The sequence below is a fragment of the Phyllobacterium sp. T2-21 genome (genome assembly GCF_055378485.1).
This window is the reverse complement of record NZ_AP027912.1, coordinates 1-56,813: the sequence shown is the minus strand read 5'-3', so window position 1 is coordinate 56,813 and position 56,813 is coordinate 1. Positions and strand designations below refer to the sequence as shown.

The window sequence follows — 56,813 nt, the reverse complement described above, 5'->3', positions numbered from 1 at the left end:
TGCCCGCCCGGCCCATGGCCTGCATCTGCTTCATCATGTCCTGTCCGCCCTTGCGCAGGGAATCCAGCGCATTGCTCTGCTGGTCGAGCGCCTGTCCGCCATCAGCCTCCCCGAGGGATTTCTGGGCATCTCCCATGGATTTTCCGGCGTCGCCGAAATCCTTGTTGGGCGTAACGCCCTGGCCGTTCAGATCGTCCATCAGCTGCTGCAGGTCGGATTGCAGCTTGCCCTGGCCGTCCTGCAGGCCCTTCAGCGCCTTGGCGATATCTTCCTCTGACATCTGGCCCTGCTGGCCGTCCTGTCCCATCTGGCCGCCGAACTGGCCATTGTCCTGCATCATGCCATTCTGGCGCTGCTGTTCCAGCCTGTGGGTCTCGTTCATCATTTTCTGCTGGCGCCGCATCAGGTCGCCGAGCTTGTCCATCTGCTGTTTCATCTGGTCGCCCTGGCCGTTCTTGCCCTGGGCCTGGCGCATCTGCAGATTGTTCAGCATGTCGTTGAGCTGCGAGAGCAACTGCTGGGCCTGCTCCTTCGAGCCCTGCTTGGCCAGTTCCTCGATCTGCTTGAGGATGCGGTCGATATCCTCCTGCCGCAATTCGCGGGCATTGGGATCGGGCGCCTGCGCCATGTTGGGATTGCGCTGGGCCTGCTGGGCAAGCTCACGCATATATTTGTTCATGGCCTTGCGCAGATCGGCCATGCGCTTGTCGATTTCTTCGGGGCTGGCATTCTGCTCGATCGCCTGCCGCAGCGCCTCCTGGGCTTCGCGCAGGCTGCGCTCGGCGTCGGACAGGGCGCCGTCTTCGATGCCGCGCGCCACCTGCCACATATAGGCGACGACGTCGCGCAGCTGGTCATCGCTCCTGGCAAGGTTGAGCCGGGAACGGATGCTGCGCAGACCCAGATAACGGGCGGGATTCCGGATGGTCTCCTCCGGCCACAGGGTAATGGCATCCAGCATGTTCAGCACATCCGGCTTGGCATTGGCGTTCAGCGCCAGCATGCGCCGCTGTTCCACCACCGCGCGCGCCAGCGGATTGGCAAAGGGGCGTTCCGGCATGACAAGGGTCTTGGTCTCGCTCCTGCCTTCCTGCCCGGCATCGTCAACCGCGACAAGCGTCATGCGGATTTCCGATCCGGCCCAGACATGTTCGGTCAGGTCCCGCGTCGTTTTGGTCTCGCCGCCGTCCGCGCCGCGCTTCGGCAGGCTGAGGGGGATTTCCGGGGCCTCGAACAGCGGCCTTGCATCCTTTGCCGGCGGCTGGACCTGCTCGACCTTCGCCTGCGCGCTGGCCGCACCGTAATCGTCCCTGATTTCATAGGTCAGTTCCATCGTGCCATTGACGGCGCTCGATGGTTCCCTGGTGAAGCGGATGGTGGGCGGCTGGTCCGGCAACACGGCGAACGCCCACTCGGAATGCACGGTGCCGTTGTTGATCAGTCCGACAGTGGCATTGGTATCAAGGGTCAGCTCGAAATTGCGCGGCTGGTCTTTCGCGGAGGCAGCGTCGGCCGTCTTCGCGTCCTGCTTGACCGGAATGTCGGCGGGCTTGCCGTCCGGCAGGGTCTGCGTCACCCGTTCGGTTCCGTTGCCGCCGATGATGCGGATGGTCAACGTACTGTTCTGCGGGACGGTGAACTGTTTTTCCTGGTCATTGGCCGCCGAGGTGAGGAAGACCGGCGGGCGGCCCGTATAGCGCGGCGGGGTGACCCAGGCGTCGATGCGGGGCGGCAGCGCATTGCTGCTGCTGTGACTCTGGAATGCATCGCCGAGACGTCCGCCGAGTGGACTGCCGGAAAAGGCGAAGGCGATGACAAGAAGCAGCCCGATCACGGCCCGCAGGCCCCAGGGGTCGATTTCCGGGATGTTTGTCCTTGGCAGGCCGGTTTTCAGGCCTCTGATGCGTTCGGCCATCCGCTTGCGGTGCTCGTCCCACAGGGCCTGGGCAAAAGGATCGTCCGTGCTGGTCGCCAAGATTTCCGACTGGACGGCAATCGGCTGGTGATCAAGCGTGTTGACGTCTTCGATGCGGCGGCTGACATCGGCATGGTCCGGCAGGCGGAACCTCAGCAGGGTGTAGAGGCACACCGGAAGCGACAGGACAAACAGTGTCAGCAGGCCGAGACGGACCAGATCCGGCATCATGCGGAACAGGCCGAACCAGGCGACGATCACGAACAGTGCAGCGACAAGCAGCAGCGGCAGGACCCGCGGCCATAACCGCTCGAAGGCCAGGGTCAGCCACGCGGACAAGCGGAGCCGATCGATACTCTTGAAAATATCGAACCTGACCCTTTCAGCGTCCCGCCCATCGGGGTGTTGACCGGTCATCCCTGCTCCATCTCGTCACCCTGCGATTCCATCGTGACCGCATTGACGCTGGTCAAGAATACCACTCATCGTGGCAAAGGCGAGGCCTTGGCGCAAAAAGCCGTTCACCGTTCTGTGTGCCGGCTGGTTTCAGAGCCAGTCCGGTATGGAATCGAGACCGATGAGTTCCTCATAGGTCGTCCGCGGGCGCACCACATGGAAGCGGTCGCCGCTGACAAGCACTTCCGGCACGAGCAGGCGGGTGTTGTAGGTCCCCGACTGAACCGCGCCATAGGCACCGGCCGTGCCGATGGCGATCAGGTCGCCGGGGGCTGGACGCGGCAGGTCGCGGTCAAGGCCGAGATAGTCGCCGGTTTCGCAGACCGGGCCGACGACGTCGCCGCGAATGCGCGGATGCGAGGCGGATGGCTCCTTGACCGGATGGATCGTGTGGAACGCGTCATAGAGCGTCGGGCGGATGAGGTCATTCATCGCCGCGTCGACGATGATGAAATTGCGCGCGTCGCCTTCCTTGACGAAGATCACTTCGCTGACCAGGATTCCGGCATTGCCGACGATCAGGCGGCCCGGCTCGAAAATGGTCTTGAGCCCGAGCGGCTTGATATGCCGGGCGACGATGGCCGCATAGGCGTCGGGCAGGGGCGGCGGATTGTTGTCGAAGTGATAGGGAATGCCGAGGCCGCCGCCGAGATCGACATGCTTGATATCGTGGCCGTCGGCCTTGAGGTCGCCGACGAGCTGGGCAAGCAGGGCAAAGGCATCGTCAAACGGCTCCAGATCGGTGATCTGGCTGCCGATATGCATGTCGATGCCGGACACCTTCAGGCCGGGCAGCCGCGCCGCATGGGCGTAGACGGACCGTGCCTTGGCCAGCGGAATGCCGAACTTGTTTTCGGACTTGCCCGTGGAAATCTTCTTGTGGGTCTTGGCATCGACATCGGGATTGATGCGCAGGGACACCGGCGCAATCTTGCCCGCCGCTACGGCGCGGCTGGACAGGAGTTCCAGCTCCGGTTCGGATTCAACATTGAAGCAATGAATGCCCGCTGCCAGGGCAAAGTCCATTTCGCCCGGCTTCTTGCCCACGCCGGAAAAGACGATCCTGCTTGCGGGAATTCCCGCGGCCAGGGCACGGCGCATCTCACCTTCCGATACCACGTCGGCACCGGAGCCGAGGCGCGCCAGGGTCTTCAGGACGGCCTGATTGGAATTGGCTTTCAAGGCGTAGCAGACCAGCGCATCCATTTCGGCAAAGGCCGCGGCAAAGACCTTGTAGTGCCGCTCGATGGTGGCCGTCGAATAGCAGTAGAAGGGGGTGCCGACCGCGCTGGCGATATCGGGAATGCTGACGTCCTCGGCATGGAGAACGCCGTCCTTGTAATCGAAATGATTCACGAAAAATCTGCCTAGATGATGGAGTCGAGGAAAAAGCGCTTGTCTTGAACGGGCGGTCTGGCCGGTTTCGGCTCGCCCGGTGCCGGTGCGGTCACCGATGCGGGCGGCAATTCGAGCGGGCCCTTGCGGCCGCAGGCCGACACCGCGCTGACGATTGCAACCGCCATCAGAATTGTCGTGAGGTAAGAACGGCTTGTCATCGATTTAGATCCTGTCGTCCGAAAGTATGTTGTCCTGTCTAACGCATGGAGGAACGCTTTGCATCCCCCATCGTCGGACTTACGATTTCGTGATGCGCTTTTGCCAGAACCTGATCTGCTTGCGCACCTGCTCCGGCGCCGTGCCGCCATAGGATTTGCGGCTGCGCACGGATTTGTCCACGGTGAGGTAGCCGAACACGGCCTCGGTGATGCCGGGGTGAATGCCCTTGAGGTCATCCAGCGTCAGCTTGCCGAGTTCGCTCTTCTTCTCTTCCGCCAGCGCGACGGCGCGGCCGGTGACATGGTGGGCCTCGCGGAAGGGCAGGCCAAGCTCGCGCACCAGCCAGTCCGCCAGGTCGGTGGCAGTGGAATAGCCGGAACCGGCGGCCTTCTTCATGGCCGAGGTGTTGATCGTCATGTCGCCGACCATGCCGGTCATGGCGGCCAGGGCGAGCTCAAGGGTTTCGGCCGCGTCAAACACGGCTTCCTTGTCTTCTTGCATGTCCTTCGAATAGGTCAGCGGCAGGCCCTTCATGACGGTCAGCAGGCCGACGAGCGAGCCGGTGATGCGGCCGGTCTTGGCGCGCACCAGTTCGGCGGCATCGGGGTTCTTCTTCTGCGGCATGATCGACGAGCCGGTGGAGAAGGAATCGGACAGGCGCACAAAGCCGAACTGCGGCGTCGACCAGATGACGATTTCCTCGGCCAGCCGGGAGAGATGCGTGGCGGCAATGGCGGCCATCGACAGGAATTCCAGGGCGTAGTCGCGGTCGGAGACGCTGTCGAGCGAGTTGCGGGTGGGTTCGCGGAAGCCGAGTTCCTTCGCCGTCATGTGCCGGTCGATCGGAAAGCCGGTTCCCGCCAGCGCGGCGGCGCCGAGCGGCGATTCATCCATGCGCTCGATGGCGTCCTTGACCCGGCTGAGATCGCGGCCGAACATTTCCACATAGGCCATGCAGTGATGGCCGAAGGTGACGGGCTGCGCGGTCTGCAGATGGGTAAAACCGGGCATGAGGGTTGCCGCATGTTCCTCGGCGCGCTTCAGGAAAGCCTCGATCAGCTTTTTCAATGCGGTTGCCGTGCGCTGGAATTCTTCCTTGACCCACAGGCGGAAATCGACGGCAACCTGATCGTTGCGCGACCGCGCCGTGTGCAGGCGGCCGGCCGGTGCGCCGATCAGTTCGGCAAGACGCGACTCGACATTCATGTGAATGTCTTCAAGTTTGCGTGAGAAAACGAACTTTCCGCTTTCGATCTCTGACAATATCGTGTTCAGGCCCTTTGCGATCTTGTCGTGGTCGTCCGCCGCGATTATGCCGGTTTTCGCAAGCATGGCTGCATGGGCAAGTGAACCGCGAATGTCCTGGGCATAGAGTTTCTGGTCAAACCCGATGGAAGCGTTGATTTCTTCCATGATGGCGGCCGGACCTGAGGCGAAACGGCCTCCCCACATTTCGTTGCTGTTTTTCTTGTCGGACATTGTAAGCCTTGGGTAAACCGGGGTGGATAGACGGAAAGTGTAAGATATGGACAACGGCAACGAAACACAGAAAACCACTTCAGGCGGCAGCAGGAAAATTATTGTTCTTGCCGCGCTCGCAGGCATAGTCGCCGGTGCGGTTGGGGTATACGTGATGGAGCGGCCTTCTGGCAATATTGTTGCCGGAACAAACACGACCGATCAATGCACTGCAAAGACCGATACGGCGAGGAAGATCGACGCGGCAGCCACGGGCGCTGTCGCGGCCATGCGCGGGGCCGAGAAGCCGCAATCCATGTCCGCACTGTCCTTCACCGGACCCGACGGCAAGCCGATGCGGCTGGCGGATTTCAAGGGCAAGACCGTCCTTGTCAATCTCTGGGCCACCTGGTGCGCGCCCTGCCGCGAAGAGATGCCAGCGCTCGATGCGCTGCAGACCAAGAAGGGCGGCGACAATTTTCAGGTCGTGACCATTAATATCGATACGGGCGACGACCAGAAGCCGAAAGGTTTCCTGGCTGATATCGGGGTGAAATCACTGGCGCTCTACCGCGATCCGACCATGGGCGTGTTCAATGAGCTCAAGCGCAAGAACCTGGCGTTCGGCCTGCCGGTGACGATGATCGTCGACAAGGAGGGTTGCCAGATTGCCGCCATGAACGGTCCGGCGCCGTGGGAAAGCGATGACGCCGTGCGTCTGATCGATGCGGCCATAGCGGCGCAGTGATTGCTTGCAATGCGGCGGGCCGTTGCCACGCCCGCTTTCGCGTCTGGCTGTTGAGAAGGTGGGAAAGACGGGCGGTCCATCGGGAGCGCTGAAGTCTTTGGTTGGTGTTGCGGTTGTTGCGATCCCATGGACCACCCGCCCCGGCAATCGGTCTTGCCCAACATCGCATCATTGGACTGAACCTCCCCAGCCTAGGGGTTCTCCCACAGGCCGAAGCGCCGATCCTTTCCCGACTTTCGAAAGTTTCCGGAAGCATTCCCGCCGGAAAGGACGAGGGGTAGGATAAGGGATGTTTTGGTGTGTTGGATAAGTCGGCAAGATTTTTTTGAATAGGTGGATGGCAGAGCCATTTTTGCGTGGTTCGACAAGCTCACCATGAGGGCGATGGAGGATTGCAGGGGGCCAATTTCTGCTAGATTGCCGCAAACTGCATGTTCCGATTAGCTTTGCAGCCAGCCCCTCTCCCTCATGGTGAGCTTGTCGAACCACGCACCATGCATGTGCAAAAACCCGCCGGGATTTTCATCCGCGGCGGGTTCATTGTTCATTCAACCCGAAGATCTGATTATTCCGGCTGACCGGCAGCGGCCTTGCGGGCCTTCTTGGCCTTATACTTGTCGAAGCCGGAGGGATCGCCGGGCTTGCGCTCCTTGGGCTTCTTCACCTTTTCGGGTTTTTCCGCGGTCCAGCCTTCCGGCTTGGCCTTGGCGGGCTTGGCTGCCCAGTCGGCTTTCGGCTTGTCGTCACGCGGGCGGTCATCGCGGGCGCGGGGCGGCTTACGGTCGTCCCATTCGCGCTTTTCGCCAAAGCTCTTCTTCGGCTTGAAATCGCTGCGCGGGGAGGAGAAGCCTGCGGCCTCGCTGCGGGTGATGTTCACGCCTTTTTCGCCGGTGCCGTACTGCTTGATGCGGGCCAGAAACGCGTCGGCCTTGCTCGCCGTGATTTCGAAGCGGGTTTCGGTCTCGAGAATCTTGATCGAACCGACGTCGGTCTTGGTGATGTCGCCGGCCTTGCAGATCAGCGGCAGCAGCCAGCGCGGCTCGGCGCGCTGCTTGCGGCCGACGCTGAGCGAGAACCAGGCGCCACTCTCGAACTGTTCGAAACGGTCCGAACGCGGCGCGCGCTCGGCGCGGTCACCCCGGTCACCCCGGTCGCCACGGCCGGGCCGGTCATCATAGCTGCCCTTGCGGATCGGCTCGAGAACGTGGGCTGGCGTGTTCGACAGTTCCTCGGGTGCGGGACGCGCGGCCATCTGCTGGCGCAGATAGGCGGCGGCAATCTGCTCGGCGGAATGCAGGCCGAGAAGCTCGCGGACATATTCGCCTTCCTCGTCGGTCATGACTTCGGTCAGCGACGGATCGTTGAGGATGCGGTCATGATTGCGCTTGTTGATGGCAGCGGCATCCGGCGGCGGCACCATCGTGGTGCTGAGCTTTGCCATCTGCAGCAGCCGCTCGGCCGAACGGCGGCGCGAAGCCGGCACGATGAGCACGCAGATGCCCTTGCGGCCTGCCCGGCCGGTACGGCCGCTGCGGTGCAGCAGCGTGTCCGGGTTGGTCGGCAGGTCGGCATGGATGACGAGATCGAGATTGGGCAGGTCGATGCCGCGTGCGGCCACGTCGGTGGCCACGCAAACGCGGGCACGGCCGTCACGCATGGCCTGCAGCGCATTGGTGCGCTCGGCCTGGCTGAGTTCGCCGGAGAGCGAAACAACGGAAAAGCCGCGATTGGACAGGCGGCTGGTCAGATGCTTGACCGCTTCGCGGGTCGCACCGAACACGATGGTGTTCTGGGCATCGTAAAACAGCAGCGCATTGATGATCGCATTTTCGCGCTCACGCGGCGCCACCGGCATGATGTGGTATTCGATATCGCTGTGCTGCGACTTTTCGCTGGTCGCGGTGATGCGCACAGCATCGTTCTGGAACTGTTTTGCCAGCTGGGCAATCGGTTTCGGCACCGTGGCCGAGAACATCAGCGTGCGGCGGTCCTTCGGCGCTTCGCCGAGGATGAATTCGAGGTCTTCGCGGAAACCGAGGTCGAGCATTTCATCGGCTTCGTCCAGCACCACGGCGCGCAGTTCGGTCATGTCGAGCGAGCCGCGGGTGATGTGGTCGCGCAGACGGCCGGGCGTGCCGACAACGATATGGGCGCCGCCCTGCAATGCGCGGCGTTCCTTGGTCATGTCCATGCCGCCGACGCAGGAAGCGATGCGGGCGCCGGTCTTCTCGTAGAGCCATTCCAGCTCGCGGCGCACCTGCAGGGCGAGCTCGCGGGTCGGGGCAATCACCAGCGCATAGGGTGCGCCGATGGAGGTGAAGCGGTCTTCGCCTTCGAGCAGCGTCGGTGCGATGGCAATGCCGAACGCGACGGTCTTGCCGGAACCGGTCTGGGCGGAGACGAGAAGGTCCGCACCGTCCGCTTCCGGAGCAAGCACAGCTGTCTGCACCGGCGTCAGGGTCTCGTAACCACGGGCTGCCAATGCACCGGACAGCGCCGGGGCGATAGAATCGAAAATAGTCATTAATGAACTTTCAAGTACGTGTTTGGGCTGGTGTTTTCGGCTCGGCATATGTTGGGGCACGAGCGGCACGCATATAGCTTTGTTGCGCTCTCGTAGAGGTTATCGCTCATTTCGTCAATGGCAGGGCATGGGGAGCCGATGCAGGGGAGCCGTGCAAATTCGTTGTGGGTGGTGGTTCGACAGGCTCACCATGAGGGAGGGTGAGGATTGCAGGGAGCCATATTCTGCAACATTTGCAATTGGCCTTGCAGTCAGACCACATCCCTCATGGTGAGCCTGTCGAACCACGCATATTACTGATGCCAGAAACCTCAGACAGCAAATCCGGCCCGTTTCAGGCGGACAATGGCCAGATCCAGCGCGGAGAGAAAGCTGGAGCGGTCCTTGGGCGAAAACGGGCGCGGGCCGCCGGTGATCTGGCCGGCCGAGCGCAGTTCGTCCATCAGATTGCGCGTGGCCAGCGTGTTGCCGATGGAGGCCTCGGTGAAAGCGCGGCCGGTCGGCGAGATGGCATCGGCCCCGGCCTTCACGCAGCGGCTGGCCAGCGGAATGTCGGCGGTCACCACCACATCGCCGCGCGATACCCGTTCGGCGATCCAGTCATCGGCCGCATCGAAACCGTCGCTGACGATGACGCGTTCGACCATCGGATCGCGCGGAATGGTCATGAAGGAATTGGAAACAACGTAGACCTTGACGCCGTAGCGCTCGGCAACGCGGTAAATCTCGGCTTTCACCGGACAGGCATCGGCGTCGACATAGATGGCGATGGTTTTCTGCTCGTTCATGCTCAACCGAAAATGTGGAGGGCGGCCAGGCCGACGGAGGCGGCCAGCCCGATGGCGAAGCCGATGGCGAGCGCCGCCACCAGAAAGCCGGTGCCGAGCCAAGCGCCATCCTGTTCGCCAAGGCCAATGCTGAGCAGGATGATGCTGAGCGCCGGCAACTGATTGATGAGCGGAACCGGCAGCACAACGATGAGCGCCATGACCAGCGCTGCAAGGCTGACGATCCGTTCCATGACGACCTGCGGCAGCAGCCAGTAGCGCGGGCGGGCCAGCCGTTCGAAACGGATGAGCAGCGGTTCAAGCTTGCCAACAAAACGGCGATAGGTTTCCGTGCGCAGGGATTTCTTCCGCAGGAAGGCGGGGAACCACGGATTTTCCAGGCCGATCAGCATCTGCAGCGAAAGAAGAATCAGGGGAATGCCGAAGATCGTTGAAGACCCCGGCGGCAGCGGCACCAGATTGAGTGCGGCAAAGAGGATCAGCAGCGCGCCGAAGCTGCGTTCGGAAAGCGCGGACAGGATATCGTCAAACGAAACCCTGTCCGCGTCTGTTTCACCGATCTTGACCAGAATGCTGGACAGACGCCGTTCCGCAGGGTCACCCAAGGGGTCCCAATGATACGGTTTTCCGTCAGCGTTCATTCATCTTCTCCATCGATGCAATTATGCTTTCGTCGTTGTCTCGGCGATAGAGGGTGTCGAGGCAGGTTTTGCATCTATCGTTAATTCGGGTTCCGGCGCGTCGTTGCGTGTCTTCCAGAGCGAACTGAAAATGCCGGCGGCAAGGATGCCGAGCGTGATCGAGAGTGACCACATCGGCGGTATCTTTGCCAGCCCCAAAGCGTCAGCCACGAAAATCTTTCCGCCAATGAACACCAGCACGAGAGACAGTGCATATTTCAGATAGACGAAGCGATGGATAAGGCTTGCGAGGGCGAAATACAGCGCACGCAGGCCAAGGATCGCAAAGATGTTCGAGGTGAAGACGATATAGGGATCGGTGGTGATGGCAAAAATGGCCGGGATGGAATCCACCGCGAAGATCACATCCGCCAGTTCCACCATGACGAGTGCCAGAAGCAGCGGGGTAATCCATGTCTTCGACTTGCCCGTATGCGGGTCGGTGCGCCGGATCATGAATTTCTGCCCGTGCAGCTCGTCTGTGACGCGGAAGCGTTTGCGCATGAACTTGAAGACCGGATTGGCCGAGACGTCGAACTCGTCGTCGCCAGCCATGAGCATGCGGATGCCGGTGATGATCAGGAACGCGGCAAAGAGATAGAGGACCCACTCATACTGTTCGACAATGGCCGCACCCGCCGCGATCATGATGCCGCGAAGGATGACAACACCGAGAATGCCGTAGACGAGCACGCGGTGCTGATATTGCTTGGGAATGGCAAAATAGCCGAAAATCATGGCGATGACGAAAATATTGTCCATCGCCAGGCTTTTCTCGACGACGAAGCCGGTGAGGTACTGCATGCCGGACTCGCTGCCCAGCTCCCACCAGATGAAGCCGCCGAAGGCGACCCCGAGACTGATGTAGAACGCCGAGAGCAAAAGGCTCTGGCGCATGCCTATATCGTGATTTTTTCGGTTGAGAACGCCCAGGTCAAGGACGAGAAGCACAAGAACAAGGGCAAAAAAGCCAAGCCACATCCATAGGGGCTTGCCCATGGCATCAACAAACAGAAGCTCCATGTGAAAAATGATCCGCCGGCATCGGTTCCAGATTACAGCTCCGACATCACGAGAGAGCCGGTAACTCTCGCCAGAGGGGCCCGGTGCTGCAATTCTGCCTGAATTGGGGAGCGGCAGGGGTCAATGCAAGGGTTTGAATGAAATAAATAATCCGCGGCCGCCGGATTGAACGGCGCTTGGCGCCCTCAGCGGGTGGGAACGGGGTTCTCGCCGCGATAGTCATAGAAGCCGCGCCCAGCCTTACGTCCCAGCCAGCCAGCTTCGACATATTTGACCAGCAGCGGGCAGGGGCGGTATTTCGAATCCGCCAGGCCGTCATGCAACACCTGCATGATCGACAGGCAGGTGTCGAGGCCGATGAAATCGGCAAGCTGCAACGGGCCCATCGGGTGATTGGCGCCCAGTTTCATCGCCGTATCGATGGCTTCGACCGAGCCCACGCCCTCATAGAGCACGTAGATGGCTTCGTTGATCATCGGCAGCAGGATACGGTTGACGATGAAGGCCGGGAAATCTTCGGAAACTGTCAGCGTCTTGTCGAGGCTGGTAACGAATTCGCGCGCGATCTCGAACGTGACGTTTTCCGTGGCGATGCCGCGAATCAGCTCGACCAGCTTCATCACCGGAACGGGATTCATGAAGTGGATGCCGATGAAGCGTTCCGGCCGGTCCGTGGTGGCGGCAAGCCGCGTGATCGAGATGGAGGAGGTATTGGTTGCAAGAATCGCTTCCGGATTGAGGTTGGGGCAGAGCTGGGCAAAAATCTTGCGTTTGACCGTCTCATCTTCCGTTGCCGCCTCGATGGCCAGATCGACACCGGCGAGGTCTTCGATGCGCAGGGCCGGGCGGATGCGCGACATGCCCTTGACGCGCTCGGCTTCCTCGAGCTTGCCGTGGGAAACCTGCCGGGCCATGTTGCCGTTGACGGTGGCGATGGCCTTTTCCAGCTGGTCGGCGGACTGGTCATGGATCAAAACATCATATCCGGCCAGTGCACAGACATGAGCGATTCCTCCGCCCATTTGTCCCGCGCCAACAATGCCTACAGTTTTGATCGAGCCAGCCATGTTTCCATCCGTTTCTTTTCTTTGTAGCACCAAACTAAATGGCCGGGGTAGCGTTCGTCTACCCCGGCCATGCAGATTCATTTCAATCTTGCGATGAAATTCAAAGCGCTTTTTCGAGTTCCGGCAGAATGACGAAAAGATCGCCGACCAGGCCGTAATCGGCGACCTGGAAAATCGGTGCTTCCTCGTCCTTGTTGATGGCAACGATGACCTTGGAGTCCTTCATGCCGGCCAGATGCTGGATCGCGCCCGAAATGCCGACGGCGATGTAGAGATCAGGCGCAACCACCTTGCCCGTCTGGCCGACCTGCCAGTCGTTCGGGGCGTAACCGGCATCGACAGCGGCGCGCGAGGCACCGACGGCCGCGCCGAGCTTGTCGGCCACGGGCAGGATGACTTCCTTGAACTTCTCGTTGGAGCCGAGGGCACGGCCGCCGGAGATGATGATCTTGGCCGAGGTCAGTTCCGGACGGTCGCCGCCGGACAGCTTGGCTTCGATGAAGGTGGACAGGCCCGGATTGGCAGCCGCCGCAACAGTCTCGACCGGAGCCGAACCGCCTTCGCCGGCGGCCGCAAAGGTGGCGGTGCGCACGGTGATGACGCGCTTGGCATCGGTTGCCTGGACGGTCTGCAGGGCGTTGCCCGCATAGATCGGACGCTTGAACGTATCGGGCGCAATGACCTCGATGATGTCGGAGATCTGCATGACGTCGAGCAGGGCGGCAACGCGCGGCAGGATGTTCTTGCCGTTGGTGGTTGCGGCGGCAATGATCGTGTCATAATTGCCGGCGATCGAAACAATCAGCGCCGCGGTGGCTTCCGCCAGGCGGTTGGCCAGATCGTCGCTGTCGGCGAGCAGGACCTTCTTGACACCGGCGAGCTTGGCGGCCTGGTCGGCAACGCCCTTGGCGCCCTTGCCGGCAACCAGGACATGCACGTCGGAACCGATGGCGAGCGCTGCGGTCAATGCCTTGGCGGTCTGGTCGGAAAGGGTCTCGTTGTCGTGTTCGGCAAAAAGAAGAATAGCCATGGTAAATTCCTTTCCTGATCCTTAGAGAACGCCGGCTTCGTTCTTCAGCTTGCTGAGGAGCTCGGCAACGTCCTTGACCTTGACGCCTGCCTTGCGGCCGCCCGGCTCTTCGGTCTTCAGCACCTTGAGGCGCGGCTTGGTGTCGACGCCGTAATCGGCTGCCGTCTTTTCATCCAGCGGCTTCTTCTTCGCCTTCATGATGTTCGGCAGCGAAGCATAGCGCGGCTGGTTGAGGCGCAGGTCCGTCGTGACGATGGCCGGCAGCTTGATTTCGATGGTCTGCAGGCCGCCGTCGACTTCGCGGGTAACCTTGGCGGTATCGCCGCCGAGTTCGACCTTGGAGGCGAAGGTGCCCTGGCTCCAGCCAAGCAAAGCGGACAGCATCTGGCCGGTCTGGTTGGCATCGTCATCGATGGCCTGCTTGCCGAGAATGACCAGCTGTGGCTGTTCGGCTTCGACAATGCCCTTGAGGATCTTGGCAACGGCAAGCGGCTCGACGATGTCGTCGACCTTGACCAGAATGCCGCGGTCGGCACCCATGGCGAGCGCGGTGCGGATGGTTTCCTGCGCCTGTGCAGGTCCGATGGAGACAACGACCACTTCCTCGACCTTGCCGGCCTCTTTCAGGCGCAGCGCTTCCTCGACCGCGATTTCGTCGAACGGGTTCATCGACATCTTCACGTTGGCAAGCTCAACGCCCGAACCGTCGCCCTTAACCCTGATCTTCACATTGTAATCGACTACCCGCTTTACCGGTACGAGGACTTTCATGGGGACTCCCTCTCATAAGAACTGCAGACAGATTTAACTGCCGGGCAATGGCACCCGCTTGCCGGATGCCGACATTGAGGTGAAAAAAACGACACTGGGGCGTGTCAGGATCGTGCGGGACCGTAAATATGACTAACGTAAAGGTCAATCATCCAGTTTGCTGTTATTGGGGCTTAAACGATTGAAACTTGCGGGATCAACGGCCCCATCGCGTTGACGGCGGTTCGGGTGGCGTTTGCGGCGGCTGCTTGTCGGCGATAACGGCGCGCGGCGAGACAATCGCCCGGTCAAACAGCGGCACGCTGCGGCGTTTGAACGGGATGAGGAGCAGGGCGCCGGCGATGATGCCGCCGACATGGCCGGACCAGGAAATGCGGTCTTCGCCATGGGTGACGAGCATCACGAACTGGAGCCCGATCCAGACGACGAGCGGATAGAGCGCGGGGATGCGCAGGGGTATCCGGCCGAAAGCCAGCACCCAGACCCGCACACGCGGATGCAGCATCAGATAGGCGGTGATCACGCCGGCAATGGCGGCCGATGCCCCGATCAGCGGCCCCTCTGAAGACGGGTCGAGCGTACCGTGCAGGAAAGCGCCGGCGGCAGCGCAGAGCAGGTAGAAAATCAGGAATCTGATATGGCCCATGGCGTCCTCGACATTGTCACCGAAGACCCAGAGGAACAGCATGTTGCCGCCCAAGTGGAAGATATCGGCATGGAGGAAGGCATAGGTGACATAGGTGAAAGCGGGCGGCACGAAATCATATCGCGGCGGCAGTACCGTCATATGGTGCGCCACCGACGGGATGTAGCCAAAGCCGATGGAGGCTGTCTTTGAATCTGCCCCGGCGAGGCTCGTCAGGCCGAAGATGATGACATTGAGGGCAATCAGCGCGAGGGTGACATATTGCAGCTTGATGTATTTGAGGCTGTTGGCGTCGTAGAGTGGAATGAACATCGGCGCCGTTCCCCCGTTCAGCGGTTCTTACCGGGCACCCATAACACGTCCTTCGCGCCATTGTCATTGACGGCCCGCGCGGCGACGAAGAGAAAATCGGAAACGCGGTTGATGTATTTGAGCGCGGCTGGTGTGACGGCCTCATCAGGCCTTTGCGCCAGCGCCACCATGTGCCGTTCGGCGCGCCTCGCCACCGTGCGGGCCAGATGCAGGGCAGCGGAGGCAGCCGATCCGCCCGGCAGGACGAAGGAGCGCAGCGGCGCCAGCTTTTCATTCAACAGATCGATATCCGCCTCGATGCGCGCGACCTGGGTGTCGATAATGCGCAATGGTTCGTATGCGAGCTTTTCTCCGGTATCGGGTGTGGCCAGATCGGCGCCGAGATCGAACAGATCGTTCTGGATGCGGGCGAGCATGGCGTCGATTTCCGGAAACTGCTCCGCCGTATGCAGCCGCGCCAGCCCCACGCAGGCATTGGCTTCATCGACCGTGCCATAGGCTTCGACGCGCAGGTCATGCTTCAGACGGCGCTCGCCGCTGCCGAGCCCGGTGGTGCCGTCATCGCCGGTCCTGGTGTAGATCCTGTTGAGCTTGACCATGGCCTGTCCCGCGGTCAGCTGGCGGCGCGGTGGAAGTAAATCGCGCCGACGATGAGAATGATCGCCACCAGCTGCAGGAAAATGCGCAGCTGCATCATCTTGTTGGAAAAGTTGGCATCGCCGCCCTTCATCATGTTGCGCAGACCGATCAGAAGCACGACGGTGACGGCGGCAATGGCAACGACGGCCAGAAACTTGAAGATGATATCCATGGTTTTTCCTTTTCAGGCCGGAGCGCTTTCAGGACTGGCCGGCAAGCATGCGGTATAGCGCACGCGACGACAGAAATCTGCGGGCAAGAACCGCAAATTTCGCGGGGCGCGTGACGAGATAATGCGGTTTGGGACGCGGATTTTCCAGCGCGTCCTTCAGCACGGCGTAGACCGCTTCCGGGCCAAGCTTGGAGCGGGACTTGGTGCCGCCCTGCGACAGGCGGGCGATCTGCTTCTGATAATCCGCGCGATGCACCGAATTCTCGACATCGATATATTTCTCGATCTGCTGCAGCGCATTGTAGGTGAAGCGCGAGGCAATCGGTCCCGGCTCGATCAGGGAGACATGGATACCGGAGCCTTCAAGTTCCATGCGCTGGACCAGCATCAGGCCTTCCAGTGCGAATTTCGACGCGACATAGGCCCCGCGCCACTTCATCGGCACGAGCCCGAGAATCGACGAGCAATGCACGATCCGCCCATGGCCCTGACGGCGCATCACCGGGACGATGTGCCGGGTCAGCTCATGCCAGCCGAAGAAATTGGCATCGAACTGTTCGCGCAAGCCTTCGATGGGCAGGTCTTCCACGGCGCCCGGCAACGCATAGGCGCCATTGTTGTAAAGCGCATCGAGTGTGCCGCCGGTCGCGGCGAGCACATCGTCAACGAGCGCCCTGATGGAATCCGGCTCGCGATAATCGAGATAATGGGCCGAAAGGCCGTCGGCTTTCAGCGCTGCGATATCCTCGTTTCGCCGCGCCGTTGCAAAGACCTGCCAGCCATCCGCCTTGAGGGCGCGGGCGCAGTGGGCGCCGATGCCGCTGGAACATCCTGTGATCAAAATCGTTCTGGAACTGGTCATTCTTTTCCGATTGCTGCAAACCGAATGGTAAAATCAAAAAAAGACTTCACATATTCGCCCGCGCCTTGCAATGTCACGAGGGGCCGGACCCGCACTAAAGGGACAAACCATTTTCAATGCGTAGAGTATATGTTTTTCTCCGGCGGGTGACCTTCGACACATTGAGGCATTTCAGCACGGATGACGGCTGGGCTCTGGCAAGCCACGTGGCGCTGTCGGGTATCCTGGCGCTGTTTCCGTTTCTGATTTTCGCCACCTCGCTTGCCAGCTTTCTCGGCGCCAGCGCCTTTACCGATACGGCGGTGCATGTGGTGTTCGACACCTGGCCCGAGGTGATCGCCCGGCCGATTGCGCAGGAGGTGCGCAATGTTCTCAACGTCCAGCGCGGCGGGCTTCTGACCATCAGCGTGATAGCCGCCGCCTATTTTGCCTCCAACGGCATCGAAGCGCTGCGCATCGCACTCAACCGCGCCTACCGGGTGGTCGATACACGCTCGCTCATCTATTGCCGCCTGCAAAGCCTGGGCTATGTGATCGTGGCCACCGTCGGCATCATGGCCATCAGCTTTCTCCTGGTGCTGGCGCCGCTGGCGGTGCGCATCGCCAGCAAATGGATTCCCGAGCTTGACGTTCTGTCCGGCACCATCGGCTTCTGGCGCTACTGCATTGCCTCTGCCGTGCTGATCGTCGGGCTGCTGGTGGCGCATCTGTGGCTGCCGGCGGGGCGGCGCAAGCTCATCGATATCCTGCCGGGCATCCTTGTGACCCTGCTGGCGTGGATCGTCGGCGCATCGATTTTCGCGAGCTATCTCGAGACGTTCGCATCCTACGTGTCGACCTATGCGGGGCTGGCCTCGATCATGGCGGCCATCGTCTTCCTCTATATCATCGCCGCGATTTTCATCATCGGCGCCGAGGTCAATGCCGCCATCATCCACTATCGCGAGGGCAGGGTCGCCAAGCGCTTCTGACCGGTCGACAGCGCGACACCGAGGGTTGCCACCACCATGCCGCACAGCTGGAACAGCGTCAGTGTTTCGCCGAAAAGCACATAGGCCATCAGGGCGGTCACGCCGGGTACCAGATAGAACAGCGAAGCGACCTTCGACACGGCGCCCTGATTGATCAGGACCATCAGCAGCAGCACCGCGCCGATCGACAGCACGAAGACCAGCCAGAACAGCGCAAAGCCGAGAGGCGCGGCCCAGATCACCGCGTGGGTTTCGAACAGCAGCGAGAAAATACCGGTGAGCACGGCAGCGCCGAGATATTGCAGCGTCGTGCCCGCTTTCAGGTCGATGGTGCCGACAAAGCGTTTCTGCCAAACGGTTCCGGCACTGATGGCCAGCACGGACAGGATGGATGCGCCGACGGTTGCCGGCGTGATGCCATCGGCGGAAATCGACAGTTTAGGCCAGAGCACCATGGCGACGCCGACAAAGCCGACCGCCAGCCCGGCCCAATGACGCGGCTGGATTTTCTCCCCGAGAACGGCTCCGGCAATCAGCGCCGTGATCAGCGGCTGCAGCCCGACCACCAGCGCCGACATACCAGCGGGCAGGCCGCGGTGGATCGCCCAGAACACGGCGCCGAGATAGACGCCATGGATCAGGCAGCCGGCGATGATCGCGTGCATGGCGCCGCGCCCGCTCGGCCAGCGGTTGCCGGCCAGCACCACCCACGTGCCGAGAATGGCCCCGGCAATAACAAACCGGATCGTCAGGAACAGGAACGGTTCCATATAAGGCATGGCATAGCGGGCACCGATGAAGCCGGTGGCCCACAGGAGGACGAACAGGGCGGGAAAATAACGGACGGGCATGATGGGGACCGGATCACGGGATGAGTTGTGATGCAGGTTTATACGAACGCCGGTCCTGCAGCCAGATGTTGTTTTAAGGTCACGTTGTGCATCGTTTTCCTAAAGCCCTACCGATTCCCGAATCTGTTGCGGTTTCACCCCTACCACGCGCAAGGAGCGCAGCGAGGTATCTCTGCGGCTCTTGGACAGCTTTTGGCCGTCGTGATCGAGGATCAACCTGTGATGGTGATAGATCGGTGGCTGCAGTCCGAGGATGGTCTGCAGCAGGCGGTGGATGCCGGTGGCCTGGAACAGGTCCCTGCCGCGCACCACGTGGCTGACGCCTTGCAGCGCATCGTCGATGACGACGGAGAGGTGATAGCTGGTCGGCATGTCCTTGCGGGCGATGATGATATCGCCCCAATCCTGTGGCCGGGCTGCGATATCGGACCCGCCATCCGCCGTTTCATGCCAGAACAAAGGCTGCCCCACGTGCGCAAGCGCGCGGTCCATGTGGAGCCGCCATGAAAACGGCTGCCCCTCATCCATGCGCCGCTGACGCTCCCGTTTGGAAATCGTGCGGTCGATTGCGGGATAAAGCGCCGCGCCGTCCGGATCGTGCGGCCATACCAGCCCCTTGGCGGTGGCTTTCTGCATTTCCCGTTTGATATCGCCCCGGCTGAGGAAGGCGGGGTATACCAGGTCCATGTGGATGAGGCGGTCGAGCACATCGCGGTAGACGCCGAAATGCTCCGACTGGCGGCGCACCGGCGTTTCCCAGTCGAGCCCCAGCCAATGCAGATCCTCCTGCATGGCGGCTTCGAGTTCGGGCGTGCAGCGTTCGCGGTCGATATCTTCCATGCGCAGCAGAAGCCGTCCGCCGGCCGCCTGCGCCATCTGCCGGTTGAGCAGGGCGGAATAGGCATGGCCGAGATGCAGGTGGCCATTGGGACTGGGAGCAAAGCGGAAAACCGGGACAGTCATGAACTGGGATTCTTGCGTGAGGACCTTGTCGATTGATACGGTGTTTGTTCTGAGATGAAAAGTGAACGGTTCCATGCGCAGAATAGACACGCTTGACGATGTTGCGGAAGGGCTGACGGCCCTCCTGGCGGCACACCCCGAACTGGCGGCGATTGCCGAGCGGGCAGGGCCGTTGCCGCTGCGGCGGCGGGCGCCGGGTTTCGAGAGCCTTGCCTCGGTCATCGTCTCGCAGCAGGTATCGAAGGCCAGTGCCGATTCGATCTGGAAACGGCTGATCCAATATGTCGATCCGCTGACCCCGGAAAACTACATCAGGGCGGGAGAGGAGGCCTGGCGCCTGGCGGGTCTTTCGCGCGCCAAGCAGGCGACGCTCGCCCGGATCAGCGAAGCGATCATGGCCGGAGAGCTTGATCTGTTCGACCTGTGCGACCGCCCCATCGACGAAGCCATGAGCGTCATGACCAATGTGAAGGGCATCGGGCCGTGGACGGCGGAAGTCTATCTCCTGTTTTCGGCCGGGCATGCGGATGTTTTCCCGTCCGGCGACGTTGCCCTGCAGCATGCCTATGCCCATGCCTATGCCGAATCAGTGAAACCTGATTCGAAATCCCTGCGCCTTTTGGCGGAGCGCTGGTCGCCGTGGAGGGGTGTCGCAGCCCGGCTTTTCTGGGCTTATTACGCCGCAACCCGTGGCCGGGATGGCACACCGGTTGGATGAAGTTGAAATAACGGGGTTTTTCGCAGCCTGCGATGCAATGGCGCTTCACATTCCTGTCACCTCGAGCTTACAATAATGGGGCCTGATGGTTGGACTGGGAGGTGATTCCTTGACAATAGCCGTCTCGCCGGACGGGTTACCGGCCCTGGTACTCAATGCGGACTACCGTCCGCTCAGTTATTATCCCTTGTCGCTGTGGTCCTGGCAGGACGCGATCAAGGCGGTCTTCCTTGACCGTGTGAATATCGTTGCCGAATACGAGCATGAGGTTTCCTCCCCCTCGTTCGCAATGCGGGTACCGAGCGTCGTTTCCCTCAAAACCTATATCAAGCCGTCGCGCACGCCTGCCTTTACGCGATTCAATGTTTTCCTGCGCGACCGGTTCGAATGCCAGTATTGCGGGTCGGAGGATGATCTGACCTTCGATCACGTGACGCCCCGTTGCGCCGGCGGTGCCACGATCTGGGAAAATGTTGTTGCAGCCTGTTCGCCGTGCAATCTGCGCAAGGGCGGCTTGATGCCGGACAAAGCCAAGATGTGGCCGCGGCAGAAGCCCTATGCCCCGACGGTGCATGACCTGCACAACAATGGCCGGCTGTTCCCGCCGAACCATCTGCATGAAAGCTGGATGGATTATCTCTACTGGGATGTCGAACTGGAGCCATAGGACCCCAGTTCCATTGTATCCGGAAAAGGCGGCGTCAGGCCGCCTTTTTTGTACCGCGAAAGGCGATGAGAGCGAGGATCAGGCTGGCAATCGCATTCCAGCCGGCAAAGGACAGGCCAAGCACACGCAGGGCCGCCGTATCGCATGCGGGCGGATGGATCGCATTCATGTCATTCAGGAGGTTGCCGGCATTGGTGGTGATCGACATGCTGACCGCCGTGCAATCGGTCGGTCCCGGCCAGAACTTCCATTCGACACCGGAGTGGAACACCGCAAGGCCGAGCCCGATCAGCATCAGGACGCCGCCGAGCGCCAGAAGCGTGCGCGTGAGGGCCGCAGGCCAGCGAAGGGCCGCCGCAAGCACGGCGAGTGCCATCAGCGGAATGCCCGCATAGTAGGGAAAGCGCTGCTCAAGGCACAATTTGCAGGGGAGATAGCCGCCGATATACTGGAAGCCAAGCGCCGAGCCCACGGTGACGATCATGGCAAGGAGCAGGAAAACCGCTGTCTTGAGATGCGGCGAAGAGCGGGTCGTCGTCATGATGGGTCTGACATCCTCATTCAGGTTGGATCGTTCAGGAGCTGTAATAGTGCAGTATGGCGTAAAGCAGGATCAGCACGGCCGCCGCCGCCGCCGCGATCAGGCCCAGGCGCTTTTCGATGAAATGGCGGATCGGTTCGCCGTAACGGCGCAAAAGCCAGGCGAGAAAGAAGAAGCGGGCGCCGCGCGTGATCACTGCGGAAACGATGAACAGCCAGATGTTGACGTTGGCCGCACCGGACAGGATCGTCACGATCTTCATCGGCGGCAAATGGGCAAGGCCGGATGTGATCAGCAGCAGGAGGATCATGTCGGCGCTGGTCGAGCCGCGCATCTGCTCGAAGGCGTCGAGCTTGCCGTAGAATTCGAGCACGGGCTTGGCCAGGGCTTCATAGGCGTAATGGCCGAGAAACCATCCGGCGATACCACCCAGCACCGAGAAGATCGTGGCAACAAGCGCGTAGCGGTAGGCCCGTTCAGGCCGTGCCAGCGCCATGGGCAGGTAGAGCACGTCGGCAGGAACGACGAAGACCGAGCTTTCGACAAAGGCAATGAACGCCAGCCAGACCTCAGCCGATTTGCGCGCGGCCAGTGACATTGTCCAATCATAAAGTCTGCGCAGCATGGCGTGATTCCTGTGGGTGTCGGTTCGATAAAGCTGGCGATCCTTACCCCATGCCCGGGAAAAACGGAATCGTTTCTATGGAAATTGTGTGCGGTTGACGATCTGGCATGCTGCGGCCGGGCTTTCCAGGCTGCAAATCGGCTGTAGCGGGCGGTGTCCGCCTTCGCAACACACAGAGATGTTATCCCGCCAGAAAACGTTGGAATGGTGTTGACCGGCGTGGGGTCTGCCTGTATTTGGCTTTGACGGCTGTGGTTCGCCCGCGGCCGGTGCATATTGCGGCCCCCTTGGCGGAATTGGTAGACGCGCCTGACTCAAAATCAGGTTCCGAGAGGAGTGCTGGTTCGATTCCGGCAGGGGGCACCATCCCAAAAATCATGCATTGTTTTTACTGTCTTCTTTAGTGGTTTTTGCCCCACTTTTTTCCGCGTTTCTAAGTTGGACTTCCGGAAGCCGCGTTTTGCTCCGGTATAAGCTGTGCATCTGCTTTCCCACAAGCAAGGGTTGTTTGCCTAAATCCATTGAGGAAGGCAAACGAATTTCGATAACAGGGCATAAGTAGTCGTACGCATAGAAAGCTCGTGATTTCCGTGGTTATCTTGACTGACTGCCTCATATTTTTTCATGCGGCTATGGCGATGACAAGGAGATGTATTCTTATGCGCGCGTTGACTGAAGCTGAAATGGAAATTGTTTACGGTGGCTGCGGCCCCGGCGGATCACCGACAAAAGATACTGCCGCGACCTGCCAAGGTGTTTATGGTGCAAGAGCGGGGTTCAGTGGTGCTACTAAAGGCGGCCCAATTCCGACCGCATACCCGGGGACACATAGTATCAGCCCACGCGAGGGTGTTGCGGCAATAGGAGTAGGTGCGGGAACGGCAGCATCCGTACTGGTTGGTTGGCCAAAAGCTGTGGCAACAGGGATCGCCTTAACAGCAGCGGCCGTTGCAGCAAACATGGGTAAAGGCGGCTGAATACCTTCTGGCTCTATCTGAAAGGTTCAGTTGATTGAAAATCATCGGACTTGATATGAAATTCAACGTCGTGAAAACAACCTGTGAGGCGGCGAGTATTATTTGCTATATTTTGTTAATATTTCTATTTGGCGGAACGTGGCAAACAATAATATTTAAGATAATCATGTTGCCGCTATGCGTTATGTCAGGATTGTATTTACAGTATTTTAAAAACCTACCACATCATTCCAATATTTATTATGTGGTAAAATCGATTTTAAATTCACTTTTAGCTACATGTGCACTTTGTATTTTTATATGGAATCCACGTATGTCTGTTAGTGATATTCTTATCATAACATCTATGTCACTCGCGATTTGTTTTACATTATCAATGATATTTCAAATTGACATGATGAAAAAGTGATCAGTCCGGCGATGGTTGTTCCAACGATTATCCATCCGTTGAAAGATGCAGCCGGGACAATTGAAGGATATTGCATGCAGGAACCACCCGCTGAGAAAAGTGATAACGAGAAACAAAATCATATAATCAATGGAGTTGGTGGGGGCGTAGGTGCACTGGTGGGCGGCCTAAGCGGATCTTTCATTTTTCATAATCTGATGATTGGCATCGCAACAGGCGTCCTGGTGGGCTGCTGCGTCGGTATCGTTCTTAACTGGGTATGGCGTAGATAGATAATGACAATGCGCGGGCTGACAGCGGTTCTTAACGTGTCAACCGAAACAAAAAGACGACTAATAGCTTCTGCAGGGGCAGGCATTGGTGCAGGGGCTGGGAACATCATGGGTAGCGTCGGTTACGGGTATCTCACCATCATGGTGGTCGCCGTCATAACTGCGGCCATTGCCTATTTCCTCCTGTCAGTATTGATCTCTCAAAAGTAGCACATACGTCTGCTCCGGTTCTGTAGATTGACCGGAGCCGACGATAAGTCTCATAGCCAAAATCACTGACGTGGCATGTCTGCGCCCCGCCGCTTCATTGACATAAATACAAAGTCAAGCGTCACAGAATTGTTGTTCCCGGCGGAATATGGTTAGTTCTGGAGGCGTCGACCAGACGTTGAACTTTGGCTCGGCGTGCCATTTTTGATTGCTTTTTGAATCAAGGGAGAACGCTGATGACACAGACTCCGACAATCATTCTCGTGCATGGATTTTGGGGTGGGGCCGCCCACTGGAGCAAAGTCATTGTAGAACTGAAGCGGCTTGGCCATACATCGCTGAAAGCCGTCGAATTGCCATTGACGTCCCTGGCTGATGATGCCGAGCGCACCCGCAAGATGATCGCGCAGGAAAGCGGTCCGGTGCTGCTGGTGGGCCATTCCTATGGCGGGGCCGTCATCACGGAAGCCGGCAACCATCCCAATGTGGCGGGCCTGGTCTATATCGCCGCCTTTGCGCCTGATGCCGGTGAGAGTCCGGGCGGGATCACCCAGAAGAATCCGCCGCTCGGCGCCGCCAATCTCGCACCCGACACCGACGGCTATCTCTGGGTAAAGCAGGACAAATTCCACGAAAGCTTCTGCCAGGACCTGACGGCGGACGAGGGGCTGGTGATGGGTGTAACCCAGAAGGCGCCGCTCGCCAGCACCTTCGGCGATGAAATCACCAATCCGGCATGGAAGTCGAAGCACAGCTGGTACCAGATTTCGAGTGACGACCACATGATCCATCCCGCCAATCAGGCGTGGATGTCCGGCCGTCTCGGGGCGAAGAAGGTGATCACGCTGAAGGCAAGCCACGCATCGCTGGCCTCGAAGCCGGTCGAGGTCGCGGCCCTCATCGATGAGGCCGCAAGGTATCAATAGCCTGAACTGTCGCGCGTGCCAGCCTCCGCATCCCCGTCGGAATGCGGAGGCTTTTGCATTCTATGCACGGCGCTTGCAACCCCTTATAATCGAAGCAAGGACCAACCACATAAGCCTTGGCGTTCCGATCTGGCGGCCGTGCCGTGGTGTCGTCATTCCAGGTCGTTTGCAGACGTGATCATGACGGGGTATTGCAATGCAATCTTTGGTGAATTTGAAGGTGACCTCGCCCGGTACGGGTGGCGGCACCTGGCCGGCTCAACGCAGTGAACTGCTCGACTGGCTGATGATCGAGACGCGCAATCAGCGCTTCATCGACAATATCCTGGTCGAGATGGGCGAACGGCTCGTGGATGCGGGCGTGCCCGTTGCCCGGATGTCGCTGCATCTGAGGATACAGCACCCGCAATGGCGCGGTGCCCGCATCCTGTGGAGGCGCGGTGCCGCAGAGGCGGAAATCCGTACATTCGAATATGGGGCCGAGCAGACTGCCGAATATCTGAACAGCCCGCTCAACGACATTTCCGAGGGAGCCGATGAAGTCCGGCTGCACTTTGACCAGGCCGGTGACACCGGGCAGGAATATTCGGTGGTGGGCGAACTGCGCGCCGAGGGGCTGACGGACTACGTGGCCTGGCCGCTGGAGCACACCCTTGGCAAGCGGCATGTGGTGACCTTCGCCACGGACCGGCCGGGCGGCTTCGGCGATGATCATATGGCTGTTCTGGCAGACCTGCTTCCCGCCCTGGCGCTGGTCAGCGAGATCCGGCTCAAGAACCGCTTCGCCCGTACGCTGCTCGAAACCTATGTCGGGCCGCATGCGAGCGAGCAGATTCTTGCCGGCGCTACCACCCGCGGCAGCGGCGTCACCGTGGGCGCGGCGATCCTGATCTGCGACCTGCGCGATTTCACCGCGATCTCGGACGCCTGGCCCCGCGACAATGTCATCGAGCTGCTCAACGGCTATTTCGATGCGATGTCGGAGCCCATCGAAAAATATGGCGGGGAAATCCTCAAATTCATGGGCGATGGCCTGCTGGCCATCTTCCCGCTGAGCAATCCGAAGGCTTGTACCGATCTGCTGCATGCCATCGCCGAGGCACAGGCGGCCATGACCGCGTTGAATGCCGACCATGTCAGGGAAGGGCGCAAGCCGCTGGGTTACGGCATCGGCGTTCACGTCGGGGATGTCATGTACGGCAATATAGGCTCGCGCAAGCGGCTGGATTTTACCGTCATCGGACCCGCAGTGAACATTGCCTCGCGCCTGGAAAGCCTGACCAAGCAGGTCAAACGCCCGATTCTGCTGTCGAAAGCCTTTGTCGACCTGGCCGGGGTCGAATGCAACATGGAGAATCTGGGCTCCTACGCGCTCCGCGGGCTTGATGAACCCATTGACGTCTTTGCGTTCTCCGGCGATTGCCTTACTGTGGCAGAGATTCCAGCCTGACGTGGTGATTGGACAAACGAGGAGAATTCACATGGCCAATCCCCCGCGCCGGCCGGTAAACCCGATGGCAGCCGCCGAAGCACTGTTCAAGCCGGTTGCCAAGAAAATTGTTCTCCCTGTGCGTGAGACACCGGCGGTGCCCCATGCCAAGGAGCTCGTTTCGATCCGGATCGATCGCGCCGTACTGGAGCATTTCCAGGCGGATGGGCCCGGATGGCAGGATCGCATCAATGATGTCTTGCGGGCTGCCGTTCAAAAGAAGACCTGAAGCCGGCACGCGGTACGCGCCAAACTGCCAAACCGGATATGCCAAGGTGAGATGATGAATGACTTTTATATTGGCCAGAAGGTCGTTTGCATTGATGACAAGTTCAAGAATGTCAGCATCGATCAGCTGATCCGCAAGGGCCAGATTTACACCGTGCGCTGGGTCGGCATGTACAAACACTATGTCGATGGCGAGTTTGTCGGCATCAAGGTCGAGGAAATCCATCGCGGTAATGACGATGGCCCGGAGGGCTATGGCGCAGCCGACATGCCCTATCGCGCAACGCGCTTCCGTCCGCTGGTCAAGGACAAGATCGGTTCCCTGCGCAAGCTCCTGGCGCCCAAGCCGGATGCTCCGGTCGAGCCGGAAAAGCCTACGCCCGCGAAAAAGAAGGAAAAGGTGTAGGCCTTAAGCAGGCCTGCATCATTTCCGGCCGGTCAGTCCGCGCAACCGTTCGCGGACGATACGGGCAATGTTCTGGGTGCGCCGGTAGAGATGGATCTGCGAGGCGGCCTGGCGGGCCGCGCGATCCGATGCCGGGGTCAGGCCGATCACCAACGTACCGATGCTTTCGCGCTCCTGAAACAGGCGGGATGCGACGGGATGATCGGGAACGGCGCAGGAATCGGTGCGATCGATGTTCGGATCGTCCAGATGGTTCTTCAGCATCTCGATCATCAGAAGCACGCCCGGCGAATAGGCGGCAAGGTTTTCGTCATAGGCCGTTTTCCAGGTCCACGCCTGTCCGGCCTCGACGAAGACCACCAGAACGGCAATCGTCCGTCCATCCAGCTCGAGTGTGTGGATGCGGGCGAGATCGCGGCCCGCGAGATTGTTGACGGCTTCGCGGGCAAATGCCGCGCGGAACCGGTCGACCGCCATAGCCGAGCCGCGCTGGCCTTTCCAGCCGCTGGCTTCCACCGCGAGGAAATCCTCGAGCCGTGCGCGGATATCGTCTTCCGTGCGGCTGACCGTGTAGGTCAGCTTGCCCTGTTCCGCCAGACGCCGCCACAACCGCCTGTATTCTTTGGCGTGCCGTGTTCCCAGCGCTTCGCGCAGATAGGCGTCGCCTTCCTGCGTGCTTTCCAGAAATGGCCGCTCCACGGTGCCAATGGTGGTCGTGGGCAGGTTGCGATCAAGCGCGACCGAACGGAAAAGCTGGGCGACGGGACGGTTGAGGAGAAGATCGGGCAGCACCAGAACTTCCGGAAACTTGAGATGCTTGCGCGCAAGCATATCGAAGAGGTCGTTGAGGACGCCGACGGGATCGTCGCGGTCGATCAGCGGGGTGCCCTGCGGCCCGAACGGCGTGGCCCAGGCCCGCAGGATCGATGCGGAAAAGGTAAAGCCGGGACGCTCGATCGTATAGGGCATCAGGAAGCGCAGGCGGCTCTTCACGTCATTCTCGTCGCGCACGACCATGAACCGCACCTGACGGTCATCGAGCCGGGGCATGGCAGGCGCCAGGAAACGCGGATTGAAGAAGACGTTCGGTTCGATGGTCCGGTAGGCGAGGTGTTCCAGCTCTTCGGAAAGATCGAACCCGGCGGAAGCGGAATAGACGGACAATTTGCGCGGCACGCCGCGGCTTCCCAGGGTTTCCTCGATCTGCTTGGCCGCATCGCGCGATTCAAAGCCGGCCAACTGCGAAATGATCTGCGAGGACGGGCCGCCGGCCAGTTCTTCGAGAAGCGGTATTGCAGCCATCAGATCTCTTCCTTGGCAGGATTCCTGCCGGCGAAAACAAACATTGTGATGTTGAGACGGTTGTAAACGGTCAACGCCAGAACAAGCGCTTCAAACACCATCGAGGCGGCCGTGGCGCAGGCTGCGCCTGCAAGGCCGTATCGTGGTATCATAAAAATGCTGAGGCAAATATTAACGACCAGGGTAATCGCGTAAACGATGGCGCAGATTTTCTGCTTTCCTGCCATGTTCAAAAGACTTTCGGCCGGTCCGACCGAAGCGCGGGCCACCACGCCGATCACCATGATGAACAGCAGCGGATAACCTTCGGTGAACTGTGCACCGAAAAGCCACAGCAATGGCTCGCCCAGAACCAGCAGGACAATGGCCATGGCCAGCGACGGCCAGAACGTCCAGCGCGCCGTGTCCCGGGCAAACTGTTCGAGCCGGGTATGGTCGAAATTCTGCATCAACTCCGAGTAGCGCTGGGCCGCGCCCGCCTTCACCGAGAAGTAGACGAAATGCACCAGGGCAAGCAGCTTGACGGTGGCATAATAGGTGGCGACCTTGTCGGGATCCATGTAGCGCCCGACCATCAGGACGTCGGCATTGGTCAAAAGAAAAAAGAACCCCTCGACCAGAAAGATCGGCAAGGACACGGCGAGCCAGTCGCGGAAATGGATGGCGCGCGGACCAGGCGGCACGACACCGCCGAAGCGCTTGCGCACCGCAAAGAACTGCAGAACCGATGTCACATAGGTCGCAATAACGGCGGAGCCGAGAGCCGTCATGGCCGTAGGCGCCAGGCCGCTGATATGGGCGATGCTCATGACCACGAGGGTCAGGACGGGACGGATGATATAGGTCGGGGTCAGGGCAACCAGTACCCATGAGCGCGAACGCGCCGTTCCATCAAGCGTATCGCCGAGGGCGATCATGGGCAGGCATATCAGCCCGACGAGGAACGGCGCGATGTAGTAGGTCTCGATCAGGTCGCGCAAGGTGTAGATGAGAACGGCACCGGCCAGGGCAATGCCGGTGGTCATGCTGACCGCAAATGTCTTGCTGGTGAACAAAATCCCGCGCAAAAGGTCGTATTGCCTGCGCTCCAGATATTCCGGCACGAAGCGGATGACGGTGGTCTGGAAGCCGAGGCAGGACAGATTCCCGAGGATGACGACCGTCACCCACACGAGAACGAAGATGCCGTATTCGAACGGGCCCATCCAGCGGGCAAAGATCACCTGGGAAATCAGGGCAATGCCCGCGCTGATCACGCGGACGAGGAAGGCAATCAGGGAGACGCGCTGGGCAACGGCGTGTTCGTTCGAGCCGTCAAGCAACTGATCCAGGCGCGATAACCAGGGACGAAGACGCAGTGACAGCTTTTCCGGTAAAAATCGGTCTGCAGTCGTTACCGCAGAAAATCGCACGCGCAGCTCCACCTGTTGGCATTCCAAGGAGATATAGTCCGTAAACGTTTAAAAAACGTTCGGCCAGACCGACAGTCGCAACGGCTTCGAAAAAAGCAAAAGGCCGCGTCGTTGGACGCGGCCTTCTGTGGGTGTGTCAGGCGAACGAGCCGTGACAATGCTTGTATTTTTTACCCGATCCGCAGGGGCAGGCCTCGTTGCGGCCGATCTTGCCCCAGGTCTTCGGATTGTTCGGATCGCGTTCTTCCGGGCTCACGACGCGCAGGTCTTCGAGCACGGCCGTATCGCCGAAATCATCCTCGCCGGTCAGGCCGTCAAAATGATGGACTTCCATGGGCGGCAGTTCCGGCGACGGCGCTTCGGCGGCCTCGCGCACGATCTCGACGCGCATCAGCTGCGTCGTCACGTTTTGGCGAAGATTGGTCAGCATCGTCTGGAAGAGTTCAAAACCTTCGGTCTTGTACTCGTTGAGCGGATCGCGCTGCGCATAGCCGCGGAAACCGACGACCGAGCGCAGGTGGTCGAGATTGACCAGATGTTCGCGCCACAGCGCATCCATGGTCTGCAGGATGACCGATTTCTCGACATAGGCCATGATTTCCGGGCCGAAACGCTCGGCACGGTCGCCAGCAGCCTTTTCGACGGCTTCAAACAGCCGTTCGCGCAGGTCTTCCGGGGCAATATTGTCTTCGTTCGCCCAGTCGGTAATCGGCAGGTCGAGATTGAGGATGGTACGGACATCCTCGTCCAGCTGCTTCACGGTCCACTGCTCGGCATAGGCGCCTTCAGGGGCATGACGCTGGATCAGGTCATCGACCACGTCTTCGCGCATTTCCGCGGTGGTCTGGCTCAGATCCGTCCCGTCCATCAGTTCGAGACGCTGTTCGAAGATCACCTTGCGCTGATCATTCATCACGTCATCGTATTTCAGGAGGTTCTTGCGGATGTCGAAGTTGCGGGCTTCGACCTTCTTCTGCGCCTTTTCCAGGGCCTTGTTGATCCAGGGATGGACGATGGCCTCGTCTTCCTTCAGGCCCAGCTTCTGCAGCATGCCGTCCATGCGCTCGGAACCGAAAATGCGCATGAGATCGTCCTGCAGCGACAGGAAGAACTTTGACCGGCCCGGATCGCCCTGACGGCCGGAACGGCCGCGCAGCTGATTGTCGATACGGCGGCTTTCATGGCGCTCGGTGGCCAGCACGTAGAGACCGCCGGCGGCAAGCGCCTTCTCCTTCAGACGGGCGATATCATCGCGGATGGCGGCTTCCTTGGACTTGCGCTCTTCGCCCTCGGCCATATCCGCGAGCTCGTGCTTGACGCGCATCTCGAAATTGCCGCCGAGCTGAATGTCGGTACCGCGGCCAGCCATGTTGGTGGCAATGGTGATGGCGCCGGGGACACCGGCCTGGGCGACGATATAGGCTTCCTGCTCGTGATAGCGGGCGTTCAGGACCTGGAAGTCCTTGAAGCCTTCCTTGCGCAGGCGCTCGGCCAGCTGTTCCGATTTCTCGATCGACGTGGTGCCGACGAGAACCGGCTGGCCCTTGGCGCGCGCTTCGTGGATGTCGCGAACGATCGCCTTGTATTTTTCCTCGACCGTCCGGTAGACCTCGTCATCCTCGTCAATGCGCTTGACCGGATTGTTGGTCGGGATTTCCGTGACTTCCAGGCCGTAAATATTGCCGAATTCTTCCGCTTCCGTCGATGCCGTACCGGTCATGCCGGCCAGCTTGTTGTACATGCGGAAATAGTTCTGGAAGGTGATCGAGGCCAGGGTCTGGTTTTCCGGCTGGATCGTCACATGTTCCTTGGCTTCCAGTGCCTGGTGCAGGCCTTCCGAGAAACGGCGGCCCGGCATCATGCGGCCGGTGAACTCGTCGATGATGACGATTTCGTCGTTGCGGACGATATAGTCCTTGTCGCGCTGGAACAGCTTGTGAGCGCGCAGGGCATTGTTGACGTGATGGACCACGGCAACGTTCTCGATGTCGTAGAGACCTTCGCCCTTCAGATGGCCGGCGGCCTTCAAAAGGTTTTCCAGCTTTTCCGTACCTTCTTCGGTGAAGATCGCGGTCTTCTGCTTCTCGTCGATTTCGTAATCGGCCGGTTCAAGCGGCAGAATGAACGTGTCGATGAGATTGTAGAAATCCGAGCGGTCATCGAGCGGACCGGAAATGATCAGCGGCGTGCGGGCTTCGTCGACCAGAATCGAATCCACTTCGTCGACGATCGCGTAGTTGTGACCGCGCTGCACCATCTGCGCGCGCTCATATTTCATGTTGTCGCGCAGATAGTCGAAGCCGAGTTCGTTGTTGGTGGCGTAGGTGATGTCGGCGGCGTAGGCGGTGCTGCGTTCCTCGTCATCGAGGCCATGCACGATGATGCCGTAGCTGAGCCCGAGGAAGTTGTAGAGCTGGCCCATCCACTGCGCGTCGCGGCTGGCGAGATAGTCGTTGACCGTGACGACGTGAACGCCCTTGCCTTCCAGCGCATTGAGGTAGACCGGCAGGGTCGCAACCAGCGTCTTGCCTTCACCGGTGCGCATTTCCGAGATGCCGCCGCCGTGCAGGACCATGCCGCCGATGAGCTGCACGTCGAAGGGGCGCATGCCGAGAACACGCTTGGCCGCTTCACGCACAACGGCGAAGGCCGGCACGAGCAGATCGTCAAGCTTGGTTCCGCTGGCAAGGCTTGCACGGAATTCCACCGTCTTTGCCTTCAATTCCTCGTCAGTGAGTGACGACATTTCAGCTTCGAGCGCATTGATCTGTTCAACGCGCGGCTTGAAGCCTTTGACACGGCGCTCATTGGAAGAGCCGAAAATCTTGCGGGCGAGGCCGCCGAAACTGACCATCCCTGGTCCTCTCTTGTTCGTTTCGCTAGGAAAACCTAGCTTTTAGGGTCCGAAGCCCGGCATGGAGAATGCCTGATACAATACGGACACTGAGTCAAATGTATAAGCCTATCTGTTGCCAAGCTATCTGGACGCAAAGCCGATGGACAGATAAGAGGGGGCTCGAATGATGTCAATGTTGAAGCAGCACGCAGTTGATCGCTTCGTCAAGGCAAAATTCTGCCGTAATCATAGCCCGTACCGGTCCTCCTAAGGAGAAATTGACCTATGAACCAATTGCGTAAAACCCTTTCATTCATGACTGCTGCTGTGTTTTTGACCGGTGTTTCCTCCGTGGCCATGGCCCAGGATGCCGGTAAAGCCGGTGCTGCAAAACCGGATGCCGCCAAGGCGGATGCCGTCAAGGCCGATCCGAACAAGGTGCTGGCCACGATCAATGGCGACAAGATCACCTCCAAAGACGTCGACCAGATTTCCGCCGATCTCGATCCGCAGTTCGCCCGTCTTCCGGACGAACAGCGTCGTTTGGCCGCTCTGGCCGCCATCATCGACATCAAGGCCCTGGCCGCCAAGGCGGAAGCCGAGAAGCTGGATGCCACGCCGGAATTCAAGGCACGCATGCAGTTCCTGAAGGATCGTGCCCTGCACAATGATTTCTTCAAGCAGCAGGTTGTCGACAAGATCACCGATGCCGATGTGCGTGCCCGCTATGACAAGGAAATGGCAGCAATGCCGCCGCAGAACGAAGTTCGCGCCCGTCATATCCTGGTCAAGACCAAGGAAGAAGCCGAAGCGATCATCAAGCAGCTCGACGGCGGCGCTTCCTTCGAAGACGTTGCCAAGGCAAAGTCGACCGACGGATCGGCAGCACAGGGCGGCGATCTCGGCTATTTCTCCGCCGGACAGATGGTCCCGGAATTCGAAAAGGCGGCAATGGCGCTGGATGTCGGCAAATACACCAAGGAACCGGTCCAGACACAGTTCGGCTTCCATGTCATCAAGCTGGAAGACAAGCGCGTGCAGCAGCCGCCGGCGTTCGATCAGGTCAAAGATCAGGTGAAGTCGATTCTCATCCGTGAACGCTATGTCGAGCTGGTCAAGAAGGAACGCGCCGACCTGAAGATCCAGTACACCGATCCGGAAACCGAAAAGGCCATGAAGGCTGCTACGGACGCCCAGGAACAGTAATATCCCAGTGGTCCGATTCTGACATTTGCATCCCGTCGATACAGGCGTTCAGGCAAATGTCAGAATCAAAGGACCACTAGCAACGATAAGATTCTAGTGGAACTTTGAATTTGACATTCGCATGCTCCGCGTGATGTGAAATGGGGTGCGAATGTCAAATTCGTTCCACTAGCCCGGGATTTCGGTCCCGGGCCTTGACCCCTTTGAAAATGCCTCCGCACTGAACCTTGTCAAACACCTTTTCGAGGTAACCGATGTCCACGTCTGTCTCTCCCCTGGCTCCCAAACATGTCCCGGCCATGCCCGAAATTCGCGGCGTCCGGATCGCGACCGCCGAAGCGGGAATCAAATATAAGGGCCGAACGGACGTTCTCCTGATCGTATTCGACAAGCCGGTGGCGGTAGCCGGTGTGTTTACCCGGTCCAAATGCCCGTCAGCGGCGGTGGATTTCTGCCGTGACAGCCTGAGCGGCGGCAAGGCCCGCGCGGTTGTCGTCAATTCCGGCAATGCCAACGCCTTCACCGGCAAGAAGGGCCGCGAGTCGACCAAGGCGACGGCGGCCGCCGCCGCCAAGGCAATCGGCTGCAAGCCCGGCGAAGTGTTTCTCGCCTCCACCGGTGTCATCGGCGAACCGCTGGATGCCGGCAAGTTCAGCCACCTGCTCGAGGATATGGCCAGGAGCGCCACGTCCGAACGCTGGCAGGACGCGGCCAGCGCCATCATGACAACCGATACATTCCCTAAGGTTGCAACCGAAACCGTCCTGCTTGGCGGTGTGCCGGTGACCATCAACGGTATCGCCAAGGGCGCGGGCATGATCGCGCCCGACATGGCAACGATGCTGTCCTTCGTGGCGACGGATGCGCCGATCGCCTCCGATATCCTGCAGAAACTCCTGTCCAAGTCGGTGGGCAAGAGCTTCAACTCCGTGACGGTCGACAGCGACACCTCGACATCCGATACATTGCTGCTGTTCGCGACGGGCACCGCTGCCGAACGCGGGGCGGAACCGGTGACGAAGGAAAAGGACAAGCGCCTGAAAGCCTTTGCCAAGGCACTCGACCGCGTACTGAAAAACCTGGCCCTGCAGGTCGTGCGCGACGGCGAGGGCGCGCGCAAGATGCTCGAGATCACCGTGACGGGCGCGACGTCCTCGCGTTCGGCCAAGCGTATCGCCCTGTCGATCGCCAATTCGCCGCTGGTCAAGACGGCGGCGGCCGGCGAAGACGCCAATTGGGGCCGCATCGTCATGGCGGTCGGCAAGGCCGGCGAGCCGGCGGACCGTGACCGTCTTGCCATCTGGTTCGGCGATATCCGCGTTGCCCGCCATGGCGAGCGCGATCCGGACTATTCGGAAGCCGCGACATCCGACTACATGAAAAACGAGGATATTGCCGTCAAGGTCGATATCGGGCTCGGCAAGGGCAAGGCCACGGTCTGGACCTGCGACCTCACCAAGGAATATGTGACGATCAACGGCGATTACCGCAGCTGATGGATTTGGATCGGAGCACGATGCCGCTGGCCCAGATCCGGCAGATCGAGGCTGTCGGGTTCAGGGCCTGGCCAGCCGCGTCGGTTCACTACGACGGCAGCTGGGCGATCCGCATGACGGCGTGCCACCCGTCCAAACGCCTGAACTCGGTCAATCCGCTCGATCCGGGCGACACGGACAATATGGAACAGCGTGTTGCCCGCGCTGTTCAACGTTTGCTCGCCTATGGCCGTCCGCCGGTGTTTCGCCTGTCGCCGCTCGCGCCCGCGGCGCTGGATGCCTATCTCGATGCGTCGGGCTGGTCGCGCTTTGATGAGTCCCTCGTCATGGTGGCGGATCTCGGAAACATCGATCTGTCCGATGCCATCGACCAGATTCCCCTGCGCGATACCGGCCGGTACGTCGATGCCGCGGTCGCAGTGCAGCAGGAAAATCCGTCGGCCAAGCCCGGCCTGATCGAGGTAATCAATGCCATTCGTCCGGCCAAGGGCCTCTTTGTCGTCGAAGAGGATGGCGAGCCGGTTTCGACGGCGATCTGCGTGCAGGACGGTCTGCTGGCAGGGCTGTTCAACATCGGCACGCTGGCGGCGAGCCGCCGCAAGGGGCATGGGCGGATGATCGTCAAATCGGCCATCAAGTGGGCCGCGCAGCATGGCGCCAAGCGGGGCTGGCTGCAGGTGGAAGCCGACAACGCCGGTGCCATTGCACTTTATGAGAAGATCGGCTTTGCCGAGGCATACCGTTACGCTTACCGGCAGGCGCCAGACGCATGAGCGATACACCCAAACACCCCATCCTGCTTGTAACGGCCTGTGCGCTCGTCGATGCCGACGGGCGGGTGTTGCTGACCCAGCGGCCAGAGGGCAAGTCGCTGGCCGGCCTGTGGGAGTTTCCCGGCGGCAAGGTGGAGCCGGGCGAAACACCGGAGGAAAGCCTGATCCGCGAACTGCGGGAAGAACTGGGAATCACAGTCAAGCCGGCATGCCTGGCGCCGCTGACCTTTGCCAGTTTCACCTATGAGACATTCCATCTGCTGATGCCGCTGTTCATCTGCCGCCGCTATGAGGGTATTCCGCGCTCCATGGAAGGCCAGGCACTGAAATGGGTGCGGCCGAAAGACATGCGCGACTACCCGATGCCGCCAGCCGATATCCCGCTGATCCCGTTCCTGATCGACCTCCTCTGACAGCAAATCGTGGTTAAGATTTCATCACCGTCAAATTAACCCAAATCGTTAATCGATCCTTCACGCGAATGGGCGACTTTTAATCAAGGACGGATCAATTTTTCCAGGTGGTGCATGGGGTATAAATTCGACAATCTCGACGAGGCTGCAGCGCAGACCAGGACATTCCTGGGTGCGGGAACTGGCATCTTGCGCATAACCCTTTTGTTCGGTTCTGCTGCAATCGCACTCGCACTGGTTGTTGCGCCGCTTGCCGACCGCAAGTCGAAATCCGTGGTGGACTACGCGTCGAGCCGATCCATCGACACGATGTCGACCGGCTCGATCAAGAAGGCGGCGCCGTCTGAATACACGATCCGCCGCAGCGTTTTGCAGAAATCTCCTGATTCCGTCTGTATCTTCAACAGCAACGGCAGCAAAAGCGGCGACTGCTGAGACTGCCGGCTATTTCTTTTCCAAGGCTTCGACGTCTTTAAGGAAATCGGCGAGCGACGCCTTGGCGGAGCCGGGTTTCAATGGCTTCTGCTGCGATTCATGCGCCGCCCAGCCCGACATCCAGATAAATGAGAAGGTTGCCCGGATCCGGCCATCCGGATCGCTGAAGCGCTCCGCATAGATTTCAGCCGCCCGCAGGAAGAAGCGGCGGGTCAGCGGCTTGCGCGACCGCCCGAAGAGAATGTTCTGCATGCCCATGGCCCGCAGATCGCGCATCAGCGCGAACAGAGAATCGTAGCGTACCGTGTAGGTTTCGATATCGGTCACCGGCAGGGTGAAACCCGCGCGCTGCAACAGGCCGCCGACATCGCGCACATCGGCAAAGGGCGCAACGCGCGGCGACGCCCCGCCGCTGATTTCGCTTTCGGCGGCCAGCAGAACCTCACGCAGCTCCGACAGGGTGGCCTCGCCGGCCATGGCGCCGAGGAACAGGCCATCCGGCTTGAGCGCGCGCCTGATCTGCAGCAGCGTGCCGGGTGTATCGTTGGTCAGGTGCAGCGACAGCAGCGAAACGATCAGTCCGGCACCCGCCGGTTTCAGGGGCAGCATTTCCTCATCGGCAACGACGGAGGGAAACGCCGCATCGAGAAAACGGGCATCCTGTTCGATGCGGATGATGCTGCCGGCCTTGCCGGAACGTTCGATTGCCTTGGCTGCCAGTCCGGTGTGACTGGCAAGATCGACGGCGACGTCGAAACTGCGTTCGACGGCGGACAGGCGCTCTTCCAGATCATCGGCGGCACGGGCAAGCAGGAAATCGCCCGTCATCCCGTGCTGGCGAAGCGCGCGCAGGCGCCTTTGCTGAAGCAAATTCCGATCGAAGATCCTGTGCTGATCCATTCCGAATTTCTCTGATCAATGTATAGTTCTTCCCGCTAAATGCGTCGCCCCGGATGGAATTGCAATGGAAACCGCCCGCGCTTTTGCGCGCATCGTGACAAATCGCCTGTTCATGCTGCTGTTTCCGCCGGTTTGTGCGGAATGCCAGAGCCTTGTCTGCGAGCCGGGCAGCCTTTGCGCGGCCTGCTGGTCAAAAGTCCGCTTTATCGAAAAGCCCTATTGTCCGGTGCTCGGCATTCCCTTCAGCCATGATCTCGGCGCGGAAATTCTCTCGGCCGAGGCAATCGCCGATCCGCCGCCGTTCCGCCGTGCGCGGTCGGTTGCCGTCCATGAGGGGGCGATCAGCACCATGGTGCGCCGGCTGAAATACAGCGACCGGACCGACCTTGGCCCCTGGATGGCCCGGTGGATGGCGCGGGCCGGCAGCGAACTGCTGGCCGAATGCGATGTCATCGTGCCGGTGCCCCTGCATGCGCGGCGGTTCTGGCTGCGCCGGTTCAACCAGTCCGCCGAACTTGCCCGCCATCTCAGCGGGATCAGCGGCAAGCCGTTCGAGCCCGGCGCCCTGAAACGGGTCAAGCCGACGCGGCAGCAGGTCGGGCTTGGCGCCGCGGAACGCGCGGTAAACGTCAGGGGCGCGTTCAAGGTGCCGGATAACCAGGATATCAGGGTGCGCGGACGCAGGGTTCTCCTGATCGATGATGTCTATACGACCGGCGCAACGGTGAAGGCTGCAACCCGCGCTCTGCTGCGCGGCGGCGCTTCCAGCGTCGATGTCTTGACCTTTGCACGGGTTCTGTCGAAAGAATTATCTGTCTAACAGTTGTTTTGCGGAAAAAACGGGTCTTTGCGCTTTGATTGCGGACGCCTATATAGACTTTATAGTGGAGTATGATGATGGTTGATGTCACAATCTATACGCGCGATGGCTGCGGTTATTGCACGGCTGCCAAGGGCCTTCTGGACAAGAAGGGCGTGGCTTTTGTCGAACACAATGCAACGGCGCAACCCGATGCGCGGCAAGCCATGCTGGCGCGCGCCAATGGGCGCACGACCTTTCCGCAGATTTTCATTGGCGCCGTGCATGTCGGCGGTTGCGATGACCTTTATGCGCTTGAACAGCAGGGGCGTCTTGACCCGCTGCTGAAGACCGGCGCACTGGCGTAAGGAACGGACAATGAGCTCATTTCGTGCAGCGGCCATCCAGATGCGCTCCGGCGTTGATCCCCAGCGCAATGCGAACGATCTTGCCGGTTATGTGGCCGACGCGGTCGGCCAAGGCGCCGTCTACGTGCAGACGCCTGAAATGACGGGCGCGCTGCAGCGCGACCGCAAGGCGCTCGCCGATGTTCTGCGCGCGGAAGAGGACGACGTCATCGTGCGCACCGCGTCGGAACTGGCGGCAGAACACGGCATTCACCTGCATATCGGCTCGACCGCCATTGCCCGCGAAGACGGCAAGATCGCCAACCGCGCCTTTCTGTTCGGACCGGATGGCAAGATCATCACCCGCTATGACAAGATCCACATGTTCGACGTCGATCTCGACAATGGCGAGAGCTGGCGCGAGTCGGCTGTTTACGCACCTGGTGCGGATTCCGTCGTTGCCACGCTGCCCTTTGCGCGGCTGGGTTTTGCCATCTGCTACGATGTGCGCTTCCCGCAGCTGTTCCGCGCACAGGCCCTGGCCGGTGCCTCCGTTCTGACGGCTCCGGCGGCATTCACGCGCCAGACAGGCGAGGCGCACTGGCATGTCCTGCAGCGCGCCCGCGCCATCGAGAACGGTGCCTTTGTCATTTCGGCGGCGCAGGGCGGCGTGCATGAGGATGGCCGCGAAACCTTCGGTCATTCGATCATCGTTGCGCCGTGGGGCGAGGTTCTGGCGGAAGCCAGCCACGCGGACCCGGCCGTGATCGTCGCCGATATCGATCCCTCCCTGAGTGCGGCGGCCCGGTCGAAGGTCCCCAATCTTAAAAATGCCCGCCCGTTTGGTCTGGTCATTCAGTCGGATGACGGCCAGAGCGAGAGGCAATCGGCCGCGTCATGATCCGCTTTTCCCTTCACTGCGCGCAGGACCACGAATTCGAAGGGTGGTTCCGCAGCAATGATGATTTCGACGACCAGTCGAAGAAGCGGCTGGTCACGTGTCCGGTCTGCGGTTCGCACAAGGTGGAAAAGGCGCTGATGGCTCCTTCCGTGACCACGGCACGGCAGAAGGAGAAGATGGCCGTTGCCATGAGCAAAATGGTCAGCGAGCTGAAGGAAGTCGCGCGGAAGGTGCGCGAGAATGCCGATTATGTCGGCGCTGATTTTGCCGAGGAAGCGCGAAAGATCCATTTCGGCGAAGCGGACCAGCGCGGGATTTACGGCGAAGCCTCGGGCGAGGAGGTGCAGTCGCTGCTGGAAGACGGCGTCGACATCATGCCTTTGCCGACCTTCCCTGAAGACCACAATTGACCTTGCCACTTTAACGCGAACGGCTAAGCTGCCGCAGTCTTCACAGTCCTGCCGGATGCATCCATGCCATTTCTGAATTCCGCTCCCGCGCTGCTCGTCCTGACCGGCGCCTTCCTCGGATTGACGCTGCCGTTCGGCAAGCTGGCCTTTGGCGCCGGAATAACCCCGGCGGTCTGGGCCTTCGTGATTTCGACGGGTGCTGGCGTCGTGCTCCTGCTGGCGTTTCTGGCCATGGGGAAGCGGCCGCTGCTCAACGGGCGCATGGCGCGGTATTATCTCGTGACGGCGCTGATTTCCTATGCCATCCCCAATCTGATGACGCTGTCGGCCATTCCGCATCTCGGGTCAGGCTTTACCGGCATCATGTATACGCTCTCGCCCGTCTTCACCCTGTTGCTGTCGATGCTCTTCAAGATCAAGCGGCCGAATATGCTGGGATTGCTCGGCATTCTTACGGGATTTGCCGGGGCGGTGCTCGTCGGCTTCACCAGGGGGCAGGTGGGACAGCCGGCCGAACCGTTCTGGGTTGTCGTCGGCCTGCTCATTCCGGTCCTGCTGGCGCTCGGCAACGTCTACCGTACCGTCGACTGGCCGCAAGGTGCCGATCCGACCGAGCTTGCGGCGGGCAGCCACCTGACGACAGCCCTGTTGCTGATTCCGGTTATTTTCTACGCCAGCGGCAGTTTTGCCGTCGGGCCGCTTGGCAATGTGCCGTGGCTGGTGGTGGCGCAGGTTCTCGCTTCCACCTGCATGTTTGCGCTGTATTTCCGTCTGCAGGCCGTCGGCGGCCCGGTTTACCTCAGCCAGATCGGCTATGTCGGCGCTGCGGTGGCGCTGATCGCCGGAACGCTGTTCCTCGGCGAAAGCTACCAGCTGGCGACGTGGGCCGGGGCGGTCATCATCACCATCGGCGTGCTGATGACGACCAAGGCGCAGCGGATGATGACGAAGGCTACGGCCTGATTGCCAGCACCATGTAGTTGACGTCGGTATCGGTCGAACGGTTCCAGCTGTCGGCGAGCGGATTGTAGGTGACGCCGACCTTCTCCGTGATTTCGAGCCCGGCCTGTGTCAGCGGTCCCTCAAGCTCTTCCGGACGCACCAGCTTCTCGTACTGGTGGGTGCCGCGCGGCAGCCAGCGCAGGACATATTCGGCGCCGAAAATGGCAAGGCCGAGCGCTTTCAACGTGCGGTTGATGGTGGCGACAAAGGTCACGCCACCCGGCTTGACCATCTGTGCACAGGCGGTGAGGTAAAGCTCCACATCGGCGACATGCTCGACCACTTCCATGTTCAGGACGATATCGAATTGCTCCCCGGCTTCCGCCAGCGCTTCGGCTGTCGTGGCACGGTAATCGATATCCAGGCCGCTCTGGGCAGCATGAATTTTGGCCACTTCGATGTTGGTCTCGCTGGCGTCGGCGCCGACAACGGCGGCACCCAGCCGCGCCATCGGTTCGCACAGCAGGCCGCCGCCGCAGCCGATGTCGAGCAGGCGCAGGCCGGCAAACGGCCGTGGGCTGTTCGGATCGATACCGTAATGGGCACAGACCTTTTCCTTGATGTAGGCGAGGCGCGTCGGATTGAACTTGTGCAGGGGGCGGAACTTGCCCTGCGGATTCCACCACTCGGCCGCCATGCGCGAAAAACGGTCTACTTCGGCGGCATCGATCGTGCTGCGTTGGGCTTCGGTCATGGCAACGTCCTTTTTGCTGCCTTTGGAGTGGCCCCTTCCGGCAAAAAATGTCAAGACGCAAATTCCGCTTCCCGGGCCTATATGTTATCCATTAGTATCTATTGTTATCAAATGATGCGCCTATTATGGTCGCAACAGCGTTGAGGAATGGATGCCATGACAAGCATTGCACTCGGGGACCATTATGAGCGTTTCATCAAGAAACAGCTCGAGACCGGTCGCTATAACAATGCCAGTGAGGTTGTGCGGGCAGGTCTGCGTATGCTGGAAGATTTTGAAGAGGCGCGGGAAAACTGGCTGCGCAAGGAAATTCCCAATCGTCTGGAGGAACTGCAGAAGGATCCGGCCATGGGCATTCCTGCCGAGAAAGTGTTCGCTGCTCTCGAGGCACGGGGCCGTGGCATGAAAGCCAGGTAGCCCATGGATTACAAGGTCGTATTTCATCCACGGGCCGAGCAGGAACTGGTTGAACTTTACGACTATATCCGTGCCAATGCCAATCCGGAGCGTGTGCAAGCGTTTCTGGCCGGCATTCGGGACTGTTGTCTTGGGCTGGCGACCTTTCCCAAGCGCGGTAGCATTCGGGACGATATCATGGCGGGCGTGCGCATCATCGGGTACAGGCGCAGCGTCAGTATCGCGTTTGCGGTGACATCGGACAGTGTGCTGATCTTGGGCGTTTTCTATGGTGGGCGCGACATTACCGCCGATCTCTTGCAGAATCGCGATTGAATTTCACGTTTCTTTTGTCCGAGGACTAAGATTGACCTTCAACGACAGGCTGCGTCCAAAAACCTGACGGGCTTGATCTCGCGTTCTTGCAGTTGCGTCATAATTTCGTTATGGGAAACCGCGCTCCGCTTTCGACAGGGCGGATCGTTTTCGATCCCATTTTCAAGCCTTTCCAGAACGGTATTTCCCATGGCACGCATTGTGATGAAATTCGGCGGCACTTCGGTGGCCGATATCGACCGCATCCGTAATGTGGCCCGGCATGTCAAACGTGAAGTTGATGCAGGGCACGAAGTCGCGGTCGTCGTTTCCGCAATGGCAGGGAAAACCAACGAGCTCGTCGCCTGGACCCGCCAGACCTCGCCGATGCACGATGCCCGCGAATACGATGCCATTGTCGCCTCCGGCGAGCAGGTGACGGCGGGATTGCTTGCGGTTGCCCTGCAGCACATGGGCGTGCATGCACGGTCCTGGCAAGGCTGGCAGATTCCGATCAAGACGGACAATGCCCATGGCGCGGCACGCATCATCGACATTGACGGCTCTTTCCTGATCGAACGTTTCAAGGAAGGCCAGGTTGCCGTTATCGCCGGTTTCCAGGGCATTGGCCCGGATAACCGCATTTCGACGCTCGGCCGTGGCGGTTCGGATACGAGCGCCGTGGCGATCGCCGCCTCGGTCAAGGCAGACCGTTGCGACATCTACACAGATGTCGATGGCGTCTACACCACCGATCCGCGTGTCGAACCGAAGGCCCGCCGGCTGTCACGCATTTCGTTTGAAGAAATGCTCGAGATGGCGTCCCTTGGGGCGAAAGTTCTGCAGGTGCGGTCCGTCGAGCTTGCGATGGTGCACAAAGTGCGCACATTTGTGCGATCCAGTTTCGAAGACCCCGATGCGCCGGGCATGGGTGATCTGATCAATCCGCCCGGTACACTTATTTGCGACGAGGAAGAAATCGTGGAACAGCAGGTTGTAACAGGAATTGCCTACGCCAAGGACGAAGCTCAGATTTCCTTGCGCCGTGTTGCAGACCGTCCCGGTATTTCCGCCGGCATTTTCGGCCCGCTGGCCGAAGCGCACATCAATGTCGACATGATCGTGCAGAACATCTCCGAGGACGGATCGAAAACCGACATGACCTTTACGGTTCCCTCGGGCGATCTCGACAAGGCGCTGGCTGTTCTGGAAAAGGTCAAAGCAGAGATCGGTTGTGACATCATCCAGTCGGAAGCCGGCATGGTCAAGGTCTCGGTGATCGGCATCGGTATGCGAAGCCACGCGGGCGTTGCGGCAACCGCATTCCGCGCATTGGCGGACAAGGGCATCAACATTCGCGCCATCACCACGTCGGAAATCAAGATTTCCATTCTGATCGACGGTCCCTATGCGGAACTTGCGGTTCGGACTTTGCATTCTGTCTACGGTCTGGATAAGCATTAATTTACCGTCTAAGACAGAGATTCTGTTTGTCGGTGAACGTCTCGACTGACATGATGAATCAAAGAGTTGATTGGCAAGACCATTCAGGTCTTGCCAATAATAATATGGAGCAGATGGGTGCCCACGCGCGAGCAGATATCAGGTCCTCGTGTCATGCTGAAGCGTCTCCGCGAATTGATGGCGGAGGCTCTTGAGCCGCAGGAGAGGCTTGACCGGATCGTTCGCGAAATCGCGCAGAACATGGTTGCGGAAGTGTGCTCGTTCTACGTCCTGCGCTCGGACGGTGTTCTCGAACTCTATGCAACCGAGGGTTTGAATCCTTCCGCGGTTCACTTGGCGCAGTTGCGGCTTGGCCAGGGTCTTGTCGGTACGATCGCCTCGAGCGCCCGGCCGCTCAACCTGACGGACGCCCAGACGCATCCGGCCTTTGCCTACCTGCCGGAAACGGGCGAAGAAATCTACAATTCCTTCCTCGGCGTGCCGATCCTGCGGGCCGGGCGGACGCTCGGCGTTCTCGTCGTGCAGAACCGGACCAAGCGCGTCTACCGCGAGGATGAAGTCGAAGCGCTCGAAACCACGGCAATGGTCCTGGCGGAAATGGTCGCCGCGGGCAGCCTGACCCGACTGGCGCGGCCGGGTGTCGAGCTGGATCTCGGCAAGCCCATGAGCTTTTCCGGCAGCGCCTTCAATGATGGTGTCGGTCTTGGCCATGTCGTGCTGCACGAGCCGCGCATCGTCGTCACCAATCTGTTCAACGAAAACATCGATACGGAAATCGACCGGCTTGAAACGTCGCTGGGTTCGCTGCGCATTTCCATCGATGACATGCTGTCGCGCCGCGATGTGGCGTTTGAAGGCGAACACCGCGAAGTGCTGGAAGCCTATCGCATGTTCGCGCATGACACCGGCTGGGTGCGGCGTCTCGAAGAGGCAATCCGCAATGGCCTGACGGCAGAGGCGGCCGTGGAGAAGGTCCAGAGTGACACCCGCGCGCGGATGATGCATCTGACCGACCCGTACATGCGCGAACGGCTCAGCGATTTCGACGATCTTGCCAACCGGTTGTTGCGCCAGCTGATGGGCCGCGACGTGAAGACCATGGCCGGTTCGCTGGCCAAGGATGCCATCATCATTGCCCGGTCGATGGGCGCTGCCGAACTCCTGGATTATCCGCGCGAACGCCTGCGCGGCCTGGTTCTGGAAGACGGTGCGGCGACCAGCCATGTGGTGATCGTGGCCCGCGCCATGGGTATTCCCGTCGCCGGCCAGGTCAAGGGCGTCGTGTCCATGGCGGAAAACAATGATGCGGTCATTGTTGATGGCGATGACGGCAGGGTGCATTTGCGCCCGCAGGCGGATGTCGAGGCGGCCTATTCGGAGAAGGTCAAGTTCCGCGCCAAGCGGCAGGCGCTCTACCGCGAATTGCGCGACAAGCCTTCGGTGACCAAGGACGGCGTGCCGATTTCGCTGCTGATGAATGCCGGGCTGCTCGTGGACTTGCCGCAGCTGACCGAAGCCGGGGCGGCAGGCATTGGCCTGTTCCGCACGGAGCTGCAATTCATGGTGGCGTCGACCTTCCCGCGGGCCGAGCAGCAGGAGCGGCTTTACCGTTCGGTGCTCGATGCGGCGGGCGACCGGCCGGTGACATTCCGCACGCTCGATATCGGCGGCGACAAGGTGCTTCCCTATTTCCGCAGCAATGTGAATGAGGAAAACCCGGCGATGGGCTGGCGGGCGATCCGTCTGACGCTCGACCGTCCGGGCCTGCTGCGCACACAGGTGCGCGCCCTGCTGAAGGCAGCCGGCGGGCGTGAATTGCGCCTGATGATTCCGATGGTCACGGAAGTGGCTGAGGTGCGCAAGGCGAGCGAACTGATCAATCGTGAAGTGCAGCACCTCTCGCGCTTTGCCCACAACCTGCCGACGCGGGTGAAGATCGGTGCAATGGTCGAGGTGCCGTCGCTGCTCTGGCAGCTCGACGAACTGATGTCGGTGGTGGATTTCGTTTCGGTCGGCTCCAACGATCTGTTCCAGTTCGTCATGGCGGTTGATCGCGGCAACTCGATGATCACCGACCGGTTTGACAATCTGTCGGTGCCGTTCCTGCGGGTGCTGCGCCAGATCGCGCAGGCAGGCGTGCGCAACAACACGGACGTGACGCTGTGCGGGGAAATGGCCGGCAAGCCGCTTTCGGCCATGGCCCTCATCGCGCTGGGTTTCCGCTCCATTTCCATGTCGCCGGCGTCCATCGGTCCGATCAAGGCGATGCTGGGTACACTCGATGTCGGTGAATTGCATGCGCAGCTGACCGATGCCATCGACAATCACGGCGACACCGGTTCGCTGCGGCATGTCCTGAACAAATTCGCAGAGCGAACAGGCGTTGCGCTGTGAAATCTGCAGAGGTAATGAACTAAAATGATGTCCATTCCGCAGGATCGTATGGATCAGCTGCTGAAGCGGTTTTCCATGATTGAAACGCAGATGGCGAGCAATCCGGATTCCGACACCTATGTGAAGCTCGCATCGGAATATTCCGAGCTGGAACCGGTGGTTGCCAGGATTCGCGATCTGCTGGCATCGCGCAGCGAAGCTGACGATCTGAAATCCATGCTCAACGATGCGGCGACCGACAAGGATATGCGCGATCTCGCCGAGGCGGAGCTGCCTGATATCAACGAACGTATCGAAGCGCTGGAACAGGACATTCAGGTTCTGCTCCTGCCGAAGGATGTCGCCGACGAGCGCAATGCCATTCTGGAAATCCGGGCGGGAACGGGCGGCTCGGAAGCTGCGCTGTTCGGCGGCGACCTCTTCCGCATGTATGAACGCTATGCGTCGGCCAACGGCTGGCGGGTCGAGCTGATTTCGGCCAGCGATGGCGAAGCCGGCGGCTACAAGGAAGTGATCGCCATGGTTTCGGGCAGGGGGGTTTTTGCCAAGCTGAAATTCGAGTCGGGCGTGCACCGGGTGCAGCGCGTGCCGGATACGGAAGCAAGCGGCCGGATCCACACCTCCGCCGCCACCGTTGCCGTTCTGCCGGAGGCCGAGGAAATCGATATCGATATTCGCGCCGAAGATATCCGCATCGACACGATGCGCGCGTCGGGTTCGGGCGGCCAGCACGTCAACACGACGGACTCGGCAGTGCGCATCACGCATATCCCTTCGGGCATCGTCGTGGTGCAGGCAGAAAAATCCCAGCACCAGAACCGTGCCCGCGCCATGCAGGTGCTGCGGTCCAGGCTGTTTGACATGCAGCGGCAGAAGGCCGACAGCGAGCGTTCGGAAGCGCGGCGCAGCCAGGTTGGCTCCGGCGACCGTTCGGAGCGCATCCGCACCTATAATTTTCCGCAGGGCCGCGTCACCGACCATCGCATCAACCTGACGCTGTACAAGCTCGACCGCATCATGGAAGGCGATCTGGACGAGCTGATCGGGGCGCTGATTTCCGACCATCAGACAGCTCTTCTCGCCCAGATGAATGACGGGTACTGACGGCATGATTGAAGGTGGTTCGCGCCTTGCTGACGTCCACATTCAGGCCCGTTCTGTCCTCATCAAAGCTGGCATTGAAAATGCGGAGCTTGATGCGCGCCTTCTGGTTGAATGGATCACCGGCTTTGACCGGCTTGAAACGATCCGCAATCCGCACAATGAGGTGGCGGCGGACCTCCTGACCCGGCTCGACGCGGTGCTTAACCGGCGAATCAACGGCGAATCAGTGCACCGGATCATTGGCCGGCGCGCCTTTTTCGGGCTGGAATTTTCACTGTCCGCCGATACGCTGGAGCCTCGGCCCGACACGGAAGCGCTGGTCGAACTTGCCCTGCCATTCCTGCAGCAACGCGTGGCGGAGAATGGCGTTGCCGATCTCATCGATCTTGGAACGGGCACAGGCGCCATCGCCATTGCCTTGCTGGGTCAGGTCCCGCATCTTCGGGCCATCGGCGTGGATATTGCGCCGGGCGCTCTTGTAACGGCGCGCGACAATGCCCATTTCAATGGTGTGTCCAATCGGTTCGCCGTGCTGCATTCCAACTGGTTTGCTGAGGTAACTGGCGGATTTGACATGATAATTTCCAATCCGCCCTATATCCGGTCGAAAGACATAGTGGATTTGCAGCCCGAAGTGGCAATGCACGATCCGGTTCTGGCGCTGGATGGCGGCGCGGATGGCCTTAAGCCCTATCGCATCATTGCGGAACAGGCGGACAGGCATCTGCGCGTGAACGGCGCAATTGCCGTGGAAATCGGCTATGATCAGCGGACGGATGTCGAGACGATTTTTGCAAGATCAGGCTTCGCCTTGAAGGGTCTGCAGACGGATATCGCCGGGCACGAAAGAGCAATGTTGTTCATGAAGCTGTAAAATTATTGAAAAAAGGCTTGGAATTTGTCGCGAAGGCGGCTAGTTTCCAGTCACCGCTCTAAACCGAACAAGTCTGGTTTTGCCTATCAAGAGATTGATACGGAATTTTCCGGGTGTTTGATTTCTCCTCGGAATTGTTCTTGGAGGGATGGTTTTAGCGGAAGCACAAAAGTTTTATGAACTTTGGATGCGATTGAAGCGCGGGGCGCGCTTCAGGTCGGCACTTGAGAAGCGAAGCTTTTTGACTCAAATGGTGAGCAAATGAGCGCCCCTGATTTTCTGAAAAGAGATAAGTATGAGGCCAGTACAGCAGAATAGGCGCATGCGCGGACGCGGTAACAACAACCGCAAAGGTCCCAACCCACTTTCCCGTAACTACGAGAGCAACGGTCCCGACGTTAAAATCCGGGGAAATGCTCAGCACGTCGCCGAAAAGTACACCACTCTGGCGCGCGACGCACAGAGCAGTGGTGATCGCGTGATGGCAGAAAACTATCTCCAGCACGCCGAACATTACAATCGAATCATTCTTGCTGCTCAGGCTCAGGCACCCGTTCAGTATCAGCGCGATGACCGCGATGACCAGGACGATGATGGCGTCTACGATGATGACGGCAACGAACAGCAGCAGGACCGTCCGGTCCAGCACCAGCAGATCAATGGCAGCGGACCGCAGCCGGTGATCGAAGGAACGCCTGCGGAAGTTGCCTATGGCGAAGAGCCGGTCAGCCAGCGCCAGCCGCATCAGCAGCGCCGGCAGTATAACCAGGCTCCGGTTGCCGAAGAGAACACCGCCAGCGATGAAGGCGAAACGGAAGCGGAATCCGGCGAATCCCAGGACGCGGCCGAAGCAAAGCCGGCACGCCGGGCACCGCGCGGCCGCAGGCCGGCGCGTCCGCGTGAGCCGCGCGTAACCGAGGAAAATGCAGCACCTGCTGCCGCTGCTCCAGATACCGCCAATGATCTTTCCCCGGCCAGCATCGTGGCCGAAGTGAAGAAACGCCGGGCAGCTGTCGAATCCGACGTCTGACCCACGTCAAGCACCTGATTTTGCAAACGGCGCGGAATAGTTTCCGCGCCGTTTTCTTTTTTCAAATTCCTGCTTTGGGAGTATCTTGCGGGCGCAGGAAAGCATTCCCATATGAGCCTTGATCGTATGGATCTGCCTCTTGCAGGGGATCCGTCACCAGAAGACTCCAGGATGCCGCTTCAGGGTTCTGGGGAAAAGGAGACAAAGAATGAATCTTGAAAAATACACTGAGCGCGTTCGCGGCTTCATCCAGTCTGCACAGACCTTCGCACTTTCTTCCAACAATCAGCAGTTTGCACCGGAGCATTTGCTCAAGGTTCTCGTCGATGACGAGGAAGGCCTTGCCGCATCGCTGATCGAGCGGGCGGGCGGGCGTATAGCCGATGTGCGCCTGGGGTTGCAGGCCGCGCTCAATGCGCTGCCGAAAGTCACCGGCGGCAACGAACAGCTGTATCTTGCCCAGCCGCTTGCCAAGGTTTTCGCCACGGCGGAAGAGCTTGCCAAGAAGGCCGGCGACAGTTTTGTCACGGTTGAACGGCTGCTGACGGCGCTTGCCATCGAGAAGTCGGCAAAGACATCGGAAATCCTGAGCCGCGCGGGCGTGACCGCCGCGGGCCTCAATGCGGTTATCAACGATATCCGCAAGGGCCGGACCGCCGATTCGGCTTCCGCTGAAAACACCTATGACGCCTTGAAGAAATATGCGCGCGACCTGACCGCCGATGCGCGGTCGGGCAAGCTCGACCCGGTTATCGGCCGCGACGACGAAATCCGCCGGACGATCCAGGTCCTGTCGCGCCGTACCAAGAACAATCCGGTTCTCATCGGTGAACCCGGCGTCGGCAAGACGGCGATCGCCGAAGGGCTGGCGCTGCGCATCGTCAATGGCGACGTGCCGGAGTCCTTGAAGGACAAGCAGCTGATGGCGCTCGACATGGGTGCGCTGATCGCCGGTGCGAAATATCGCGGCGAGTTTGAAGAGCGCCTGAAGGGTGTGCTTTCCGAAGTGCAGTCGGCCAATGGCAACATCATCCTGTTCATCGACGAGATGCACACGCTGGTCGGCGCCGGCAAGGGCGAAGGGTCGATGGATGCATCGAACCTGCTGAAGCCTGCCCTGGCACGCGGCGAGCTGCATTGCGTTGGCGCGACGACACTCGACGAGTATCGCAAACACGTGGAAAAGGACCCGGCACTGGCCCGGCGGTTCCAGCCGGTGTTTGTTGACGAGCCGTCGGTCGAGGATACGATTTCGATCCTGCGTGGATTGAAGGAGAAATACGAACAGCACCACAAGGTTCGCATTTCCGATTCGGCCCTGGTTGCCGCCGCAACGCTGTCGAACCGCTATATCACCGACCGCTTTCTGCCGGACAAGGCGATCGACCTGATTGACGAAGGCGCGGCGCGCCTGCGGATGCAGGTGGATTCCAAGCCGGAAGAACTCGACGAAATCGACCGCCGCATCATGCAGCTGAAGATCGAACGCGAGGCCCTGAAGGTCGAGAAGGACGATGCATCGAAAGACCGTCTGGAGCGGCTGGAAAAGGAACTGGTCGAACTTGAGGAGCAGTCCACGGCGCTGACCAACACCTGGCAGTCGGAAAAGCAGAAGCTCGGGCATGCGGCCGACCTGAAAGGTCAGCTGGATGAAGCGCGCAACGCCCTCGCCGCAGCCCAGCGCAATGGCGAATTCCAGAAGGCGGGCGAGCTTGCCTATGGCACGATCCCGCAGCTGGAAAAGCAGCTGGCGCAGGCCGAGCAGCAGGATGGATCGACCTCGATGGTCGAGGAAATCGTCACGCCCGACCATATCGCGCAGGTTGTGTCCCGCTGGACCGGCATCCCGGTTGACCGGATGCTGGAAGGCGAGCGTGAAAAGCTGTTGCGCATGGAAGACGAACTGGCCAAGCGGGTCATCGGACAGGGTGAAGCGGTTCAGGCCGTTTCCAAAGCCGTGCGCCGTGCCCGTGCCGGTCTGCAGGATCCGAACCGGCCGATTGGCTCGTTCATTTTCCTCGGACCGACCGGTGTCGGCAAGACGGAGCTCACCAAGGCTCTGGCCGCGTTCCTGTTCAGCGACGAAACCGCCATGGTTCGCATCGACATGTCCGAATATATGGAGAAGCATTCGGTCGCGCGTCTGATCGGTGCGCCTCCCGGTTATGTCGGCTATGAGGAAGGCGGAGCGCTGACGGAAGCGGTCCGGCGCAGGCCTTATCAGGTTGTCCTGTTCGACGAGATCGAAAAGGCGCATCCGGATGTGTTCAACGTGCTGTTGCAGGTGCTTGATGATGGACGTCTGACGGATGGCCAGGGCCGGACGGTGGATTTCCGCAATACGCTGATCATCATGACGTCCAATCTCGGTGCGGAATATCTGACAGCGCTGCGCGAAGACCAGGATGTGGAAAGCGCCCGCGAGGACGTGATGAACGTGGTCAAGGCCTCATTCAGGCCGGAATTCCTCAACCGCGTGGACGAGATCATCCTGTTCCACCGCCTGAAGCGGAACGAAATGGGGGCGATTGTGGCGATTCAGATGGAGCGTCTGCAGTCCTTGCTGGCGGATCGGAAGATCATCATCAAGATCGACGAGGATGCGACCCACTGGCTGGCGGACAAGGGCTATGATCCTGCCTATGGTGCACGGCCATTGAAGCGCGTGATCCAGAAGCAGGTGCAGGATCCACTGGCGGAGAAGATTCTGCTCGGTGAGATTCTCGATGGTTCGACCGTCAAGATCACCGCGGGTTCCGACCGGCTCAATTTCAGGTCGGTCAAATCCGCGCCCGATCGGGACAAGAGCGAAGCCGCCTGAGCCCTGCTCCGGCAAAGAAGCGAAGAATCGGAATGGCCGCCGCATGGCGGCCATTTTCATGTCTGCTTCATGCTGTAGATGCGACGATAAAAGCGCCGCATTAACCATAAAGACAGGAAAGTCGGTCATTTATGCTTAAGAGTGCGTTAGCGGAAACCGGAAGTTGAAAATATGGCGTTTCGTCATTTGATTGTGTTTGCATTGCTTTTTGCCGCCATTCCTGCGGTATCGGCGACCATATCCCCCGTGCAGGCGGCAAGCCTTACGGTAAGCGCCGAGGCGAATCAGGCGCCCTTTGCTGTTGCGCAATTGTTCGAATCGGACCGGCGGCCGCGCCGCGGCGAATACCGCGTTTATTTCGATGAATATAACCGCCGGGTGACGGTGGATCGCCGTGGCCGGGTTGTTTCGGTCGAAGAGCCGCGCAATGATGCCAATGACGGCCGCGGCATCGACTATTTTCCCGATGCGCCGCAGGATCCCTACGATACCGGATCAATTCCCGAAGATCCCTATGCGAATCGCCCGAACGACCCGTATCGGGGGCAACCGTCGCAACCGTCCGAGCGCGACTATCGCACGGTCGAGCGTGCGCCGCTGCCGCCGGCCAACAATCAGCCGGATATGGCGCCGTCATCTCCCGGTCTGATCGATCCGGAAATGCCGGGCGAAAATCTGGCATCGCCACCATCGCAGGAAGCCATCCCGGCGCACCCCAATCCGGCGCCCACCGTGCAATTGCCCAAGGGGCAGGGTGCCAAGAGCAAGATTGCCGCCATTCAGGTGCTCCTCGACCGGGTCGGTGTTTCGCCCGGCGTCATCGACGGGCGCAAGGGCGGCAATGTCGACAAGGCCGTGGCGGCTTTCGAGGAAATGACCGGCCAGAAATTCGACCCGCTCAACGAAGCGGGAATCAATGCCTCGCTCGAACAGACGGGCGGTCCTGCCTTCGTTGCCTATACGATCACATCGGAAGATGCGGCCTATCCCTTCGTTGCCTCGATCCCCGAGGATTACAGCCACAAGGCCCAGCTGGAGCGGATGGCCTTTACCTCCGTTCCAGAGATGCTGGGCGAGCGCTTTCACATGGATGAGGCTTACCTGAAGGAAATCAATCCGGGTGCGGATTTCAATCGTCCCGGCACGGTGATCCAGGTTGCCAATCCCGGCCAGAATGTCGGCGGTTCGGTGACCAAGATCATCGCCGACAAGGGCCGCAAGCAGGTGCGCGGCTATAATGCCGAGGGGCGGCTCATCGTGGCCTATCCCGCGACCATTGGCTCGACCGATACGCCGTCGCCGTCAGGGATCGTGCAGGTGGAGCGCATCGCGATCAATCCCAACTATACCTACAATCCCAAGCTGAACTTCAAGCAGGGCGAAAACAACAAGGTGCTGACCATCCCGCCTGGTCCCAACGGGCCGGTGGGCACGGTCTGGATCGCGCTGTCGAAGCCGACCTATGGCATCCACGGCACGCCGGAGCCATCAAAGATCGGCAAGACCAACAGCCATGGCTGCGTGCGCCTGACCAATTGGGACGCGATGGAATTGTCGAAGCTGGTGCAGAAAGGCGTGACCGTGGAGTTCCAGGAGTAAAACCTGGGACTGTGGTCAGCCGCTGGCGGCAACCTTGGGTGCGTTGCCGTTATCTTCCTTTAGCAGCTGATCGATGCGCTCGCGCTCGCGCTTGAAGGCGGTGAGATCATCGCCGCCAAGCGCCCGTCCGCCGGGCAGGCGGATGCGCATCGGGTCCACTTTCGACCCGTTGACGATGACTTCATAGTGCAGATGCGGACCGGTCGACAGACCGGTCGAGCCGAGATAGCCGATCACCTGGCCCTGCCGGACCTTGGCACCCGGTGTCACACCGGCCGCAATAGCGTTCTGGTGCGAATAGCTGCTTTCATAACCGTTGGAATGCCGCAGGACCGTCTGGTTGCCATAGCCGTTGGTCCAGCCGGCGCGTTCGACCACGCCGTTACCGGCCGCGATGATCGGCGTGCCGCGCGGCGCGGACCAGTCGACGCCCGTATGCATGCGGGAATAGCCGAGAATGGGGTGGCGGCGCATGCCGAACGGCGAGCGGAACACACCATTGGGCACGGGATTGCGCAGCAGGAACTGTTTTGAGCTGCGGCCGTTCTCGTCATAATAATCGGTCGAGCCGTCGGCGGAATGGAATCGGTAGAATTTGCGCAAATTGCCGCCGAAATTGGCGGCGACATAGAGTATTTCCGATTCGTCGCCCGCCCTTTCCGAATCGGCCGGCAGCGAGAAGAACGCTTCCAGCTGGTCGGTCGGGGCAAGCTGCGCCTGGAAATCCACATCGGATGCCAGCATGCGGATCAGCTGCTGGATCATCGTGTCGGTCATGCCATAGGCGATGCCCGCACGATAAATGCCGTCATAGACCGTGGGAAGATCGCCGGGCTGGCGCGAGGCGGGCGGGTTGTCGTCAAAGGCAAGCTGCAATCCCGGTGTCATCTCCGGCTCGTCGGCCGGCACATACTGGTCTTTGTCGTTGAGGGCGATGGTCAGAATGTGCGTGGTGCCGTTGTAGACGCTGGACCGCATGATCCGGTCGACACCGTCGTGCGACTCAATTCCCAGGCGCAGGACACTGCCGCCCTTGAGGCGCGGCGAATTGAGAAGTTTCGCGATCGCTTCGGACATGCCGCTGGCATCCTCGTCCTCGTAGCCCGCTTCATTGAAGGCGCCGAGGATGTCCTTGTCGTTGCGGAACGGGATCAGCTCTTCCGAGTAGCCATGGCTCTCGGCATCTTCGCCCATCCGGGGCGAGACGCTGACATTTTCCTGGATGATCTTGACCGCAAGCGGATTGCGCAGGTTGAAGGGGTCCTCGTCGGCGCCGAAGCGCAGGGGATCCACGTAGTGCAGCGAGGCCACCTGAACCGCGCCGTCGGTCAGCAGCGCGCCGGTGTTGCGGACAACGTCTTCCACTTCGTCGGCGCTCAAATCATCGGACGGATCGAATTGTGCGGTGGCGAGGGGAAAGTCCACGGTGCGCAGGCTGACTTCACTTTCCACCTTGGCGCCGTAGATCATGCCGGTCTTGGGGGTGGGGTCGGTTCCTTCGTTGGCCTCGGCAAACACGTCCAGCGGGTTGAAGCCGGGATATTTGCGGTTGCTGTTGTGGACAGAGGCAAGCGCGATGCGGACATATTCGAACGGTGTGGAGCGGATGACGTCGCGTTCGCCTTCCTTGAAGACCGTGGAGACATCAAGACGGCGGCGGTCGCGGTTGCGGCGGACCGGCGTCGTCGCGGCAACGCGCGTGCCCTTGGCCACGCTGCTGTTGTCCCTGGCGGTAGGGGCGATGGTGCGGGCCATCAGTTCCGGCGGCGTCGCCAGCTGTTCGCGGCCATCGAGCGCGGCAAACAGGGCCACACCCATCAATACACTGGAGGTGATGCCGGTCAGAAAGGTCCCGGCCAGCCATCGTGCCGATATTTCACGGCGATCGGGCGGGCCGCGACGCCCGTCTGTAATCAACGGCGGTTCGTTGCCCGGATCGATGGATGAGTGCCCCTCGTACTCTTTCATGCTTCTCAGTGTCGATCCTGTCGCCGTTATTGATGCAGGCTTATTTGATTTTTCGGCGCGTGCCGACCAGCCATTTACTGGTACGAAGTCAACAAGGCCGCAGTTTTGCCCTCGCAGCTTCCATCTGTCAACGCGCCGATCGTGAAGAGTGCCTATATAGAGAGATACCCGTCATGATCCCCGGAAATGAACCCGCGCACGGGAGCCAGCGCTAGGGTTTGAATCCGGCATGTTTGTGGCCGCAGCCATCACAATACGCTTCGGCGGCTTATTTGCCGGCGTTTCGTCCAGCAAATACGGGGCTGTGGATAAATCGTGTCACATTTTTGATAAAAAACGCAAAAGGCGTGTTGACAGTTTTGGTTGGTGGGGTCTATATACCGACACAACGAGGGCGGGGCGCCGCTGGCGGTTGCTGAATGCGCCCTAAAGGAAGCTCTCTGGTGGTTTTCGGATTGTTGCGCGAGTGACGATCCTTCGAGTAGGGTCTCGAAGGGATTGACGGTGTGGCCTTGTGGTCGTGCGGTTGGTTTTCGGGGTTGGACTTGGTGCCGGCTGGTTCCGGTTGACGGTGGTTTTTGCCATGGTCTGTTCTTTGACAATTTTATACAGAAGAAAGAGAAACGTGGGCGGCAGGGTCCTGCGGAACATCGGAAGATGTTCAACAGATACTTTGGCGGACACGTTTCGAGAGAAGATGTTACATGCGTCTGAGCAATCAGATGTAAGGTGTATATATGTTCTCGTCGATTCAACGGATTGAGGCTTCGGCTTTGATCCAAGCGTGACCAATATAGCCAATATCAAATTTTCAACTTGAGAGTTTGATCCTGGCTCAGAACGAACGCTGGCGGCAGGCTTAACACATGCAAGTCGAGCGCCCCGCAAGGGGAGCGGCAGACGGGTGAGTAACGCGTGGGAATCTACCCATCTCTACGGAATAACGCATGGAAACGTGTGCTAATACCGTATACGTCCTTCGGGAGAAAGATTTATCGGAGATGGATGAGCCCGCGTTGGA

53 protein-coding genes, 1 tRNA gene and 1 other annotated feature (1 of these 55 running past the window's edge) are annotated in these 56,813 nt (G+C 60.0%); of the genes, 29 read left to right on the top strand and 25 right to left on the bottom strand.

The features are described 5' to 3' along the window. The 4 genes from ACZ5FP_RS00270 to argH form a co-directional block, all read right to left on the bottom strand. On the bottom strand, nt 1-2,332 hold the 5' portion of the coding sequence (locus tag ACZ5FP_RS00270) for a TIGR02302 family protein (RefSeq protein WP_464661528.1). Its footprint begins 218 nt before the window's first position; only the first 2,332 of its 2,550 coding nucleotides appear in the window; it begins with the start codon at nt 2,330-2,332; its stop codon lies beyond the left edge, outside the window. A gap of 129 nt (nt 2,333-2,461) precedes the next feature. Continuing rightward, nucleotides 2,462-3,727, bottom strand: coding sequence for a diaminopimelate decarboxylase (gene lysA / locus ACZ5FP_RS00265; RefSeq protein WP_464661527.1), 1,266 nt, complete (start codon nt 3,725-3,727; stop codon nt 2,462-2,464). Between the two features lie 11 nt (nt 3,728-3,738). Then, nucleotides 3,739-3,927 carry an LPS translocon maturation chaperone LptM gene (gene lptM / locus ACZ5FP_RS00260; protein ID WP_223613547.1) on the bottom strand — a complete coding sequence of 63 codons (189 nt, stop codon included), beginning with the start codon at nt 3,925-3,927 and terminating at the stop codon, nt 3,739-3,741. A gap of 79 nt (nt 3,928-4,006) precedes the next feature. Further along, nucleotides 4,007-5,407: an argininosuccinate lyase gene (argH, locus tag ACZ5FP_RS00255; RefSeq protein ID WP_464661526.1), complete on the bottom strand. Its 1,401-nt coding sequence runs from the start codon at nt 5,405-5,407 to the stop codon at nt 4,007-4,009. Between the two features lie 46 nt (nt 5,408-5,453). On the opposite strand from argH, the gene tlpA reads away from it, so the two are divergent. Next, entirely contained in the window at nt 5,454-6,134 is a 681-nt protein-coding gene (gene tlpA / locus ACZ5FP_RS00250) for a thiol:disulfide interchange protein TlpA (RefSeq protein WP_223613545.1), read from the top strand. A 565-nt stretch (nt 6,135-6,699) separates the two neighbouring features. Here the strand turns inward: tlpA and ACZ5FP_RS00245 are convergent. The 11 genes from ACZ5FP_RS00245 to ACZ5FP_RS00195 all read right to left on the bottom strand — a co-directional run bounded on the left by ACZ5FP_RS00245 (nt 6,700) and on the right by ACZ5FP_RS00195 (nt 16,648). Continuing rightward, a complete protein-coding gene (locus tag ACZ5FP_RS00245; RefSeq protein WP_464661525.1) occupies nt 6,700-8,658 on the bottom strand; it encodes a DEAD/DEAH box helicase in 1,959 nt (652 codons plus the stop codon). A gap of 311 nt (nt 8,659-8,969) precedes the next feature. Then, nucleotides 8,970-9,446: a YaiI/YqxD family protein gene (locus ACZ5FP_RS00240; RefSeq protein ID WP_464661524.1), complete on the bottom strand. Its 477-nt coding sequence runs from the start codon at nt 9,444-9,446 to the stop codon at nt 8,970-8,972. A 2-nt stretch (nt 9,447-9,448) separates the two neighbouring features. Further along, complete coding sequence (locus ACZ5FP_RS00235) at nt 9,449-10,087, bottom strand: exopolysaccharide biosynthesis protein (RefSeq protein WP_223613542.1); 639 nt, start codon at nt 10,085-10,087, stop codon at nt 9,449-9,451. A gap of 21 nt (nt 10,088-10,108) precedes the next feature. Further along, nucleotides 10,109-11,149, bottom strand: a complete 1,041-nt coding sequence (locus ACZ5FP_RS00230; protein ID WP_464661523.1) for a TerC family protein — start codon at nt 11,147-11,149, stop codon at nt 10,109-10,111. A 185-nt stretch (nt 11,150-11,334) separates the two neighbouring features. Continuing rightward, the gene (locus ACZ5FP_RS00225) at nt 11,335-12,216 is read right to left on the bottom strand and encodes a 3-hydroxybutyryl-CoA dehydrogenase (RefSeq protein ID WP_223613540.1); all 882 of its coding nucleotides are present in this window, start codon (nt 12,214-12,216) and stop codon (nt 11,335-11,337) included. Nucleotides 12,217-12,316: 100 nt separating this feature from the next. Then, nucleotides 12,317-13,246, bottom strand: a complete 930-nt coding sequence (locus ACZ5FP_RS00220) for an electron transfer flavoprotein subunit alpha/FixB family protein (RefSeq protein WP_463013763.1) — start codon at nt 13,244-13,246, stop codon at nt 12,317-12,319. Between the two features lie 21 nt (nt 13,247-13,267). Then, on the bottom strand, nt 13,268-14,017 hold the full coding sequence (locus ACZ5FP_RS00215) for an electron transfer flavoprotein subunit beta/FixA family protein (RefSeq protein ID WP_464661522.1): 750 nt from the start codon (nt 14,015-14,017) through the stop codon (nt 13,268-13,270). Nucleotides 14,018-14,213: 196 nt separating this feature from the next. Then, nucleotides 14,214-14,975: a rhomboid family intramembrane serine protease gene (locus ACZ5FP_RS00210; protein WP_464661521.1), complete on the bottom strand. Its 762-nt coding sequence runs from the start codon at nt 14,973-14,975 to the stop codon at nt 14,214-14,216. 17 nt (nt 14,976-14,992) lie between these two features. Next, nucleotides 14,993-15,574, bottom strand: coding sequence for a cob(I)yrinic acid a,c-diamide adenosyltransferase (locus tag ACZ5FP_RS00205; RefSeq protein ID WP_288194191.1), 582 nt, complete (start codon nt 15,572-15,574; stop codon nt 14,993-14,995). 14 nt (nt 15,575-15,588) lie between these two features. After that, nucleotides 15,589-15,786, bottom strand: a complete 198-nt coding sequence (locus ACZ5FP_RS00200) for a twin transmembrane helix small protein (RefSeq protein WP_105734544.1) — start codon at nt 15,784-15,786, stop codon at nt 15,589-15,591. Between the two features lie 28 nt (nt 15,787-15,814). Continuing rightward, the gene (locus ACZ5FP_RS00195; RefSeq protein ID WP_464661520.1) at nt 15,815-16,648 is read right to left on the bottom strand and encodes an SDR family oxidoreductase; all 834 of its coding nucleotides are present in this window, start codon (nt 16,646-16,648) and stop codon (nt 15,815-15,817) included. Nucleotides 16,649-16,764: 116 nt separating this feature from the next. Here ACZ5FP_RS00195 and ACZ5FP_RS00190 point away from each other — a divergent pair, with 116 nt between their 5' ends. Further along, a complete protein-coding gene (locus ACZ5FP_RS00190) occupies nt 16,765-17,619 on the top strand; it encodes a YihY/virulence factor BrkB family protein (RefSeq protein WP_464661519.1) in 855 nt (284 codons plus the stop codon). Here ACZ5FP_RS00190 and ACZ5FP_RS00185 read toward each other — a convergent pair. Together ACZ5FP_RS00185 and gluQRS are read right to left on the bottom strand one after the other, a co-directional pair. Further along, the gene (locus ACZ5FP_RS00185; RefSeq protein ID WP_464661518.1) at nt 17,586-18,470 is read right to left on the bottom strand and encodes a DMT family transporter; all 885 of its coding nucleotides are present in this window, start codon (nt 18,468-18,470) and stop codon (nt 17,586-17,588) included. The genes ACZ5FP_RS00190 and ACZ5FP_RS00185 overlap by 34 nt on opposite strands. 99 nt (nt 18,471-18,569) lie before the next feature. After that, nucleotides 18,570-19,433, bottom strand: coding sequence for a tRNA glutamyl-Q(34) synthetase GluQRS (gene gluQRS / locus ACZ5FP_RS00180; RefSeq protein ID WP_464661517.1), 864 nt, complete (start codon nt 19,431-19,433; stop codon nt 18,570-18,572). A gap of 73 nt (nt 19,434-19,506) precedes the next feature. Between gluQRS and ACZ5FP_RS00175 the strand changes: the two genes are divergently transcribed. Together ACZ5FP_RS00175 and ACZ5FP_RS00170 are read left to right on the top strand one after the other, a co-directional pair. Further along, nucleotides 19,507-20,151 carry a DNA-3-methyladenine glycosylase family protein gene (locus ACZ5FP_RS00175; RefSeq protein ID WP_464661516.1) on the top strand — a complete coding sequence of 215 codons (645 nt, stop codon included), beginning with the start codon at nt 19,507-19,509 and terminating at the stop codon, nt 20,149-20,151. Nucleotides 20,152-20,260: 109 nt separating this feature from the next. Next, a complete protein-coding gene (locus tag ACZ5FP_RS00170) occupies nt 20,261-20,818 on the top strand; it encodes an HNH endonuclease (protein WP_403180878.1) in 558 nt (185 codons plus the stop codon). 34 nt (nt 20,819-20,852) lie between these two features. Here the strand turns inward: ACZ5FP_RS00170 and ACZ5FP_RS00165 are convergent, their stop codons facing one another. Next, complete coding sequence (locus ACZ5FP_RS00165) at nt 20,853-21,359, bottom strand: disulfide bond formation protein B (protein ID WP_464661515.1); 507 nt, start codon at nt 21,357-21,359, stop codon at nt 20,853-20,855. 34 nt (nt 21,360-21,393) lie between these two features. Next, on the bottom strand, nt 21,394-21,984 hold the full coding sequence (locus tag ACZ5FP_RS00160) for a YqaA family protein (RefSeq protein WP_105734551.1): 591 nt from the start codon (nt 21,982-21,984) through the stop codon (nt 21,394-21,396). A gap of 281 nt (nt 21,985-22,265) precedes the next feature. Here ACZ5FP_RS00160 and ACZ5FP_RS00155 point away from each other — a divergent pair. From ACZ5FP_RS00155 to ACZ5FP_RS00130, 6 genes are all read left to right on the top strand, one after another. Beyond that, nucleotides 22,266-22,350 (top strand) — tRNA-Leu (locus ACZ5FP_RS00155). Nucleotides 22,351-23,366: 1,016 nt separating this feature from the next. Next, nucleotides 23,367-23,642: a hypothetical protein gene (locus ACZ5FP_RS00150; protein WP_464661514.1), complete on the top strand. Its 276-nt coding sequence runs from the start codon at nt 23,367-23,369 to the stop codon at nt 23,640-23,642. Between the two features lie 446 nt (nt 23,643-24,088). After that, nucleotides 24,089-24,778, top strand: coding sequence for an alpha/beta hydrolase (locus ACZ5FP_RS00145; RefSeq protein WP_464661513.1), 690 nt, complete (start codon nt 24,089-24,091; stop codon nt 24,776-24,778). A 196-nt stretch (nt 24,779-24,974) separates the two neighbouring features. Further along, entirely contained in the window at nt 24,975-26,228 is a 1,254-nt protein-coding gene (locus ACZ5FP_RS00140; protein ID WP_464661512.1) for an adenylate/guanylate cyclase domain-containing protein, read from the top strand. 31 nt (nt 26,229-26,259) lie between these two features. Beyond that, complete coding sequence (locus tag ACZ5FP_RS00135) at nt 26,260-26,496, top strand: BrnA antitoxin family protein (RefSeq protein WP_105734555.1); 237 nt, start codon at nt 26,260-26,262, stop codon at nt 26,494-26,496. Between the two features lie 51 nt (nt 26,497-26,547). Next, a complete protein-coding gene (locus ACZ5FP_RS00130; protein WP_464661511.1) occupies nt 26,548-26,901 on the top strand; it encodes a CAP-Gly domain protein in 354 nt (117 codons plus the stop codon). Nucleotides 26,902-26,919: 18 nt separating this feature from the next. Here ACZ5FP_RS00130 and bspF read toward each other — a convergent pair whose 3' ends face one another. From bspF to secA, 3 genes are all read right to left on the bottom strand, one after another. Beyond that, nucleotides 26,920-28,203: a type IV secretion system effector crotonyl transferase BspF gene (gene bspF, locus ACZ5FP_RS00125; protein WP_223613524.1), complete on the bottom strand. Its 1,284-nt coding sequence runs from the start codon at nt 28,201-28,203 to the stop codon at nt 26,920-26,922. Then, the gene (locus ACZ5FP_RS00120; RefSeq protein ID WP_403180898.1) at nt 28,203-29,615 is read right to left on the bottom strand and encodes a lipopolysaccharide biosynthesis protein; all 1,413 of its coding nucleotides are present in this window, start codon (nt 29,613-29,615) and stop codon (nt 28,203-28,205) included. The genes bspF and ACZ5FP_RS00120 overlap by 1 nt, the downstream gene beginning before the upstream one ends. A gap of 136 nt (nt 29,616-29,751) precedes the next feature. Next, nucleotides 29,752-32,469: a preprotein translocase subunit SecA gene (gene secA, locus ACZ5FP_RS00115; RefSeq protein ID WP_464661510.1), complete on the bottom strand. Its 2,718-nt coding sequence runs from the start codon at nt 32,467-32,469 to the stop codon at nt 29,752-29,754. Between the two features lie 267 nt (nt 32,470-32,736). Between secA and ACZ5FP_RS00110 the strand changes: the two genes are divergently transcribed. The 5 genes from ACZ5FP_RS00110 to ACZ5FP_RS00090 all read left to right on the top strand — a co-directional run bounded on the left by ACZ5FP_RS00110 (nt 32,737) and on the right by ACZ5FP_RS00090 (nt 36,774). Beyond that, nucleotides 32,737-33,657: a peptidylprolyl isomerase gene (locus ACZ5FP_RS00110; RefSeq protein WP_374042751.1), complete on the top strand. Its 921-nt coding sequence runs from the start codon at nt 32,737-32,739 to the stop codon at nt 33,655-33,657. Between the two features lie 254 nt (nt 33,658-33,911). Beyond that, entirely contained in the window at nt 33,912-35,153 is a 1,242-nt protein-coding gene (gene argJ, locus ACZ5FP_RS00105; protein ID WP_464661509.1) for a bifunctional glutamate N-acetyltransferase/amino-acid acetyltransferase ArgJ, read from the top strand. Nucleotides 35,154-35,173: 20 nt separating this feature from the next. Further along, nucleotides 35,174-35,926, top strand: a complete 753-nt coding sequence (locus ACZ5FP_RS00100) for a GNAT family N-acetyltransferase (protein WP_464661508.1) — start codon at nt 35,174-35,176, stop codon at nt 35,924-35,926. Beyond that, a complete protein-coding gene (locus ACZ5FP_RS00095) occupies nt 35,923-36,339 on the top strand; it encodes a (deoxy)nucleoside triphosphate pyrophosphohydrolase (RefSeq protein WP_464661507.1) in 417 nt (138 codons plus the stop codon). The genes ACZ5FP_RS00100 and ACZ5FP_RS00095 overlap by 4 nt, the downstream gene beginning before the upstream one ends. A 114-nt stretch (nt 36,340-36,453) precedes the next feature. Beyond that, complete coding sequence (locus ACZ5FP_RS00090; protein WP_464661506.1) at nt 36,454-36,774, top strand: hypothetical protein; 321 nt, start codon at nt 36,454-36,456, stop codon at nt 36,772-36,774. 9 nt (nt 36,775-36,783) lie between these two features. Here the strand turns inward: ACZ5FP_RS00090 and ACZ5FP_RS00085 are convergent, their stop codons facing one another. Next, nucleotides 36,784-37,674 (bottom strand): methyltransferase domain-containing protein, encoded by an 891-nt coding sequence (locus ACZ5FP_RS00085; protein WP_464661505.1) that lies wholly within the window; start codon nt 37,672-37,674, stop codon nt 36,784-36,786. A 64-nt stretch (nt 37,675-37,738) separates the two neighbouring features. Here ACZ5FP_RS00085 and ACZ5FP_RS00080 point away from each other — a divergent pair, with 64 nt between their 5' ends. The 5 genes from ACZ5FP_RS00080 to ACZ5FP_RS00060 all read left to right on the top strand — a co-directional run bounded on the left by ACZ5FP_RS00080 (nt 37,739) and on the right by ACZ5FP_RS00060 (nt 41,094). Further along, a complete protein-coding gene (locus ACZ5FP_RS00080) occupies nt 37,739-38,494 on the top strand; it encodes a ComF family protein (protein WP_464661504.1) in 756 nt (251 codons plus the stop codon). 77 nt (nt 38,495-38,571) lie between these two features. After that, complete coding sequence (gene grxC, locus ACZ5FP_RS00075; protein WP_346308196.1) at nt 38,572-38,841, top strand: glutaredoxin 3; 270 nt, start codon at nt 38,572-38,574, stop codon at nt 38,839-38,841. A gap of 10 nt (nt 38,842-38,851) precedes the next feature. After that, entirely contained in the window at nt 38,852-39,721 is an 870-nt protein-coding gene (locus tag ACZ5FP_RS00070) for a carbon-nitrogen hydrolase family protein (protein ID WP_223613514.1), read from the top strand. Beyond that, the gene (locus tag ACZ5FP_RS00065; RefSeq protein WP_464661503.1) at nt 39,718-40,131 is read left to right on the top strand and encodes a DUF1178 family protein; all 414 of its coding nucleotides are present in this window, start codon (nt 39,718-39,720) and stop codon (nt 40,129-40,131) included. Before ACZ5FP_RS00070 ends, ACZ5FP_RS00065 begins: the two co-directional genes overlap by 4 nt. A gap of 63 nt (nt 40,132-40,194) precedes the next feature. Continuing rightward, on the top strand, nt 40,195-41,094 hold the full coding sequence (locus tag ACZ5FP_RS00060) for a DMT family transporter (protein WP_288194171.1): 900 nt from the start codon (nt 40,195-40,197) through the stop codon (nt 41,092-41,094). Here the strand turns inward: ACZ5FP_RS00060 and ubiG are convergent. Beyond that, the gene (gene ubiG, locus ACZ5FP_RS00055) at nt 41,084-41,827 is read right to left on the bottom strand and encodes a bifunctional 2-polyprenyl-6-hydroxyphenol methylase/3-demethylubiquinol 3-O-methyltransferase UbiG (protein WP_426136476.1); all 744 of its coding nucleotides are present in this window, start codon (nt 41,825-41,827) and stop codon (nt 41,084-41,086) included. The two genes, ACZ5FP_RS00060 and ubiG, sit on opposite strands and share 11 nt — an antisense overlap. 156 nt (nt 41,828-41,983) lie before the next feature. Between ubiG and ACZ5FP_RS00050 the strand changes: the two genes are divergently transcribed. The 9 genes from ACZ5FP_RS00050 (at nt 41,984) to ACZ5FP_RS00010 (ending at nt 53,824) form a co-directional block, all read left to right on the top strand. Next, entirely contained in the window at nt 41,984-42,244 is a 261-nt protein-coding gene (locus tag ACZ5FP_RS00050) for a type II toxin-antitoxin system ParD family antitoxin (RefSeq protein ID WP_223613510.1), read from the top strand. Nucleotides 42,245-42,247: 3 nt separating this feature from the next. Then, nucleotides 42,248-42,559, top strand: a complete 312-nt coding sequence (locus tag ACZ5FP_RS00045; RefSeq protein ID WP_464661502.1) for a type II toxin-antitoxin system RelE/ParE family toxin — start codon at nt 42,248-42,250, stop codon at nt 42,557-42,559. Between the two features lie 189 nt (nt 42,560-42,748). Further along, nucleotides 42,749-44,002 carry an aspartate kinase gene (locus ACZ5FP_RS00040; RefSeq protein WP_182552176.1) on the top strand — a complete coding sequence of 418 codons (1,254 nt, stop codon included), beginning with the start codon at nt 42,749-42,751 and terminating at the stop codon, nt 44,000-44,002. Nucleotides 44,003-44,155: 153 nt separating this feature from the next. After that, a complete protein-coding gene (ptsP, locus tag ACZ5FP_RS00035; RefSeq protein ID WP_464661501.1) occupies nt 44,156-46,396 on the top strand; it encodes a phosphoenolpyruvate--protein phosphotransferase in 2,241 nt (746 codons plus the stop codon). Nucleotides 46,397-46,420: 24 nt separating this feature from the next. Continuing rightward, nucleotides 46,421-47,500 (top strand): peptide chain release factor 1, encoded by a 1,080-nt coding sequence (gene prfA, locus ACZ5FP_RS00030; protein WP_346308189.1) that lies wholly within the window; start codon nt 46,421-46,423, stop codon nt 47,498-47,500. Between the two features lie 4 nt (nt 47,501-47,504). Next, nucleotides 47,505-48,374, top strand: a complete 870-nt coding sequence (prmC, locus tag ACZ5FP_RS00025; RefSeq protein ID WP_464663122.1) for a peptide chain release factor N(5)-glutamine methyltransferase — start codon at nt 47,505-47,507, stop codon at nt 48,372-48,374. A gap of 295 nt (nt 48,375-48,669) precedes the next feature. Continuing rightward, nucleotides 48,670-49,404 (top strand): DUF4167 domain-containing protein, encoded by a 735-nt coding sequence (locus ACZ5FP_RS00020; RefSeq protein ID WP_464661500.1) that lies wholly within the window; start codon nt 48,670-48,672, stop codon nt 49,402-49,404. A 208-nt stretch (nt 49,405-49,612) separates the two neighbouring features. Then, nucleotides 49,613-52,225 carry an ATP-dependent chaperone ClpB gene (gene clpB, locus ACZ5FP_RS00015; RefSeq protein WP_464661499.1) on the top strand — a complete coding sequence of 871 codons (2,613 nt, stop codon included), beginning with the start codon at nt 49,613-49,615 and terminating at the stop codon, nt 52,223-52,225. A gap of 171 nt (nt 52,226-52,396) precedes the next feature. Next, nucleotides 52,397-53,824 carry a L,D-transpeptidase family protein gene (locus ACZ5FP_RS00010; protein WP_464661498.1) on the top strand — a complete coding sequence of 476 codons (1,428 nt, stop codon included), beginning with the start codon at nt 52,397-52,399 and terminating at the stop codon, nt 53,822-53,824. Nucleotides 53,825-53,839: 15 nt separating this feature from the next. Here the strand turns inward: ACZ5FP_RS00010 and ACZ5FP_RS00005 are convergent, their stop codons facing one another. Further along, on the bottom strand, nt 53,840-55,792 hold the full coding sequence (locus ACZ5FP_RS00005; protein ID WP_464661497.1) for a M23 family metallopeptidase: 1,953 nt from the start codon (nt 55,790-55,792) through the stop codon (nt 53,840-53,842). 812 nt (nt 55,793-56,604) lie between these two features. After that, nucleotides 56,605-56,813: a sequence feature (16S ribosomal RNA rRNA prediction is too short), on the top strand.

Coding starts and splice junctions, on each gene's coding strand:
- lptM (WP_223613547.1), bottom strand. CDS start 3,927: ATGACAAGCCGTTCTTACCTCACGACAATTCTGATGGCGGTTGCAATC.
- argH (WP_464661526.1), bottom strand. CDS start 5,407: ATGTCCGACAAGAAAAACAGCAACGAAATGTGGGGAGGCCGTTTCGCC.
- tlpA (WP_223613545.1), top strand. CDS start 5,454: ATGGACAACGGCAACGAAACACAGAAAACCACTTCAGGCGGCAGCAGG.
- ACZ5FP_RS00245 (WP_464661525.1), bottom strand. CDS start 8,658: ATGACTATTTTCGATTCTATCGCCCCGGCGCTGTCCGGTGCATTGGCA.
- ACZ5FP_RS00240 (WP_464661524.1), bottom strand. CDS start 9,446: ATGAACGAGCAGAAAACCATCGCCATCTATGTCGACGCCGATGCCTGT.
- ACZ5FP_RS00235 (WP_223613542.1), bottom strand. CDS start 10,087: ATGAACGCTGACGGAAAACCGTATCATTGGGACCCCTTGGGTGACCCT.
- ACZ5FP_RS00230 (WP_464661523.1), bottom strand. CDS start 11,149: ATGGAGCTTCTGTTTGTTGATGCCATGGGCAAGCCCCTATGGATGTGG.
- ACZ5FP_RS00225 (WP_223613540.1), bottom strand. CDS start 12,216: ATGGCTGGCTCGATCAAAACTGTAGGCATTGTTGGCGCGGGACAAATG.
- ACZ5FP_RS00220 (WP_463013763.1), bottom strand. CDS start 13,246: ATGGCTATTCTTCTTTTTGCCGAACACGACAACGAGACCCTTTCCGAC.
- ACZ5FP_RS00215 (WP_464661522.1), bottom strand. CDS start 14,017: ATGAAAGTCCTCGTACCGGTAAAGCGGGTAGTCGATTACAATGTGAAG.
- ACZ5FP_RS00210 (WP_464661521.1), bottom strand. CDS start 14,975: ATGTTCATTCCACTCTACGACGCCAACAGCCTCAAATACATCAAGCTG.
- ACZ5FP_RS00205 (WP_288194191.1), bottom strand. CDS start 15,574: ATGGTCAAGCTCAACAGGATCTACACCAGGACCGGCGATGACGGCACC.
- ACZ5FP_RS00200 (WP_105734544.1), bottom strand. CDS start 15,786: ATGGATATCATCTTCAAGTTTCTGGCCGTCGTTGCCATTGCCGCCGTC.
- ACZ5FP_RS00195 (WP_464661520.1), bottom strand. CDS start 16,648: ATGACCAGTTCCAGAACGATTTTGATCACAGGATGTTCCAGCGGCATC.
- ACZ5FP_RS00190 (WP_464661519.1), top strand. CDS start 16,765: ATGCGTAGAGTATATGTTTTTCTCCGGCGGGTGACCTTCGACACATTG.
- ACZ5FP_RS00185 (WP_464661518.1), bottom strand. CDS start 18,470: ATGCCCGTCCGTTATTTTCCCGCCCTGTTCGTCCTCCTGTGGGCCACC.
- gluQRS (WP_464661517.1), bottom strand. CDS start 19,433: ATGACTGTCCCGGTTTTCCGCTTTGCTCCCAGTCCCAATGGCCACCTG.
- ACZ5FP_RS00175 (WP_464661516.1), top strand. CDS start 19,507: ATGCGCAGAATAGACACGCTTGACGATGTTGCGGAAGGGCTGACGGCC.
- ACZ5FP_RS00165 (WP_464661515.1), bottom strand. CDS start 21,359: ATGACGACGACCCGCTCTTCGCCGCATCTCAAGACAGCGGTTTTCCTG.
- ACZ5FP_RS00160 (WP_105734551.1), bottom strand. CDS start 21,984: ATGCTGCGCAGACTTTATGATTGGACAATGTCACTGGCCGCGCGCAAA.
- ACZ5FP_RS00145 (WP_464661513.1), top strand. CDS start 24,089: ATGACACAGACTCCGACAATCATTCTCGTGCATGGATTTTGGGGTGGG.
- ACZ5FP_RS00140 (WP_464661512.1), top strand. CDS start 24,975: ATGCAATCTTTGGTGAATTTGAAGGTGACCTCGCCCGGTACGGGTGGC.
- ACZ5FP_RS00135 (WP_105734555.1), top strand. CDS start 26,260: ATGGCCAATCCCCCGCGCCGGCCGGTAAACCCGATGGCAGCCGCCGAA.
- ACZ5FP_RS00130 (WP_464661511.1), top strand. CDS start 26,548: ATGATGAATGACTTTTATATTGGCCAGAAGGTCGTTTGCATTGATGAC.
- bspF (WP_223613524.1), bottom strand. CDS start 28,203: ATGGCTGCAATACCGCTTCTCGAAGAACTGGCCGGCGGCCCGTCCTCG.
- secA (WP_464661510.1), bottom strand. CDS start 32,469: ATGGTCAGTTTCGGCGGCCTCGCCCGCAAGATTTTCGGCTCTTCCAAT.
- ACZ5FP_RS00110 (WP_374042751.1), top strand. CDS start 32,737: ATGAACCAATTGCGTAAAACCCTTTCATTCATGACTGCTGCTGTGTTT.
- argJ (WP_464661509.1), top strand. CDS start 33,912: ATGTCCACGTCTGTCTCTCCCCTGGCTCCCAAACATGTCCCGGCCATG.
- ACZ5FP_RS00100 (WP_464661508.1), top strand. CDS start 35,174: ATGCCGCTGGCCCAGATCCGGCAGATCGAGGCTGTCGGGTTCAGGGCC.
- ACZ5FP_RS00095 (WP_464661507.1), top strand. CDS start 35,923: ATGAGCGATACACCCAAACACCCCATCCTGCTTGTAACGGCCTGTGCG.
- ACZ5FP_RS00090 (WP_464661506.1), top strand. CDS start 36,454: ATGGGGTATAAATTCGACAATCTCGACGAGGCTGCAGCGCAGACCAGG.
- ACZ5FP_RS00085 (WP_464661505.1), bottom strand. CDS start 37,674: ATGGATCAGCACAGGATCTTCGATCGGAATTTGCTTCAGCAAAGGCGC.
- ACZ5FP_RS00080 (WP_464661504.1), top strand. CDS start 37,739: ATGGAAACCGCCCGCGCTTTTGCGCGCATCGTGACAAATCGCCTGTTC.
- grxC (WP_346308196.1), top strand. CDS start 38,572: ATGGTTGATGTCACAATCTATACGCGCGATGGCTGCGGTTATTGCACG.
- ACZ5FP_RS00070 (WP_223613514.1), top strand. CDS start 38,852: ATGAGCTCATTTCGTGCAGCGGCCATCCAGATGCGCTCCGGCGTTGAT.
- ACZ5FP_RS00065 (WP_464661503.1), top strand. CDS start 39,718: ATGATCCGCTTTTCCCTTCACTGCGCGCAGGACCACGAATTCGAAGGG.
- ACZ5FP_RS00060 (WP_288194171.1), top strand. CDS start 40,195: ATGCCATTTCTGAATTCCGCTCCCGCGCTGCTCGTCCTGACCGGCGCC.
- ubiG (WP_426136476.1), bottom strand. CDS start 41,827: ATGACCGAAGCCCAACGCAGCACGATCGATGCCGCCGAAGTAGACCGT.
- ACZ5FP_RS00050 (WP_223613510.1), top strand. CDS start 41,984: ATGACAAGCATTGCACTCGGGGACCATTATGAGCGTTTCATCAAGAAA.
- ACZ5FP_RS00045 (WP_464661502.1), top strand. CDS start 42,248: ATGGATTACAAGGTCGTATTTCATCCACGGGCCGAGCAGGAACTGGTT.
- ACZ5FP_RS00040 (WP_182552176.1), top strand. CDS start 42,749: ATGGCACGCATTGTGATGAAATTCGGCGGCACTTCGGTGGCCGATATC.
- ptsP (WP_464661501.1), top strand. CDS start 44,156: ATGCTGAAGCGTCTCCGCGAATTGATGGCGGAGGCTCTTGAGCCGCAG.
- prfA (WP_346308189.1), top strand. CDS start 46,421: ATGATGTCCATTCCGCAGGATCGTATGGATCAGCTGCTGAAGCGGTTT.
- prmC (WP_464663122.1), top strand. CDS start 47,505: ATGATTGAAGGTGGTTCGCGCCTTGCTGACGTCCACATTCAGGCCCGT.
- ACZ5FP_RS00020 (WP_464661500.1), top strand. CDS start 48,670: ATGAGGCCAGTACAGCAGAATAGGCGCATGCGCGGACGCGGTAACAAC.
- clpB (WP_464661499.1), top strand. CDS start 49,613: ATGAATCTTGAAAAATACACTGAGCGCGTTCGCGGCTTCATCCAGTCT.
- ACZ5FP_RS00010 (WP_464661498.1), top strand. CDS start 52,397: ATGGCGTTTCGTCATTTGATTGTGTTTGCATTGCTTTTTGCCGCCATT.
- ACZ5FP_RS00005 (WP_464661497.1), bottom strand. CDS start 55,792: ATGAAAGAGTACGAGGGGCACTCATCCATCGATCCGGGCAACGAACCG.